The 57,200-nt window shown below is 51.2% G+C and carries 63 protein-coding genes and 1 other RNA gene (2 of these 64 cut by a window edge); 21 read left to right on the forward strand and 43 right to left on the reverse strand.

Translation table 11 applies throughout. The annotated features are described in order from the left end of the window. From KF749_00175 to KF749_00210, 8 genes are all read right to left on the reverse strand, one after another. Window positions 1-368, reverse strand: partial view of a glycosyltransferase family 39 protein gene (locus KF749_00175; GenBank protein MBX2989560.1) — the start only. Its footprint begins 955 nt before the window's first position; the window shows 368 of its 1,323 coding nt (coding positions 1-368); the start codon lies at window positions 366-368; the stop codon falls past the left edge of the window. Next, window positions 368-1,651, reverse strand: a complete 1,284-nt coding sequence (purD, locus tag KF749_00180; protein MBX2989561.1) for a phosphoribosylamine--glycine ligase — start codon at window positions 1,649-1,651, stop codon at window positions 368-370. Before purD ends, KF749_00175 begins: the two co-directional genes overlap by 1 nt. A gap of 46 nt (window positions 1,652-1,697) precedes the next feature. After that, a complete protein-coding gene (locus KF749_00185; protein MBX2989562.1) occupies window positions 1,698-3,005 on the reverse strand; it encodes a glycosyltransferase family 4 protein in 1,308 nt (435 codons plus the stop codon). Between the two features lie 34 nt (window positions 3,006-3,039). Further along, window positions 3,040-4,113 carry an aminopeptidase P family protein gene (locus KF749_00190; protein ID MBX2989563.1) on the reverse strand — a complete coding sequence of 358 codons (1,074 nt, stop codon included), beginning with the start codon at window positions 4,111-4,113 and terminating at the stop codon, window positions 3,040-3,042. 10 nt (window positions 4,114-4,123) lie between these two features. After that, on the reverse strand, window positions 4,124-5,587 hold the full coding sequence (guaB, locus tag KF749_00195) for an IMP dehydrogenase (GenBank protein ID MBX2989564.1): 1,464 nt from the start codon (window positions 5,585-5,587) through the stop codon (window positions 4,124-4,126). Window positions 5,588-5,643: 56 nt separating this feature from the next. Further along, window positions 5,644-6,813 carry an acyl-CoA dehydrogenase family protein gene (locus tag KF749_00200; GenBank protein ID MBX2989565.1) on the reverse strand — a complete coding sequence of 390 codons (1,170 nt, stop codon included), beginning with the start codon at window positions 6,811-6,813 and terminating at the stop codon, window positions 5,644-5,646. Window positions 6,814-7,124: 311 nt separating this feature from the next. Next, a complete protein-coding gene (locus KF749_00205) occupies window positions 7,125-8,507 on the reverse strand; it encodes a sigma-54-dependent Fis family transcriptional regulator (GenBank protein MBX2989566.1) in 1,383 nt (460 codons plus the stop codon). A gap of 31 nt (window positions 8,508-8,538) precedes the next feature. Continuing rightward, on the reverse strand, window positions 8,539-8,907 hold the full coding sequence (locus KF749_00210; GenBank protein ID MBX2989567.1) for a response regulator: 369 nt from the start codon (window positions 8,905-8,907) through the stop codon (window positions 8,539-8,541). 309 nt (window positions 8,908-9,216) lie between these two features. On the opposite strand from KF749_00210, the gene KF749_00215 reads away from it, so the two are divergent. From KF749_00215 to ruvA, 8 genes are all read left to right on the forward strand, one after another. Then, window positions 9,217-9,891 (forward strand): response regulator, encoded by a 675-nt coding sequence (locus KF749_00215; protein MBX2989568.1) that lies wholly within the window; start codon window positions 9,217-9,219, stop codon window positions 9,889-9,891. A 214-nt stretch (window positions 9,892-10,105) separates the two neighbouring features. Next, entirely contained in the window at window positions 10,106-11,212 is a 1,107-nt protein-coding gene (locus KF749_00220) for a Nif3-like dinuclear metal center hexameric protein (protein ID MBX2989569.1), read from the forward strand. Between the two features lie 19 nt (window positions 11,213-11,231). Further along, window positions 11,232-11,963: a hypothetical protein gene (locus tag KF749_00225; GenBank protein MBX2989570.1), complete on the forward strand. Its 732-nt coding sequence runs from the start codon at window positions 11,232-11,234 to the stop codon at window positions 11,961-11,963. Window positions 11,964-12,013: 50 nt separating this feature from the next. Further along, window positions 12,014-12,435, forward strand: an RNA gene (gene rnpB / locus KF749_00230) — RNase P RNA component class A. Window positions 12,436-12,490: 55 nt separating this feature from the next. Further along, entirely contained in the window at window positions 12,491-14,212 is a 1,722-nt protein-coding gene (gene recJ, locus KF749_00235) for a single-stranded-DNA-specific exonuclease RecJ (GenBank protein MBX2989571.1), read from the forward strand. 23 nt (window positions 14,213-14,235) lie between these two features. Next, a complete protein-coding gene (locus KF749_00240; protein MBX2989572.1) occupies window positions 14,236-14,997 on the forward strand; it encodes a YebC/PmpR family DNA-binding transcriptional regulator in 762 nt (253 codons plus the stop codon). Between the two features lie 61 nt (window positions 14,998-15,058). Then, window positions 15,059-15,595, forward strand: coding sequence for a crossover junction endodeoxyribonuclease RuvC (gene ruvC, locus KF749_00245; protein MBX2989573.1), 537 nt, complete (start codon window positions 15,059-15,061; stop codon window positions 15,593-15,595). Then, entirely contained in the window at window positions 15,592-16,200 is a 609-nt protein-coding gene (gene ruvA, locus KF749_00250) for a Holliday junction branch migration protein RuvA (GenBank protein ID MBX2989574.1), read from the forward strand. Before ruvC ends, ruvA begins: the two co-directional genes overlap by 4 nt. A 9-nt stretch (window positions 16,201-16,209) precedes the next feature. Here the strand turns inward: ruvA and KF749_00255 are convergent, their stop codons facing one another. Beyond that, window positions 16,210-16,557: a nucleotidyltransferase domain-containing protein gene (locus KF749_00255; protein MBX2989575.1), complete on the reverse strand. Its 348-nt coding sequence runs from the start codon at window positions 16,555-16,557 to the stop codon at window positions 16,210-16,212. Further along, the gene (locus KF749_00260; GenBank protein MBX2989576.1) at window positions 16,508-16,900 is read right to left on the reverse strand and encodes a HEPN domain-containing protein; all 393 of its coding nucleotides are present in this window, start codon (window positions 16,898-16,900) and stop codon (window positions 16,508-16,510) included. The genes KF749_00255 and KF749_00260 overlap by 50 nt, the downstream gene beginning before the upstream one ends. Window positions 16,901-16,974: 74 nt before the next feature. Here KF749_00260 and ruvB point away from each other — a divergent pair, with 74 nt between their 5' ends. The 13 genes from ruvB (at window position 16,975) to KF749_00325 (ending at window position 29,722) form a co-directional block, all read left to right on the forward strand. Continuing rightward, on the forward strand, window positions 16,975-18,018 hold the full coding sequence (ruvB, locus tag KF749_00265) for a Holliday junction branch migration DNA helicase RuvB (protein MBX2989577.1): 1,044 nt from the start codon (window positions 16,975-16,977) through the stop codon (window positions 18,016-18,018). Then, a complete protein-coding gene (locus KF749_00270) occupies window positions 18,015-18,770 on the forward strand; it encodes a hypothetical protein (protein MBX2989578.1) in 756 nt (251 codons plus the stop codon). Before ruvB ends, KF749_00270 begins: the two co-directional genes overlap by 4 nt. A gap of 9 nt (window positions 18,771-18,779) precedes the next feature. Then, on the forward strand, window positions 18,780-20,378 hold the full coding sequence (locus KF749_00275) for an aldehyde dehydrogenase family protein (protein MBX2989579.1): 1,599 nt from the start codon (window positions 18,780-18,782) through the stop codon (window positions 20,376-20,378). A 65-nt stretch (window positions 20,379-20,443) separates the two neighbouring features. After that, on the forward strand, window positions 20,444-20,887 hold the full coding sequence (locus KF749_00280; protein ID MBX2989580.1) for a hypothetical protein: 444 nt from the start codon (window positions 20,444-20,446) through the stop codon (window positions 20,885-20,887). Window positions 20,888-20,899: 12 nt separating this feature from the next. After that, window positions 20,900-22,807, forward strand: coding sequence for an OmpA family protein (locus KF749_00285; GenBank protein MBX2989581.1), 1,908 nt, complete (start codon window positions 20,900-20,902; stop codon window positions 22,805-22,807). Next, window positions 22,728-23,327: a GTP-binding protein gene (locus KF749_00290; GenBank protein ID MBX2989582.1), complete on the forward strand. Its 600-nt coding sequence runs from the start codon at window positions 22,728-22,730 to the stop codon at window positions 23,325-23,327. The genes KF749_00285 and KF749_00290 overlap by 80 nt, the downstream gene beginning before the upstream one ends. A gap of 11 nt (window positions 23,328-23,338) precedes the next feature. Beyond that, window positions 23,339-25,084, forward strand: a complete 1,746-nt coding sequence (locus KF749_00295; protein MBX2989583.1) for a sigma 54-interacting transcriptional regulator — start codon at window positions 23,339-23,341, stop codon at window positions 25,082-25,084. Window positions 25,085-25,246: 162 nt separating this feature from the next. Further along, entirely contained in the window at window positions 25,247-25,534 is a 288-nt protein-coding gene (locus KF749_00300) for an STAS domain-containing protein (GenBank protein ID MBX2989584.1), read from the forward strand. Between the two features lie 80 nt (window positions 25,535-25,614). Continuing rightward, complete coding sequence (locus tag KF749_00305; GenBank protein MBX2989585.1) at window positions 25,615-27,117, forward strand: OmpA family protein; 1,503 nt, start codon at window positions 25,615-25,617, stop codon at window positions 27,115-27,117. Between the two features lie 108 nt (window positions 27,118-27,225). Continuing rightward, window positions 27,226-27,639 (forward strand): large-conductance mechanosensitive channel protein MscL, encoded by a 414-nt coding sequence (mscL, locus tag KF749_00310; GenBank protein MBX2989586.1) that lies wholly within the window; start codon window positions 27,226-27,228, stop codon window positions 27,637-27,639. Window positions 27,640-27,734: 95 nt separating this feature from the next. Next, window positions 27,735-28,052, forward strand: coding sequence for a LysM peptidoglycan-binding domain-containing protein (locus KF749_00315; protein ID MBX2989587.1), 318 nt, complete (start codon window positions 27,735-27,737; stop codon window positions 28,050-28,052). A 100-nt stretch (window positions 28,053-28,152) separates the two neighbouring features. Beyond that, entirely contained in the window at window positions 28,153-29,001 is an 849-nt protein-coding gene (locus tag KF749_00320) for a DUF3078 domain-containing protein (protein MBX2989588.1), read from the forward strand. Between the two features lie 85 nt (window positions 29,002-29,086). Continuing rightward, window positions 29,087-29,722, forward strand: a complete 636-nt coding sequence (locus tag KF749_00325; GenBank protein MBX2989589.1) for a DNA-3-methyladenine glycosylase — start codon at window positions 29,087-29,089, stop codon at window positions 29,720-29,722. A 15-nt stretch (window positions 29,723-29,737) separates the two neighbouring features. On the opposite strand, the gene KF749_00330 is transcribed toward KF749_00325, so the two are convergent. The 33 genes from KF749_00330 to KF749_00490 all read right to left on the reverse strand — a co-directional run. Further along, complete coding sequence (locus KF749_00330; protein MBX2989590.1) at window positions 29,738-30,931, reverse strand: response regulator; 1,194 nt, start codon at window positions 30,929-30,931, stop codon at window positions 29,738-29,740. Window position 30,932: 1 nt separating this feature from the next. Next, window positions 30,933-31,697 (reverse strand): OmpA family protein, encoded by a 765-nt coding sequence (locus KF749_00335; GenBank protein MBX2989591.1) that lies wholly within the window; start codon window positions 31,695-31,697, stop codon window positions 30,933-30,935. A gap of 16 nt (window positions 31,698-31,713) precedes the next feature. Then, window positions 31,714-32,580: a flagellar motor stator protein MotA gene (gene motA, locus KF749_00340; GenBank protein ID MBX2989592.1), complete on the reverse strand. Its 867-nt coding sequence runs from the start codon at window positions 32,578-32,580 to the stop codon at window positions 31,714-31,716. Between the two features lie 19 nt (window positions 32,581-32,599). Further along, entirely contained in the window at window positions 32,600-32,851 is a 252-nt protein-coding gene (csrA, locus tag KF749_00345; protein ID MBX2989593.1) for a carbon storage regulator CsrA, read from the reverse strand. 3 nt (window positions 32,852-32,854) lie between these two features. Beyond that, on the reverse strand, window positions 32,855-33,271 hold the full coding sequence (gene fliW, locus KF749_00350; protein ID MBX2989594.1) for a flagellar assembly protein FliW: 417 nt from the start codon (window positions 33,269-33,271) through the stop codon (window positions 32,855-32,857). Beyond that, window positions 33,268-33,993: an OmpA family protein gene (locus tag KF749_00355; GenBank protein MBX2989595.1), complete on the reverse strand. Its 726-nt coding sequence runs from the start codon at window positions 33,991-33,993 to the stop codon at window positions 33,268-33,270. Before KF749_00355 ends, fliW begins: the two co-directional genes overlap by 4 nt. Next, the gene (locus KF749_00360; GenBank protein ID MBX2989596.1) at window positions 33,990-34,772 is read right to left on the reverse strand and encodes a MotA/TolQ/ExbB proton channel family protein; all 783 of its coding nucleotides are present in this window, start codon (window positions 34,770-34,772) and stop codon (window positions 33,990-33,992) included. The genes KF749_00355 and KF749_00360 overlap by 4 nt, the downstream gene beginning before the upstream one ends. Before the next feature lies 1 nt (window position 34,773). Beyond that, window positions 34,774-35,661: a flagellar hook-associated protein FlgL gene (gene flgL, locus KF749_00365; protein ID MBX2989597.1), complete on the reverse strand. Its 888-nt coding sequence runs from the start codon at window positions 35,659-35,661 to the stop codon at window positions 34,774-34,776. A gap of 2 nt (window positions 35,662-35,663) precedes the next feature. Further along, window positions 35,664-37,031, reverse strand: a complete 1,368-nt coding sequence (gene flgK / locus KF749_00370; protein ID MBX2989598.1) for a flagellar hook-associated protein FlgK — start codon at window positions 37,029-37,031, stop codon at window positions 35,664-35,666. Window positions 37,032-37,044: 13 nt separating this feature from the next. Beyond that, window positions 37,045-37,503: a flagellar export chaperone FlgN gene (flgN, locus tag KF749_00375; GenBank protein ID MBX2989599.1), complete on the reverse strand. Its 459-nt coding sequence runs from the start codon at window positions 37,501-37,503 to the stop codon at window positions 37,045-37,047. Next, complete coding sequence (locus tag KF749_00380) at window positions 37,496-38,350, reverse strand: transglycosylase SLT domain-containing protein (protein MBX2989600.1); 855 nt, start codon at window positions 38,348-38,350, stop codon at window positions 37,496-37,498. Before KF749_00380 ends, flgN begins: the two co-directional genes overlap by 8 nt. A 9-nt stretch (window positions 38,351-38,359) precedes the next feature. Beyond that, window positions 38,360-39,466: a flagellar basal body P-ring protein FlgI gene (locus KF749_00385; GenBank protein ID MBX2989601.1), complete on the reverse strand. Its 1,107-nt coding sequence runs from the start codon at window positions 39,464-39,466 to the stop codon at window positions 38,360-38,362. Between the two features lie 12 nt (window positions 39,467-39,478). Further along, window positions 39,479-40,063, reverse strand: a complete 585-nt coding sequence (locus tag KF749_00390; GenBank protein MBX2989602.1) for a flagellar basal body L-ring protein FlgH — start codon at window positions 40,061-40,063, stop codon at window positions 39,479-39,481. Between the two features lie 10 nt (window positions 40,064-40,073). Continuing rightward, entirely contained in the window at window positions 40,074-40,697 is a 624-nt protein-coding gene (gene flgA, locus KF749_00395; protein ID MBX2989603.1) for a flagellar basal body P-ring formation protein FlgA, read from the reverse strand. Window positions 40,698-40,787: 90 nt separating this feature from the next. Continuing rightward, window positions 40,788-41,576, reverse strand: a complete 789-nt coding sequence (gene flgG / locus KF749_00400; protein ID MBX2989604.1) for a flagellar basal-body rod protein FlgG — start codon at window positions 41,574-41,576, stop codon at window positions 40,788-40,790. 54 nt (window positions 41,577-41,630) lie between these two features. Further along, on the reverse strand, window positions 41,631-42,377 hold the full coding sequence (gene flgF, locus KF749_00405; GenBank protein ID MBX2989605.1) for a flagellar basal-body rod protein FlgF: 747 nt from the start codon (window positions 42,375-42,377) through the stop codon (window positions 41,631-41,633). Next, window positions 42,374-43,099: a hypothetical protein gene (locus KF749_00410; protein MBX2989606.1), complete on the reverse strand. Its 726-nt coding sequence runs from the start codon at window positions 43,097-43,099 to the stop codon at window positions 42,374-42,376. Before KF749_00410 ends, flgF begins: the two co-directional genes overlap by 4 nt. Then, the gene (locus KF749_00415) at window positions 43,096-44,478 is read right to left on the reverse strand and encodes a GAF domain-containing protein (GenBank protein ID MBX2989607.1); all 1,383 of its coding nucleotides are present in this window, start codon (window positions 44,476-44,478) and stop codon (window positions 43,096-43,098) included. Before KF749_00415 ends, KF749_00410 begins: the two co-directional genes overlap by 4 nt. A 1-nt stretch (window position 44,479) precedes the next feature. Further along, window positions 44,480-45,403: an HDOD domain-containing protein gene (locus tag KF749_00420; GenBank protein MBX2989608.1), complete on the reverse strand. Its 924-nt coding sequence runs from the start codon at window positions 45,401-45,403 to the stop codon at window positions 44,480-44,482. A gap of 31 nt (window positions 45,404-45,434) precedes the next feature. Then, on the reverse strand, window positions 45,435-46,190 hold the full coding sequence (locus KF749_00425; protein MBX2989609.1) for a FliA/WhiG family RNA polymerase sigma factor: 756 nt from the start codon (window positions 46,188-46,190) through the stop codon (window positions 45,435-45,437). A gap of 8 nt (window positions 46,191-46,198) precedes the next feature. Further along, window positions 46,199-46,441, reverse strand: a complete 243-nt coding sequence (locus KF749_00430) for a hypothetical protein (GenBank protein MBX2989610.1) — start codon at window positions 46,439-46,441, stop codon at window positions 46,199-46,201. Then, a complete protein-coding gene (locus KF749_00435; GenBank protein ID MBX2989611.1) occupies window positions 46,438-47,214 on the reverse strand; it encodes a MinD/ParA family protein in 777 nt (258 codons plus the stop codon). Before KF749_00435 ends, KF749_00430 begins: the two co-directional genes overlap by 4 nt. 55 nt (window positions 47,215-47,269) lie before the next feature. After that, entirely contained in the window at window positions 47,270-48,511 is a 1,242-nt protein-coding gene (flhF, locus tag KF749_00440) for a flagellar biosynthesis protein FlhF (GenBank protein MBX2989612.1), read from the reverse strand. Continuing rightward, the gene (gene flhA / locus KF749_00445) at window positions 48,501-50,549 is read right to left on the reverse strand and encodes a flagellar biosynthesis protein FlhA (protein ID MBX2989613.1); all 2,049 of its coding nucleotides are present in this window, start codon (window positions 50,547-50,549) and stop codon (window positions 48,501-48,503) included. The genes flhF and flhA overlap by 11 nt, the downstream gene beginning before the upstream one ends. 48 nt (window positions 50,550-50,597) lie before the next feature. After that, window positions 50,598-51,692: a flagellar biosynthesis protein FlhB gene (gene flhB / locus KF749_00450; GenBank protein MBX2989614.1), complete on the reverse strand. Its 1,095-nt coding sequence runs from the start codon at window positions 51,690-51,692 to the stop codon at window positions 50,598-50,600. A gap of 3 nt (window positions 51,693-51,695) precedes the next feature. After that, a complete protein-coding gene (fliR, locus tag KF749_00455; GenBank protein ID MBX2989615.1) occupies window positions 51,696-52,463 on the reverse strand; it encodes a flagellar biosynthetic protein FliR in 768 nt (255 codons plus the stop codon). Between the two features lie 14 nt (window positions 52,464-52,477). Next, window positions 52,478-52,747, reverse strand: a complete 270-nt coding sequence (fliQ, locus tag KF749_00460; GenBank protein ID MBX2989616.1) for a flagellar biosynthesis protein FliQ — start codon at window positions 52,745-52,747, stop codon at window positions 52,478-52,480. 9 nt (window positions 52,748-52,756) lie between these two features. Further along, window positions 52,757-53,509 carry a flagellar type III secretion system pore protein FliP gene (gene fliP / locus KF749_00465; GenBank protein MBX2989617.1) on the reverse strand — a complete coding sequence of 251 codons (753 nt, stop codon included), beginning with the start codon at window positions 53,507-53,509 and terminating at the stop codon, window positions 52,757-52,759. Continuing rightward, the gene (locus tag KF749_00470) at window positions 53,509-53,898 is read right to left on the reverse strand and encodes a flagellar biosynthetic protein FliO (protein MBX2989618.1); all 390 of its coding nucleotides are present in this window, start codon (window positions 53,896-53,898) and stop codon (window positions 53,509-53,511) included. The genes fliP and KF749_00470 overlap by 1 nt, the downstream gene beginning before the upstream one ends. Window positions 53,899-53,909: 11 nt before the next feature. Continuing rightward, window positions 53,910-54,356, reverse strand: coding sequence for a flagellar motor switch protein FliN (gene fliN, locus KF749_00475; protein ID MBX2989619.1), 447 nt, complete (start codon window positions 54,354-54,356; stop codon window positions 53,910-53,912). Beyond that, window positions 54,343-55,350, reverse strand: coding sequence for a flagellar motor switch protein FliM (gene fliM / locus KF749_00480; protein MBX2989620.1), 1,008 nt, complete (start codon window positions 55,348-55,350; stop codon window positions 54,343-54,345). The genes fliN and fliM overlap by 14 nt, the downstream gene beginning before the upstream one ends. 11 nt (window positions 55,351-55,361) lie before the next feature. Continuing rightward, the gene (locus tag KF749_00485) at window positions 55,362-55,904 is read right to left on the reverse strand and encodes a flagellar basal body-associated FliL family protein (GenBank protein ID MBX2989621.1); all 543 of its coding nucleotides are present in this window, start codon (window positions 55,902-55,904) and stop codon (window positions 55,362-55,364) included. 325 nt (window positions 55,905-56,229) lie between these two features. Continuing rightward, window positions 56,230-57,200, reverse strand: the 3' portion of a protein-coding gene (locus tag KF749_00490; protein MBX2989622.1) for a flagellar hook protein FlgE. 316 nt of this gene lie beyond the right edge of the window; the window shows 971 of its 1,287 coding nt (coding positions 317-1,287); its start codon lies off the right edge, out of view; the stop codon is at window positions 56,230-56,232.

Raw genomic sequence — 57,200 nt, forward strand, 5'->3', positions numbered from 1 at the left:
AGGGCAATGAACGCGGCCGCAATCAGGGCAACAAACCTGCGGCCGGACAAATCGAGAGTCAGCACAAATCCCAGCCAGATTGCCAATCCGCCGAGGACGCATCCGAGCACATGCGGGGCAAGCAGCCCATCTCCCAACACTCGAAAAACAACCGACAAGAGAAAGGGCCAAAGGGGAGCCTTTGTTGACCACTCGCCGTTGGAATCAATAAACGGCTGGCCCTGCGCAAGTTTTGTCGCCAGCGAAACATATTCCCGTTCATCGCCGGTGTACCCTTGAAGATGCAAGTAGCCAACAAGACTCACTCTCAAGATAAAACCGACCAGAACAATCAGCAGAACATCTTGATATGACCTGAGCCATCGCATCAATGCACAAATGCCTTCTTGCCTATATCACGGCGGTAATGCGCACCGGCAAACGATATCTTGCCAACCGCGTTATATGCATCTTCGATCGCGCCGGCAAGATCGGATTTGAGTGCTGTTACACCGAGAACCCTTCCCCCAGCAGTAACCAGGGTGCCTCCCTGGGATTTCGTTCCGGCGTGAAACACCAGAACATTGTTCACTCCCGTCAACTCATCAAGGCCATCGATTTCAATTCCTGTCGGATACTCATCAGGATAGCCGACAGAAGCCAGCACAACACACACAGCAGATTGTGCGTATGCCGCCGACAAGCTGTCCTTGCGCAATGTTTCAATGCGTCCTTCGCATGTTGCTTCGAACAATTCCACAAGGTCGCCGTTGAACAGCGGCAAGACAACCTGAGTCTCCGGATCACCGAAGCGGCAGTTGTACTCAATGACCCTCGGGCCGCTTGCCGTGATCATCAGGCCAACATACAAACATCCTTTGTACGGGCGTCCTTCAGACGCCATTCCGGCGAGTGTTGGTTTGATGATCCTTTCTTCGACGTCGCGCAGAATGTCAGGAGTAACGATCGGCGCCGGAGCGTAGGCACCCATTCCGCCGGTGTTCTTTCCTCTGTCACCATCGAAGACGCGCTTGTGATCCTGCGCCGGTGCAAGCGTGACGAAATCCTTTCCATCACAGATGGCAAACACGGAGGCTTCTTCGCCTTCAAGAAATTCTTCAACAACAATTGTGTCGCCTGCCGAACCAAATTGCCGTTTCATCTCTTCAAATGATGCAAGGGCCTGTTCATGAGAAGAGCAGATGAGAACGCCTTTTCCTGCCGCGAGTCCGTCTGCTTTCAAGACAACAGGCATGGTGGTACGCGAGAGGTAGTCGTTCGCTTCGGCACTTTGCGAGGCGGTGAATTTCTTGTATCGTGCCGTTGGAATTCCGTGCCGCTCCATGAATTCTTTGGCGAACGCCTTGCTCCATTCGAGTTCGGCTGCGCGCTTTGTGGGGCCGAATGCCTTCATGCCATTTGCCTCGAACAGGTCAACGATCCCGTCTGCGAGAGGTTGTTCCGGGCCGACAACTGTCAAGTCGATTTGTTGCCGCTTTGCAAAATCAAGAAGTCCCTCAAGTGCCGTTGCCCGCATCGGCAGACACTCGGCAAGTTCGCCGATGCCCGGGTTTCCGGGCGAACAGAAGATTTCCCTGACCTTCGGGCTTTGCCTGATTTTCCAGACCAAAGCATGCTCACGAGCGCCGGAACCGATGACGAGTATTTTCATTTTATTTCAGCTATCCAATTCAAATCCCTGATACGAGCAACATCATCTACACTGCCAACAGCGATTCAAACAATCTGACTAGCTTGCCTGTCAATTTCGGCCGATCATATTTCTCAACAACCTCCTGCACGGGGCCGCGCAACGTTCCCTCTTCATACTGACGATAGAATTTCTCTATGGCATGCTTGATGGCATCAACATCGTTTGGCGCCGTTACGACTCCTCCGGCTTCGAGGATTGTCTGCTTCATAAACCCGTCCGGCACGCAACCAAGAATCGGCTTGCGGGCACCGATGTACTCATATACCTTGCCGGGTGAGCCGACATTATCACCGACAATCATCCACAAGACATCCGATGCAACAAGATTGTTGACACATTGACGATGGGGCAAATAATCAACAACAATGACGGAATCTTTCAGTCCAAGCTTTTGGACGAGTTTGATGTTTTCCTTCCTGAACTTTCCGATAAATAACGCCTCGATGCGATCACGGAGGCGCGGCTGCTCTTGAAACAACGCGTGAAGCGCCTGCAGAAAGTACGTTGGCACTCTGTCTTCCCAAAAGACTCCGGCGTAGGTAATTCTCATCTTGTTCGTTCTGGAAATAACATCATCGGCATCTGCCGCAGCAAAATCATCAGGATCATAGCCTTGCGGGATGATTTCGACATCATTGTAGCCCAGGAAGCGGTGGCGTTTGATCAACAGCTCCTTCACGTTGCGATTGGTTGTGACGACATGGCTGCTTGCTTTCAGGGCGTTCCGTTCCAACCGGATTGTACGCAACTTGTGATAGGGAGTCGGGTAGAATTTGTGGGGATACTCAACCCACGCGTCCCGATAGTCGAACACCAACGGGATGTTGAGATGGGACTTGATCTCCGCTCCGATGAGAAAATCCGTAAACGGAGGGGCGGTGGCAAAGAGCAGATCAAACGGTTTCGCTTGATGCAACTCCAGCGCCTTCCGCACCGCCTTCCGTTTCCATCCGATCTTGTTGTCGGGAATGAAGAATGTATCACTGACACGACTCAGGAATTTCCTCGTGCGCTCCGACGGGAGCTTCACGGTGCCCTTCCTCGCTAAAACCTTCCCCGGTCCAGCCGCGTTTGTGCGGACGATTTCGACATTCCTTCCCTCCAACTCCTTCAGAAGCGTATCATCATGCGCAAAGTAGCCCACAGGCTCGACAGTCAGCACCGTAGGTTTCCATCCGAATTCGGGAAAGTACTTGACAAATTTCAACGTCCGTTGAACTCCGCTCAATCCCATCGGAGGAAAGTAGTAGGCAATGACAAGAACCCGTCGCTCGTCCATCGTCTGCGGACTTTCTTGAGCTCGGACTGTCACGGTTTCAATCATTCCGCTGGATACGTTTGATTTCTTACAGATTGATAAGCTCTTTCGGAGCCTCGTTGAGAACGTGGCAGCCGGCATCATTCAGTAACACATCATCTTCGATCCGAACGCCGCCGAAGTCGGGCACATACACTCCGGGCTCAATAGTGATTACACTGCCGCTGCGCAACCGTTCCTTGCTCAACTGTGACACTTTCGGGCGCTCGTGAACCTGCAAGCCGAGTCCGTGACCGAGCGAGTGATTGAAGTACTTGCCGAGTCCGCCCCGTTCAATGCGCTTCCGTGCAACTGCATCAAGGTCTTTTGCCCACATCGAGCCCCGGGCAGCATCAATGGCATCCTGCTGCGCGTCCTTCACAACCTGGTATATTCTCTTTGCACGGGAACTCACATTGCCAACGGCAATAGTTCTTGTGATATCCGAGTTGTATCCGTCGACCACACAACCGAAATCGAGCGTGACGAATTCGCCGGAACGGATTTTCTTTCTGCTTGCGCGGGCGTGCGGAAACGCTCCGCGTGTGCCGCTGGCGACAATAATTTCAAACGCATCACGCTGGGCACCGAAGCGTTTGTGGAGATAGGAAATCTCTGCCGCAATTTCCAGCTCCGCTACTCCCGGCCGGATCATATCCAGCACTTCGTGGAAGACCTTGTCGGAAACCTTTGCAGCACGGCGCATATTGTCAATCTCCATCTCGTCTTTCACCAACATCACGTTCTCGACAATGTCGGCCGTTGAAGCAAACGAGGTCTCAGGAAAGAGCCGTCGCAGAACCCTGTATTGCGCGTAGGTGATCTGGTTGGATTCGAATCCCGTTTTCCCGGCACCGCTCAGCAATGCCCGCGCAGCGGCTTCTTCGTACAATCCCCCGTGTGTGATGATGATGCGCCTGCAGCCCTTCACCTCTTTTGAAGCTTGCAGCGTGTAACGTACATCCGAGAGAAATGCCGAAGATCTCTGAGTAACGATGAGCAGGGCGTTGGATCCGGTAAACCCCGTCAGGTAGCGGATATGCGGCAGTGATGAGACGATGAACGCATCGAGCCCTTTTTCCCGCACTTCTTGACGTACACGCACAATTCTGTTGTGTGTCATCTGGAACAAATCATCCGTGGTAATTCGGGGCTTCTTTGGTAATGGCAATGTCGTGCGGGTGACTTTCGCGCAACCCGGCATCTGTCATTCGCACAAACTTCCCGTTCTTCTTCATCTCGTTAATAGTCGCACAACCGCAGTATCCCATCGCGGCACGCAATCCTCCGACCATCTGATAGATGGTGTCTTCAAGAGGGCCTTTGTAGGGAACGCGGCCCTCGATCCCTTCGGGCACGAGTTTCTGAATATCATCTTCAGCATCCTGGAAGTAGCGATCCCTGCTGCCTTCCTTCATGGCGCTGAGGGAGCCCATCCCGCGATAGATCTTGTAACTGCGGCCTTCGTAGAGAACTTTTTCGCCCGGACTTTCATCAACGCCGGCAAATAATCCGCCGATCATGATCGTATCTGCACCGGCAGCTATCGCTTTGGCAATATCGCCTGTTTGCTTGATGCCGCCGTCGGCAACTATGGGAATGCCTGCGCGTGCAGCCACTTTCGCGCAAGCCATGATAGCCGAGACTTGCGGAACGCCGACACCCGCAACTACGCGCGTCGTGCAAATCGAACCCGGCCCGATACCAACCTTCACGGCATCGACTCCTGCTTTAATCATATCGCGAGTCGCTTCGGCCGTGCCGACATTTCCGGCAATCAAGTCGAGCCTTGGAAACTTCTTTCTGACTTTGCCTACCGCATCAAGAACTCCGCGCGAATGGCCGTGTGCAGTATCAATCACGATAACGTCAACATCGGCTTTCATGAGTTCCGCGACCCGCTGGAGAATGTCGGCTGTTACTCCGACAGCGGCCCCGACGCGCAAACGTCCGTGCTTGTCCTTGCAAGCGTACGGATGTTTTCGCTTTTTCAGGATGTCTTTGAATGTGATCAAACCCTTCAGTACCCCGCTCTTGTCAACAACCGGCAGCTTCTCGACTTTATGCTTTTGAAGAATTCGCTCGGCTTGTTCAAGACTTGTTCCCTGTGGCGCGGTAACCAGGTTGTCCTTGGTCATGATGTCGACAACCAGTGCGTCTTCGTCAGGCTCGAATCTCAAATCCCGATTGGTAATGATTCCGATGAGCTTTCCACCCCCATCGACAACGGGAATGCCTGAAATTGAGTACTTCTTCATCAATTTCAGCACATCCCGGACCTTCAGGTTTGCCCGAACGGTAACCGGTTCGAGGATCATGCCGCTTTCGGAGCGCTTCACGAGAAGCACTTCCTCGGCCTGACGGGCGATCGACATGTTCTTGTGAAGAATGCCGATGCCCCCTTCGCGCGCCATGGCAATCGCCATTCCGGATTCTGTCACCGTATCCATCGCCGCGCTGACGAGCGGCACATTGAGCGTAATGTTGCGCGTCAGTTTTGTGCGGATGTCGACTTCACGCGGCAGAACGTTGGATTTTGCAGGAACGAGAAGAACATCATCGTACGTGAGGGCTTCAAAAAGGACTTTATCTTTCACAGGGGAATGTTCAATGGAAATCGTAGAAACAGTTTACTGTTACACATGAAGGATTCCTATACAAATGCAGGAATTCCAGTAATATCCTCTCCGACAATCAGCGTATGCATCTCATGCGTCCCTTCGTACGTGATTACGGATTCAAGATTCGCCGCATGTCGCATAACGGGATATTCATCAAGAATTCCGTTTGCCCCGAGAATGCTGCGTGCTTCACGGGCAATCTGTAATGCGTGATAGACGTTGTTTCGCTTCGCGAAAGAGATTTGCTGAAAGCGGACTTTCCCGGAATCTTTCAATCTGCCAAGTTGGAGGCAGAGGAGTTGCGCCTTCGTAATCTCATTCAGCATATGAACAAGCTTCTCCTGCGTTAGCTGGAAGGATGCAATCGGCTTGTCGAACTGGATGCGTGTTTTTGCGTAGTTTAATGCCGAGTCGTAACAAGCCATCGCCGCACCGATTGCGCCCCACGCAATTCCGTACCGGGCTTGCGACAAGCAACTTAGAGGCAGTTTCAATCCTTCTCCGTTAGGCAGAATATTTTCTTTCGGGATAAAGACATCTTGCAGAATCAATTCCGACGTAACAGATGCGCGAAGCGAGTGCTTCCCCTTCATCTCGGGAGCTGAAAATCCTTTTGTCCCCTTCTCAACAAGAAATCCGCGAACAACGCCCTTCAACTTCGCCCACACCACTGCAACATCGGCAAGGGTGCCGTTTGTGATCCACATTTTTGCGCCATTGAGAACATAGCCGTCACTCGTTTCCTCAGCACGCGTTATCATGCCGCCGGGATTTGAACCGAAGTCCGGTTCGGTCAATCCGAAGCAACCTATTGCCTCGCCTTTTGCGAGTCGAGGAAGCCAGTAGTCCTTCTGCTTTTCGGAGCCGTAGGCAAAAATCGGAAACATGACCAATGAACTTTGCACGGAAGCAAAGCTGCGAACACCGCTATCACCCCGTTCAAGTTCCTGCATTACCAAGCCGTAGGCAACGTTATTCATTTCGGCACAGCCGTATTTCGCGGGGAGTGTGGAGCCGAACAATCCGAGGTCAGCCATCTTTGTTACAAGATCCATCGGGAATGTTCCGGCGCGTGCATGCTTCTCGATAATCGGAATGACATTATCATCAACAAACTCGCGGACCGTGTTGCGAACAAGAAGCTCTTCTTCAGAAAGAAGGCTATCTAAGTTCATATAGTCTACTCCCTGAAACTTCTGCATAGAACTCCTTGGAAAGATATGAACATGAAGAAATGCCCTGTTCACAAAAAGCAACACAGGGCCGGAAAGTGAATAAAATCTGGACAAAATGAACACAAAATCGACGGAAAAATCAAGGAACAGGCTGGCTCAAAAAAGGAAGAAAGCCGCCGAAGTTGGTCAGACCCGGCGGCTTTCCGTAAGGAGAGTTATATGTGGTACTGGTCACCTTGTTAGACGACTTGACCCTGAAAAGGTTGCACTTCTTGTCGGGGTTTTTTTGAGTTGGGAAGACGTTTAGGAGCTTCGTGAGTTGCATTCAAATGCAGAACTCACTCGTCGCTGAAGCCGTATTTCTTGAGCTTAAGGTAGAGGGTTTTTTTGGAGATGCCAAGCTCGGCGGCGGTCTTGCCTCGATTCAGATTGTTTCGCCTGAGTGTCTGCTCAATATGCCGCCGTTCAAGCTCTTCAAGGGGAATTGTTTTGTGCGAGGAATTAGAAGTAGCATCGTCGGATTCATACAATGCGAAGAGCTTGTCGCTTCGCTGAATGTGCATCGAAAGGTCGGACGGTTCGATAACCTCTCCGCTGGAAAGGAGCACAGCTCCTTCCAGCACATGCTCCAATTCACGGACATTGCCCGGCCAGTCATAGTTCATCAACAAATCGATCGTCGCCGGAGCCAGCCGTTTCGGATCTCTCAGTCTTCCTTTCTTTTGCATGAAATAATCGGCAAGAAACGGGATGTCTTCTTTGCGTTCCTTCAACGACGGAACCTGGAGCGTTACAACATTCAGGCGATACAGCAAATCCTCGCGAAAGCGCCCGGTTGCAACCTCTTCACGCAAATCCTTGTTGGAAGCACTGACAACGCGGACATCCACCGTAAGCACATTTGTTCCTCCCACGCGACGGAACTCGCCGCTTTCAAGAAAGCGCAGAAGTTTCGGTTGTATTGCCGGGCTTATATCTGCGACTTCATCAAGAAAGAGCGTACCCCCGTTGGCAACTTCCACTAACCCTTGCTTCGATGTGTAGGCGTTCGTGAATGCTCCCTTTTCGTGTCCGAAGAGCTCAGTCTCGAGTAACGAATCCGGAATGGAAGCGCAGTTCACAGCCACAAACGGGCGATTATTGCGGGGACTCTTCCGATGAACGAAGCTTGCCACCAGTTCCTTCCCTGTACCGCTCGCTCCCTGAATCAGAACAAATGAGTCGCTGTTCGCGAATCGCTCCGCGCTTTCAATCATTTTGAGGAAGGCGGGACTTTGTCCGATCAGTTCGTTCGACCCTCCCTTCCTTACCAGCTCGCTTTTCATCAACTTGTTGTCGATGAAAAGTTCTTTTCGCTCGATTGCGCGGTGAATAGTGTTGAACAGTTCGTCGATATCGTACGGCTTGGCGAGAAAATCGTACGCTCCCATCTTGATAGTCTGGATAGCCGTTTTAATGTCGGCGTAGTTGGTAAGGATGATAACCTGGGTGGTAGGCGAATATTCCTGAACGAACTGCAGAACCTCGATGCCGCTTACCCGCGGCATCTTAATATCGAGCAGCAAAACATCATAGACTTTTTGCTGAATCTTGTTGATTGCCTGGCTTCCGTCGGCGGCGGTATCCACGGTGAATTCGTCGGAGTCGCCGAGTTCGCTTTCGAGAAGCGTGCGAAGATATTCTTCGTCATCGACAATGAGCAGATTGTACTTTTTTGCCATGGCAGGCCGTTAGCAGGAACAACAAGGGGAACTACTCACTCATCACGCGGTCAATAGTGGTAAGAAGGTCAACAAGATCATACGGCTTGCTGACAAAGTCTTCGGCACCAAGTTTTTTGGACTCTATGGCATTCTTGAGGTCGGCAAAACCCGTCAACATAATGACCTTGGTGCTGGTATGTTTTTCCTTGATGACTTTCAGCACTTCGAAGCCGTTCATATTCGGCATTTTGATATCAAGGAGCACCAAATCATACGCGCCTTTTCTCAGTTCATCAAGCGCTTCCATTCCATCGGCGGCGGTTCCGACGTCGTAGCCCTCGCTGTTGAGTTCGGCGCTGAGCACCGTTCGCAATGCATCCTCATCATCAACCACGAGAATTTTTCGCTTTTCAGCCATTCATTTGACCTTAGGATTTTGTAGGTATTCGTTATCACCCACACGCGCTGTCGCAGGAATGCACTCTGCAAACCAGGTAAAATCAATACGAATGATGATACCCAAAGAATCAAAGAAAATCAACCGCTTTCCTGTTCGAAATGATCGGGATAACACCAAACAACTTCTGTATGCATAGACGGCAACGTTGAAACAGCTTGCGATTGACTACTGTCACCGGTTTGCAGAAAGTCCAATGCTTCGTTGCAAATCAGAACAAGTTATGGTATACTTGAACAACTGACATTTCAAACTCCGAATCGTCTCTCAATGGAAACGCCCGCGACCATCAACGTCTTGTTTGTCGACAATGATACGAGCTACATGGCTGTAGCACATCACCTGCTATCGAAATATCAGGGGAAGAGGTTCAATGTCGTCTGGAAGCATGACGGCCAATCGGCACTTGCTGAACTGAAGAGTAACCCTTCTCTCGAAATTATTATCATCGACTACTACCTGCCGGAAAAAAGCGGCCTGGAAGTCACACGGGAAATCCGCGAACAACAGATTGATACCCCCATCGTATTTCTGACATCCAACAAGGATTTTCGACTTGCCATCGAAGTCATGAAATACGGTGTCGAGGATTATGTGATCAAGGATGAGGCGATGGACACCGTTCTTCCCCGCACCATCGTCAACAGCCTCGAGCGGGTGTACCTCAAAAGAAAAATCGCTGAGCAACAAAAGGCTGAGTTGATTGCAAAGAAACGAACAGACGCCATCAAAGAACTCGTCGTCACTGTTTGCCATGAATTCAACAACCCGCTGGCTGCAATCAAAATTTCCACTGATATCCTGTTGCGACAGCAACTCATACCGCAGGAGAAGAAGATGGTTCAGGACCTCGACAACAATATCGCGATCGTCGAGAAGGAGATTAACAAGCTGCGTGACATCAATTACGACAAGGTGGAATTCCTGAAAAGCTCGCCGCAGTGACAGGCACGCGCATCATGTAACAGCTTGCATCTCGTCCCCTCAATATCTATATTAGACCGAGAAAAATGGTTCAGAGATTCCCAATACAGGTAATGATGCGAAACGTGCCGCGGCAAAAGGCGATCAAGAAATACCTCGTTCGACACATAAGAAGTTAGAGAGAAGTGTCCCGCCCGAAAGCGGGACACTTTTTTTGTCAAAGGGCTCCCCGTTCATGACAGTAAACGATGTTCATAGGCTGATTTCCTCGTGGGCTCCTCCAGATATTGCCTGGGAGAAGGACAACGTCGGCCTGCAGATAGGTAATATGAACGCCGGCGTAAAAGGAATTCTGGTTAGCCTTGATGTAACACCAGAAATCGTTGCCGAGGCAGCACGACGCAAGGCCAATCTTCTCATCAGTCATCATCCCTTGTTGTTCAGGCCGCCAAAGTCCATTACGCCTCAAGATGAGGTCGGCAGATGTATCCGAGCGTTGATCGAACGGGACATCAATCTGTACGCGGCGCATACAAATCTGGATTTTACACGAGGCGGAACAAGTTTTGCCATTGCGGAAGCGCTTGCGCTGCAGAGCGTAGAGTTTCTCCACACGACGTATCACGTGCAGAAGAAGATCGTTACGTTCGTGCCCGAACAGCATGTTGATGCTGTGCGCGATGCAATGGCAATGGCAGGAGCGGGCATCATCGGGAACTATGACCATTGTTCTTTCGGAACTGCGGGAAGAGGATCCTTCCGGGGGAATGAAAAAACGTCGCCCGCAATTGGAGTAAAGGGAAGACTGGAACACGCAGCCGAAATCCGTCTCGAAATGATCGTGAACCAGTGGGATGTACCCAAAGTCCTGGCGGCGCTACGCGAAGCTCATCCGTACGAGGAGGTAGCGTACGATCTCTACCCGCTCGATAACATAAGCACCGAGTTCGGAATGGGAATAGTAGGAACACTGAAACGCCCGATGCGCGTGCGTGCATTTCTTGAATTCGTCAAGAAGCGACTCAAAGCGGGCGCGTTGCGGCGAACCGAGTCGAAGGCCACAATGATCCGCACAGTTGCCGCGTGCGGCGGAAGCGGTGCCGAACTGACGGATGTTGCTATTGCTCGCGGGGCGGACGCATTCATCACGGCTGATGTCAAGTATCACGACTTCCACCATGCACATGGAAACATTCTTCTGATTGATGCCGGACATTATGAAACGGAACGCCCGGTCGTCGACGCAGTTGTAAGAAGGCTGAAACACGAATTTCACGCGCAGGGGATCACCCTCCCTGTCGCAGCAACGCAAATCACAACAAACCCGGTTTCTTTTTTTTAGATTTATTGGGAGACACACTTTGGAAAACAAGCTACGAACGTTGTACACTTTGCAGTTGATCGACAACAACCTCGACGAGATCGAGGATATGAAAGGCGACCTGCCCGGCGAGGTGCGAAAACTCGAGGAGAACATTGCCGCGTTGCAGGAACAACTTTCGTTGCTTGAGGAAACAATGCGCGGAGCCTTCTCGCTACGGAACAATGCGGACTCGGAAATCATCTCTCTCAGAGAGAAGATCGAGAAATACAAATCGCAGCAGTTTCAGGTTCGCAACAACAAAGAATACGACGCCCTGACACGCGAAATGGACCAAGCGGCTGAAACCATCGCCAGACTGGAGAAAGAAATGAGCGCATTGGAAAACAAGGCGACCATTGCGCGTACCGATATCGAAACCGGAAAGAAGGAACTCGAAGAGTCGCAGGCACAGCTTGAAGAAAAGAAGGCCGAATTGGCCGAGGTTTCGAAAAACACCGAGGAAGAAGAGCTGAAATTCAAGCATGAGAGAGAAAAGGTCGTCGTCCGCATTGCCAAGGCAGACTTGGCCTTGTACGAGCGCATCAGGAAGGCCAAGAACGGCAGGGCCGTCGTGCCCATCAAGCGCGGCTCGTGCGGTGGCTGCTACACGGCAGTTCCACCACAGAAGGTTCATGAATTGAAACAGAACAAGCGTTTGTACACGTGTGAACGGTGCGGGCGGATTCTTGTCTCTACAGAAATCGCCGAAACTTCCACTGCGCTTGTATAAGCGGCAAACGGCGTAAGAGTTTTTTTAATTAACTAAATCGAACATACTGTACTGCAGGTCGGGCAGCCGCGTGGCGCCATCCGGTGTCCATGAGGAAAGTCCGAACTCCGCAGAGCAAGGTGCCGCGTGAATAGCGCGGGGTTTGGGCGCGCAAGCGCTCAAACACGGAAAGTGTCACAGAAAAAATACCGTCCCGACTCGTCGGGATAAGGGTGAAAAGGCGAGGTAAGAGCTCACCGCCCCGATGGTAACATCGGGGGCACGACAAACCCCACCTGGAGCAAGACCATGTATGGGAGTTCACGAAGTTGCTCGCTTCGTCGTGTCCCTTCCAACACTCTACATGTCGGAAGGGACACGAGACTCCCGGGTAGGTCGCTTGAGTCCATCGGCAACGACGGACCCAGATAAATGGCTGCCTCTTCCGCTTCGGCGGAAAAGACAGAATTCGGCTTACAGACCTGCAGTGCCTTTGTGTTGCCCGGGAAATTCCTTCGGGCAACAGAGGAGCCTCCGTGAATACGACCATCCGTGAGAATCGGTGGACACTTGCTTCGCCCCCGCAACCTGAAGTGGTTGCCCGTCTCTCCAAAGAGATCAACGTTCCCGAACCAATTGCCAAGGTTCTCGTCCTCCGGGGAATCGACGACTATGACAAAGCAAAAGCCTATTTCCGGCCCAGCCTGAGCCTGCTCCACGACCCGTTCATGATGAAAGGAATGGAGTCCGCCGCCAACCGCCTTGTTGCAGCATTACAAAACAATGAACACATCAGAGTCTTTGGTGACTACGATGTTGACGGAACGAACGGCGCTGCAATGCTTTATGTCTTCTTCAAGGAACTCGGCGGTCAGGCCTCGTATTATATCCCCGACAGGCTGAAAGAAGGCTACGGTATTTCCAACACCGGCATCGACAATGCAGTTGAGGCCGGGGCAACTGTTTTTCTTGCCGTTGATTGCGGGATTACCGCTGTCGATCAAGTAGGCTATGCTAACCGATGCGGACTTGACGTCATCATCTGCGACCATCATGAGCCCGGAAGCGCAATTCCCAACGCTTACGCTGTTCTCGATCCCATACAAGCCGGTGATACTTACCCATTCAAAAGTCTCTGCGGATGCGGCGTCGGCTTCAAGTTGATTCAGGCTGTCGCAAAGAAACTCGGGAAGGAATCCGTTCTTCCCTCCTATCTCGATTTCGTAACCCTGGCAAGCACGGCGGATATCGTTTCATTGACGGGAGAAAACAGAATTCTCGTGCGCCTCGGGCTCGAATCGATCAACAAGAATCCGCGTCCCGGCATTCGCGCTTTGATTGAGATTGCAGGTTTCACGTTGGGAAATGTCCACACAGGGCAAATCGTCTTCGGCCTCGCCCCGCGCATCAATGCCGTCGGACGACTCGGCGACGCCATGCGGGCTGTCCGGTTGCTGACAAGCGAGACAGTTGAAGAAGCCGAACGCCTTGCCAAAGTGATGGAAGAAGAGAATATGAACCGCCGCAAGATTGACGGGGATACCTTTGAAGAAGCCCAACTGCTGATCGAACGTGAATGCGATGATGTTGAAGCGGAGGCGGCTCTAGTGCTGCATCAGGATCATTGGCATCCCGGCGTTGTCGGGATTGTGGCTTCGCGGATGGTCGAGAAGTACTACAAACCGTCCATTATGATGGCAACCGTAGACGGCGTTGCAAAAGGTTCCGCACGCAGCGTCTCGGGATTTAATATCTATGATGCGCTCAAGCGATGTGAAGAATCCATTCTCCAGTTCGGCGGACACAAATACGCAGCCGGCGTGACGGTGGAATTGGCAAAGCTGGAGGAGTTCAAGGAAGCGTTCAAAAATGCCGTCCGCGATTTGATGAGCGACGAGTTGAGAAAGCCTGAAATCAAGATAGATACGGAGATCACTCTTCAGGAAATCACGCCACGGCTTGTTCGTTTGCTGAATGAGTTTTCGCCCTTCGGCCCGGGCAACATGCGTCCGGTATTTCTTTCACAACATCTCGAGCTTGCCGGTCCGCCCCGCATCGTCGGCAGAAACCATCTCCGCTTTAAGGTAAAACAGAACAACCACATCATTGACGCAATCGGGTTCAATCTCGGGCATCTAATGCCAAAGCTCACTCCCGGCAGAAGGGATGTCGAGTGTGTCTTCACGATCGAAGAGAATGATTTCGTATCGAGAAATGGAAATGGAAGGCGGGATACAGTGCCACAACTCAAAATCAAAGATATCAAATAGACTTCGACACAGGAGAACTCATTATGTCCGGTCACTCCAAATGGTCAACCATCAAACGCAAGAAAGGCGCTACCGATGCTGCACGAGGCCGTCTGTTCACGCGACTTATCAAGGAGATCACGATTGCGGCTCGCGACGGAGGCGGCAACCCGGATGGCAATCCCCGTTTGCGTCTGGCCATCAATACAGCAAAGGCCGCCAACATGCCCGCCGACAATATCAAGCGCGCAATCCAGAAAGGTACCGGTGAACTGCCGGGCGTATTGTATGAAGAAGTCACTTACGAAGGATATGCACCGGGCGGCGTTGCCATCATTGTCGAGTGCGTAACCGACAACAGTACGCGTACGGTTTCCGAAATGCGGCACATCTTCTCGCGCCACAACGGCAACTTGGGATCGAGCGGCAGCGTTGCGTGGATGTTCCACAAGAAGGGACAGATTGTCGTGCCGACATCGGGTCAGCCAAAACCGGTCAGCGAAGATGATTTACTGACGATCATTCTCGACGCCGGAGCCGACGATATGCAAGCGGATGAAAGCGGCTTCACCATCACAACTACACCGCAAGCATTTGAAGCCGTGAAGAAGGCAATCGACGACAAGGGAATTCTCGTCGAGAGCGCATCTGTTCAGATGGTTCCCGAAAACCAGACGAAGGTCTCCGGAAAGGAAGCCGAACAGACTCTCAAACTCATGGAAGCGCTCGAAGAACATGACGACGTACAGAATGTCTACGCCAATTTTGATATTGATGAGAAGGAAATGGCTGCGTTGAATGGCTAAGGTGTCCCGACACGGCGTGAAGAAGCGCTCACATGCGGAGAGAATATCCCGCCCGGAATCCATCATCGTGCTTGGCGTTGACCCGGGGACTCTTGTAACGGGATACGGACTGGTTGCACGGAAAAACAATGAAGTGACGTTTCTCGCCTGCGGCAGCATCAGCAACAACGGCGGCACGGCAATGCCGCTACGCTTGAAGAAGATTTATAATGAGTTGTGTGATGTGATTGCAAAATACCACCCCGACGAGTTTGCGATCGAGTCGGCGTTCTACGGCAAAAATGCCCAATCGGCATTGAAGTTGGGACACGCCCGCGGCGTTTCCATTCTCGCTGCCGTCGAAAAGCAAATCCCGACCGCCGAATACTCGCCCCGCGAAGTCAAGCGGGCCATCGTCGGCACCGGCGCTGCCTCAAAGGAACAAGTCCAGTTTATGGTCAAATCCCTGCTCGGCGTAGCAGGTTCAAAAATGCTGCACGATACATCCGATGCCCTCGCCATCGCAATCTGCCACGCACAGCGTATGACAACGCCATCTTCAACACACAAGGATTGGAAATCCTACATTGCGGCACATCCTGAGCGGGTACGCGCATGATTGCTTCGCTTCGCGGAAAACTTCTCGCAAAATCTCCCACAGAATTATTGTTGGATGTCAACGGCGTCGGGTACGCGGTCAGTATTCCTTTGTCTACTTTTGAGAAGATTGGCGAGACCGGAAGTGAAACAACTCTTCTTACCTATCTGCATGTTCGGGAAGATGCGCTGCAACTCTACGGCTTCTCGACGGAAGAAGAGCGCAATCTCTTCAAACTTCTCATCTCCGTTTCTGGTATCGGGCCGAGAATGGCGCAGAGTATTCTTTCGGGAATCTCCGCTTCCGATCTTACCAACTACATCAGCGAGGGAAATCATTTCGCCCTGACAAGAATACCCGGGATCGGAAAAAAGATTGCCGAGCGGCTGGTAGTTGAGTTGAGAGAGAAGATCGGGAAGATGGAAATGCCCACCTCCCTCCCTCCTGCCTCTTCGGCATCACAGTCGAGCATTCGCTCGGAGGCGTTGCTTGCGCTTACCTCACTCGGCTTCAATCGAAGTGTTGCGGAGAAAGCACTCCGTGCTGCAATTCAGGAGACAAATGGGAAGGATGTGACTGTTGAGGTGTTGCTTAAAGCAGCGCTGAAGCACGCAAGCGGAAATTGACGGGGGACATCAAGCGACTCTGATGCCTTCGGTCATAGCTTCATGGGGAATCATGTTCTCATCCGTGAAATCATCGGGGTGATATGCCAGAGGTGAAATCCGTAAGTCAATATCATAACGGAGCTTCGCAATTCTCAAACTATCCTCAAAGCGAGAATGATTGAATTCTTCCGAAACGACAACAATATCAATGTCGCTATCCTTGTGAAAGTCGCCTCGCGCAAATGAGCCGTAAAGATACGCCATAGCAACCGCAATGCGGTTCTGACGTAGCTTCTCCACATATCGCTTCGCAAGCTCTATTGCTTCACGAGTGCTTGGAGCTTCTCTTGAAATTCTTCCGTTTTTGTAAGGCATGATTCTGCCAGTTCTCTTGTTGCAGCTTGTACAACTGATACTTCTCATCAGGATACCGGGCTTCAATCACGAACCGATTCAGGAGTTCGCAGAATTCCCTCTCATTTTCCTCAAGAAGCAGATTCGCCCGTTCAGCGAGATAAATAAGGTCATGGGAATACGGAGCGAGTTGTTCCGTCACACGGACTACGAGCGCTTTCAGGTGTTTCTCCACCACCAAATGGCAGAAGAAACACGAGTGATGATAGTTTTTTCCAGCGGCGAAAATTACCTTTGCGGTTTCGAAATCGCTGGTCGCTGTTTGCAGCCAGTGATCAACCTGTTTCGACACATTGATTTTCACGATTCAAATGTACCAATCCCCCCCTCCAAAAACAACCGTTGTATTTCACGGCTCTCTACCTTACATTACTCCCGATGGCAAAATCAGACTACACATCTCCCGAACGATTTGCCGCCGAAGCCGAACTCGATCAGGCGTTGCGGCCCCTCACCTTTGAAGAATTCTTCGGTCAAGAGAAAATAACCGATAATCTCAAGGTTTTTATTAATGCCGCGAAACAACGCGGCGAAGCGCTCGACCATGTTCTGCTAACAGGCCCTCCGGGTCTCGGCAAAACAACGCTTGCTCACATCATTGCCAATCGGATGGGAAGCAACCTGAAGATGACTTCGGGACCTGTTCTTGACAAGCCGGGAGATTTGGCGGGACTACTCACCAACTTGCAGGAAGGCGATGTTCTTTTTATTGATGAAATTCATCGGCTCAATGCCGTTGTGGAGGAGTACCTTTACTCGGCAATGGAGGATTTCAGGCTTGACATCATGATTGATTCGGGGCCGAGCGCACGCAGCATCCAACTCACGCTTCCGAAATTCACGCTTATCGGCGCAACGACGCGTGCCGGTTTGCTGACAGCGCCGCTTCGTGCCCGATTCGGCATCGCCAACAGACTTGATTATTACGATACCGGAACGTTGTTCGACATCATCCTCCGATCGGCAAAAATTCTTGACGTCAAGATCGAAAAAGAAGGCGCAGGCGAAATTGCCAGCCGATCCCGCGGAACGCCGCGCATCGCCAACCGCTTGTTGCGCCGTTGCCGGGATTTTGCACAAGCAGAGAAGAAACTCTCTCACGCGCACGGCATCATCTCGAAAGAAGTGGCCGACTATTCTCTCAAAGCCCTCGAGGTGGATGAACACGGCCTTGATGAAATGGATAAACGGATTATTTTGTGTTTGATTGAAAAATATAACGGAGGGCCGGTCGGCGTGAACACCATCGGTGTCGCCGTCGGCGAAGAGCCGGGAACGATTGAAGAAGTATACGAACCGTACTTGATTCAGGAAGGATTTATCAAGCGAACGCCGCGGGGGCGCGAGGCAACCGAGTTGGCGTACAAGCATTTCAAGTTGAGACGGGGGAAGGGAGATAACCAACCGACCTTATTCTCATGAAACCGGCAAGCATAATCCTGATTGTTTCTTGTCTCACCGTTGCCGCAACTGATGCATTGGCACAGAACGAGGCTGATACGTCGTCTCTCCGTGAAGTGTACGATCCCGGACAGAACCGGTTGTTCGCCATGTCAACCGGACGAACAATGCCGGAGGGAAAAGTCTCGATCGGCGATTTCATGCTTTTCCTTTTGCAGGCAGGCTACGCACCGGCTGACTTCATCCATTTCAATCTGTCGTACTTGACAACGTTCACTCGAAGTTCTGCCCGGTATTGGTCCGTTGGCACAAAAGTGCAAATCCTCAAAACCAACGGAGTTGTTAAGGGAATAGCAATCGGCGCCGATTTCGGCTTTTTCGATGAGTTGTTCGGCGTTGCATCACGATATGATGAACGCGTTGTTTCATTCAACATCGCAGCTTCGGTTGGAGGAACCTTCGGCGGGGTTCATCTGAACATGGCCTATCTCGCTTCGCCGGCAAGTGGTTATGGTCGGGCACCATTTCCGACCTACATTCAAATCGGGACAGATATGATTTTGAGTCGATACGAGAGTGGAGGCGGGTTGAAGCTGATGGGCGAAATACTGACCACCCCGGGCAATCGCGGCATATCAGGGAATGTCGCGATAGTTGGAATACGTGTGTGTTCTCCAAAGTCGGTTTTTGATATTGGCTGGCCATTCGCCTTGGGAGAAGGTAGAGCAGTGGCCTCGCAGGTCCCGTTTCTCAGTTTTTGCTTCGTCTTCTAAGGAGATGTTATGCCCTTCGACAAAGATCTGACATCAATTCAGGAAGTCCGTGACGCGCTGGTAAAGGCCAAGGCGGCGCAACTCGAATTCAAAAACTACTCGCAAGAACAAGTTGATAAAATCGTCAAAGCGATGGTCGACGCGGGCGTTGCAGAGTCGGCAAGACTCGGCAGGCTGGCATGTGATGAAACGGGATTCGGCAAGCCTGAAGACAAGCAGAAGAAAAACGAGTTCTCCACAAAGCGCGTGTGGGAATCCATCAAAGATTTGAAAACTGTTGGTGTTGTCGAAGTTGACGAGACAAAGAAAATCTACAAAATCGCCGAACCGATGGGAGTTGTTGCGGCACTTATCCCTTCGACAAATCCGACATCAACGGCAATGTTCAAGGCAATCATATCCGTGAAAGCAAGGAATGCCTGCGTCGCAAGTCCGCATCCGCGTGCTGTGCACTGTACCAACGAGGCCATTAACGTTGTGCGTGATGCTGCGGAACGAGCCGGGGCGCCGAAGCATCTGATTGCCTGTTTGGGAACTCCCGCCATCGAAGGCACAAACGAACTGATGCGGCACAAGCTGACCGCCGTGATTCTCGCAACCGGCAGCAACCAGATGGTGAAGGCGGCGTACAGCTCGGGTAAGCCTGCGTTCGGAGTCGGGTCGGGCAATGTGCCTGCATTCATTGAGCGAACCGCTAACATCAAGAAAGCCGTCGCCGACATTATTTCGGGGAAGCAGTTCGACTATGGCGTCCTTTGTTCAACTGAATCGGCCCTCGTGTGCGACGCTCCGATCAAGAATGCGGTTGTTGAGGAATGCAAGAAGCGCGGCGCATACTTTGTTGCGGGAGATGAAAAAGACAGGCTTGCCCGCCTCATGTTCAGCGATCGTGGTGCAATCAATCCGGATATGGTCGGGAAGTCCCCCGAGTTTATTGCACAAAAGGCGGGCATCAGCGTTCCCGCAAACACAACCGTTCTTATCGCCGAGATGCAGGGAGTCGGGAGGGAATATCCGCTTTCGCGGGAGAAGCTCTCGCCTGTTCTTTCCTTCTATACGGAAGACGGGTGGCGTAACGCGTGTCATCGTTGCATTGAACTGCTTGAATTTGGCGGTATCGGACACACGCTTGTGATTCACTCGAAGGATCATGACATCATTATGAAGTTTGCGCTCGAGAAACCCGCAATGCGTATTCTCGCCAACACGCAGGCTGCGTTGGGAGCGGTCGGCTACACCAACGGACTCGATCCTTCCATGACACTCGGCCCCGGAACATGGGGTGGTTCTATTATTTCGGAAAACGTGACGGCCCGGCATCTCATGAATATCAAGCGATTGGCCTTCGAAACTCATCCCATCAATCCCGATGAGGTGAAGTACGCGGCTCCTGCAAGCCCGCAGCAGTCTCTTCCGCATACTATCCCCGCTTCATGGATGGATGAGATTGACAAGCGCATTATCATGAAGGCCGGCAACACTCCGGTGTGGCAAAAAGAAGAGCCGCCTGCTCCGCACCAGTACCTGAAACCGCCTGAGTATGGCTCCGGCATTTCAGCGGAGGAAATCGACCGTATTGTCAGAACATTCACGAAAGATCGATCATAACAGATTGGTACTGTTTTACACGCACAAGCATCCACCAACACCCGTATTCCGCAAGGAACCATCACATGCCAAAAAACCCAAACGGTCAACCGGAAAACTCACCCGAGCATCTCGATCAGATTCGTGACATTATCTTCGGGCCGCAGAAGCGGGAACTCGACATCAAGCTGGAACACCTTCAGTCTGAGTTACAGGAGCTGAACGCACTCGTTGCACGCCACGTTGACGAGTTGCGGTCCGGCATCACTTCGTTGGACAAGAAGTTAACATCTCTCAAGGAAAGCACATCTCACGATAACACCTCGATGCAACAAGCGATTGCGGCGACGGCGGATCGACTGGACAAAGCCATTGAGGCCACGCGACATAGCGCATCAGAGAAGACGTCTTCGATTGAGCAGATGCTGAAGGCGACGGCTATCGAGTTGTCATCAGACAAGGTCTCACGAAAAGAGTTGGGGAAATTGCTGACCGATCTCGCAGCACATATTCAACAACGAGAAACATAGGCTCTGCCCTCGATGCCCGATCCCCTTCTCACGTCCGCTTCACGCGCCGAACATCGCACCCCTGATGCCCTGGGGCAGTTACGTGATCTGATTACTGCGCCTACCAGCGCCGCTGTCGAAGACTTACGTTCAACTGTGCATCGCTTGCATGACCAACTTCATTCTCCCGTCGAGTTGAAGACTCTGCTTGTTCCGATCATTTCAGATGTTTTGAAGACAAAAACGGAATCAGCCGCTCATGAGATTGCCATAGCACTCGCCCCTATTATTGACAAAACGTTCCACGAACGAACACAGCAGGATAAGCAGGCCGTTGTGTTTGCGCTGGCACCTTCGGTAGCGAAAGCGTTGCGAGAGCAACACAACAGGTTCCCCGAGGAGGTTGCGGAAGATCTCAGCCCGCTTATGGGAGCGGCAATCCGCGAGCAGGTTCGTGCCCAGAGGGATTCCATGGTTGACGCTCTCTACCCGATCATAGGATCGACAATTGCGAAGTACATGTCCGAGGCGTTGAAACAACTGGCGGACAATGTGAACAGGAAAGTCGAGCAAGCCTTCTCCTTTAGAGGCCTCATTCGGAAAGTGAAGTCAAGACTCTCCGGTGTGTCGGAAGCCGAATTGCTTCTGCAGGAGTCTCTCCCTTTTCGCGTGAATGCGGTGTTTCTTATTCACAAAGACTCCGGCTTGTTGATCGCCGAGGAGCATAATCCGCTGGTTCCCCGCGTTGATTCAGAAATGGTCTCGGGTATGCTCACCGCCATCAGAAGCTTTGTGAATGATTGGATTGCCCGTTCTGGCGCTGTCTCAGAACTCGATACCATCGACTACGGAACATCACATATTCTTCTTGAAGTAGCCGGACATTGTTACCTCGCGGCAGTCACCGACGGGCCAGTTCAGCACACTTTCGTTTCGCAAATGCGCCATGCGCTTGAGGAGATCGTATCCGAACAGGACAAAGTGATTGCCCGGTACGCCGGACATCCGGCAGCCGTTCCGGCTTCAGTCCAGCAAACCATCCGGGCTTTGATCGAGCAGGCCCAGCCGAAGAAAAAAAGTCCCCCGCTCACAAGTCTGCTCCTCATGTTCGGTGTGATTCTCTCCATCCTGATTGCAACTCCCTTTCTCTTGTATTGGTACAAAGAACGGAACAACAGAGAAGCGGAAAGAAATATCGCAGCCCGCATCGTTGCGTCGGGAGGGATTGTTGATCGTCAGATCAGCATCACCGCGGACGGCGACAACATAGCTTTGCGGGGAACAGTACCCAACGAACTGCTTCGTACCCGTGTGCTTGAGTCAACAAAAGGCGTAATGCCATCGGCTGCAATCGACGACCAACTAGTTGTCAGTGCAAGCCCTTCGTTCCGAGCAGTTACCGCATCGGAAGCGCAACGCATCGCTGCGGCCTTGAATGCGATTGAGGGAGTAGATATTCTCACATCATTCGAAGACGGCACGCTGACAATCACCGGAACAGCAGCCGACCAATCGCTCGTCCGGCGCATTGTCGAGACGCTTGAACAACTTCCCGGCATCAATCGGATTGTCCAAACATTGACGCCGCCGGCTCCGAGAGAGTTACCAACGCAGGTTTACTTCAACCTCGGCACCGCTTCGTTGCCCGAGGGTGAACGCACTACATTAGAGGGGATCAGAAGCATCATGGAGCAGTATCCTCATCATCATCTCAAAATTATCGGATACGCGGATGGCTCAGGATCGAGAAGGATCAACAGTGTCCTCTCGACGTCTCGTGCTCAGGCCGTCAAGGAAGCCCTGATTTCAATCGGTATTGACGGCACCCGTCTCGTGGCCGTTGGCGGAACCGGATTTGTGGATGCTGTTGATATCAGAAGTTCCAAGAACAGATCTGCCCGGTTCGAGTTGTTCCGGCCACGGGAGACAAGACGTGAATAACACACACTTCAAGAAAGTATGTCTGCTTGGAGATTTCGCAGTCGGCAAAACAAGTCTCGTTCGCCGGTATGTAGACGCCCAATTCAGCGATGAGTATCTTTCGACTGTTGGCGTTAAAATTTCCAGGAAGCAAATTGAAATGGCATCGCGCAAGACAGGCGAGCTTCTGCGCGCCCAGTTGATTCTCTGGGATCTTGAAGGAAGCACCCTTCTTGCGTCAACAAACGAATCGTATTTGAAAGGCGCAGCGGGTGCCATCGTCGTCGGGGATGTCACGCGACAGGATACTCTGACGAATATCAAGACTCATATCGCCGCATTCTTGAGAAGCAATCCCAACGGTTTCCTTGTTGTTTCGTATAACAAATCCGACCTGATGACCGGCACTCAATCATTTGTGTCACCGCTTTCATTTGAAGGACACGATCGGGTGTTGGAATCGATAACGACTTCAGCAAAGAGCGGTGAACACATCGAGCAGTTGTTTGGCGTCTTGTGTCGGAAATTGGTTGACCCCTAACCATGGAGTTCTTGACCCATCCTCTGTTCCACCGAAAATCTGCGGAGTATGTTGTCTTCGACGAATCGTTTCGAATCGCCTCCTTCTCCACCGGGGCGGCGCGGTACGCCGACGACGCCGGCGCTGTTACAATCGGTGAAGATATCCGTCTGGCGTTCCCGGAACTCGCAGGCTTTGAGAACGACATGCTCAGAATGCTGCGCGGAGCCTCGGATCCGATACTCGTCCGCAACATTTCGAGAAACCGTATTGATGACACCCCGTCGGGAATTGATCTTTCAATTGAAACGGCACGGGCGGGAGACATGTTGCACGGTATTGTTCTTCTGGAGGATGTAAGCGAACGACTACGCATCGAGCAGCAACTCGTTCAGCAATCCAACGAAGCAAAGCTCCTGCTTCAAAACATTACCGCGGCAAAAACGTATTTCGAGCGGATTATTGATTCGCTGGCGGATGCATTGTTCGTTACAACGTCAGATGGCACTATACAAACCGTCAACAGAGTTGCCGCCGAACTTTTCGGGTACCACAAGGGGGAATTGATCGGGCGTTCGATCCAGACAATCACCGGTTCACAAGAACTCTTACCCTCCACCGGCAACCTTACGAACACGGAACTCTCCTGCACGACAAAACAGGGCTCTCGAATCCCGGTTGCATTCTCATGTTCCGCTATGCAACATGAAGGCACCGCTGAAGAATTGGTTTTCCTCGGCAGAGACCTGCGTGAACGAAAAAACGCCGAGGCGGAAATCCGCAAGCTCCGATCCACGAATCTCTATTTGAACGAAGAGATTCAGGCTGAACACAACTTCGAAGAAATCATCGGTACTGCGCCGGTTATGAAGAAGTTGTTCAGGCAGATTGAGAAGGTTGCCGCCACGGATTCGACCGTTTTGCTTGAAGGTGAAACAGGAACTGGTAAGGAACTTTTTGCGCGAGCGATTCATAATTTGAGCAGCAGAAAAAAGACCCTCCTCGTCAAAGTGAACTGTGCCGCCTTGCCCGCCGGATTGGTCGAAAGCGAATTGTTTGGGCATGAAAAGGGAGCATTCACAGGCGCCTTTGCCCGAAAAATTGGTCGGTTCGAATTTGCAAACGAGGGAACACTCTTCCTCGACGAAATCGGCGAGCTTCCTCTTGAGACACAAGTCAAGCTTCTCAGGGTTCTGCAGGAAAGAGAGTTTGAGCGGGTAGGAGGAACCGAACCGATACGGACAAACGTTCGTGTTGTCGCTGCATCAAACCGCAACCTCGAAGAGCAGGTACAACTGGGCGCCTTTCGCAGCGACCTCTATTTCCGACTCAAGGTTTTTCCGGTACGTATTCCCCCGCTGCGTGAGCGCAGGGATGACATTCCATTTCTCGCAGACTATTTCATACGGAAGTTCTCGCTCCGTATGCACAAACGGGTAGAGGGCCTTCATCCGGATACGCTCGATAGGATGATCCAATACGATTGGCCCGGCAATGTCAGGGAACTGGCAGCCACGCTCGAACGGGCAATCATTTTGTGTGAGGGTGGACAGTTGCGAGACATCGACTTGACTGAAATCGGATCGAAACCTATCAGCCGAAAGACTTCTGCGCTTAAAGATGTCGAGCGTGAACACATCTTGCAGGTTCTCCGCGAAGCCGATGGCGTAATCGAAGGGAAGAACGGTGCAGCTATTCGCCTGAAAATGAATGCCTCCACGTTGCGGAGCAGAATGAAAAAACTTGGAATCCATCGAAAAGGGGCCATGTTCATCTGAGCCACGTAATATCACGGCACCGTGGTATTGCACGGATTAGTTCGGGTGCGGTTTAGACCCTTACCCCGGCGGTTTTGCATTTGAGCTCATTTTTGCTAAATTGTGCCTGAACTCACGGCAGTGAGGACTTGGCATGGATGTGGGAAGAAAGAAGCAGAACCTATGTTTAGAGCCAAGAACATCTACTCCAGTCCCACGACGAGGATCATCAAGATCGAGGGCATGGTCAGAGAAGCTGATATCGAGCCGTGGTCGGATCTGATGACAGAGCTAAGCAAGTCGTCACCCACCGAACTGGTTCTTGATTTTTCTTCCGTAGGCTTTCTTGATCCCAGAGCTGTGAGTGTTCTTCGACAGCATATCACCGAAAGAGTGTATCTGTTGAATTGTAATACTCTTGTTCGCAACATGCTTCAAACAACTGGTCTCAGAAGAAACGTGTTAGACTGAATCACCATTCATTCTTTGTTGTTCTCAACACGCATAACATCCACAACCATCATATACACTCACAAATAAAGGAACGAACGATGAAGCATTTCACCGCTTTGTGCATCATGGCGCTTCTGTTTGCGCTTGCAGTCCCAACCAACGCGCAGTTCAAGGACGTCGGCTTGGGCGGGGGGATTGGATTCGGCGGCATCTTCGGACAAACCGATGATATCGTGGACAAAGAAAGCCGCTTTCTTGCGCGCGCTTTCCTGCGGTACGGATTGGCTGATGCCGTACAGGCAGAACTCGGTGTAGGACTTGGCCGGATGGCCGGTTCAAACCGTGTCGGGAAATTCGAAGGCAACCAGGATGGTTCCAATGCAGTTGCCCAAGTAGTACCGATAGATTTCCGTCTCCTCCTCAGTCCATTTTCGTTTACAAACTGGAACCCTTTCATCTACGCAGGTGCGGGCATCATCCACTATGATATGGAAGAGATTCCCGGGAACGCTGATCCCTCTGTGAAGGCAAAGGGGTGGCTCGGATATGCGCCTGCCGGAATAGGGATACAAATCCGGCTGGACGACAACACCGCATTTGAAATGAGCGGCGGATTCAACTATTCATTCAATGACAACCTCAATACAATTACCTCGGCATCGCAAGCCAACGCAACGGGAAAAGATGCATACTGGAACTTCCTCATCGGGCTGACAGTCGCCGGTGAAAGCGGCAGTGCGGATCCTGACGGCGACGGACTTACCAATCGTGAGGAAAAACAACTCGGCACAGACAAGAAGAACCCTGATACCGACGGCGATGGCCTAAGCGACGGAGATGAAGTACACAAGTACAGGACCAATCCGTTGCTCGCCGATACCGACGGCGACGGCTTGAGCGATGGCGATGAGGTACTGAAGTACAAAACCGATCCGCTGAAAGCCGACACCGACGGCGACGGTTTAAGTGATGGCGATGAAGCGTACAAATACAAAACCGATCCGCTGAAGGCCGACACCGACGGCGATGGCCTGAGCGATGGTGATGAAGTGTTGAAGCACAAGACTGACCCGCTGAAAGCCGACACTGATGGCGATGGCCTGAGCGACGGTGACGAAGTGCTGAAGTACAAAACTGACCCGCTGAAAGCCGACACTGACGGCGGCTCGGTCAACGACGGACAGGAAATTGCCAACAAGACCAATCCTCTCGATCCGACGGACGATGTCCCGAAGAAAAAGGAAATCAAAGTTGAGGTGGGCAAGGCAATCGTTCTTGAAGGAATCGTCTTCAAGACAGGGAAATGGGATATTGAACCCGCCTCCGAGGAGATTCTTGAGCAGGCATTCAACACACTCGATCAGAACAAGGACGTTCAGGTTGAGATCCGCGGGTACACCGATAATGTTGGAAACCCGAACAGCAACATGAGGCTTTCACAACGTCGCGCAGATGCAGTGAAGGCATGGCTTGTGAAGAAGGGTATTCCGGCAGACCGCGTCGCTTCAAAGGGATACGGCGACACAAATCCGATCGGTGACAACAAGACAGCCGACGGCCGGCAGAAGAACCGCCGTATTGAGTTCTTCCGGGTGAAGTAAAAACTCTCCTGACTGTGCCTCCATCCCACGATGGAGGCACAGCGGTTTTAGTGGACGATATACGTCAGTTCAACTCATAACTTCTCAAATCTTACAAGGAATTCGCTCATGTCAATGTTGTCGGAATTCAAGTCCTTTGCAATGCGAGGCAACCTTGTTGATATCGCGGTCGCTTTTGTCATGGGCGGAGCGTTCGGCAAAGTTGTGTCTTCGTTTACGGAAGGTATCGTGGCCCCGATTATCGGGCTGATCACAGCCGGTGTTGATTTCAGCAAATGGAAGATCGCCATCCGCGCTGCCGAGCTGGATGCTTCGGGTGCAGTCGTGAAACCGGAAGTTGCGCTGAGTATCGGCAGTTTCCTGACCTTCACGCTGGACTTCATCGTTGTTGCATTTGTTATGTTCCTTGTCGTGAAAGGTGTGAACTCTCTTAAGAAGAAAGAAGCAGCAGCTCCGCCGCCCGGACCGACCAAGGAAGAAGTTCTCCTTACTGAAATTCGGGATGCGCTTCGTGCCAAGTAGACCATACAATCCCCTTACATCAATCGAAAGAAGGCCCCGTGTTACAATCAAAATACCAATCTGTTCTCGATCTTGCATCCAAGCTTGGTGTCCAAATGGACTCAGTGGCTGAAGATGCCGGAAAATTGAGAATCAAAGGTACCGCCCCGTTTCAGTTAGATAAGAATTTGATCTGGGATAAGATCAAGACCATCCCGGGATGGGATGCTGAAATGTCCGCAGATATACGCGTGGAGAAAACGGACTTGTACGGCGTTTACACTGTGCAGTCAGGCGACACGTTGTCGAAGATTGCAAAGCAGCATCTCGGGAGCCCGAACAAATACATGGATATCTTCAACATCAACAAAGATGTTCTGACGAATCCTGATCTGATCAAGGTGGGTCAACAACTCAAAATACCGAATCCATAGCAGCAGATATTGAGAATTTTGTTCCTAAAGGCCCGGAGCGTGGAATGCTCCGGGCTTTTAGCACGACATAACCGGATACATTTTCCAGAAGGAACTATCGATGAAAGTATTTGCCTTATTCTCTCTGATCATTGTTACGAACACACTGTTTGCTCAAACCGACACCGTTCAGGCTCCCAAGTACGGCTGGACGCATGGGATGGTAGCGGGCATCACGCTCGCCCAAATCGGTTTCACTGATTGGTCGGCCGGCGGCGACAATGCCCTTTCCTGGACATTCTCAATCGAGGGAAAGTCGGTAGGTGACGAGGAGAAAACCAACTGGGCGAACGCGTACAAATTTGCGTTTGGCCAGGCACGCATTTCCGACAAAGGACTGCGAAAAACTGACGACAAAATTGATCTGGAATCCATTCTCACCTATAAACTGAATCAATATGTAAATCCGTATGCCGGGGTAACATTCAAATCGCAATTCGCACCGGGATACAAATACGACACGCCGGTCGCGGGAGAAAGGTCAGAGGTCTCCAGTTTCTTTGACCCTGCATATCTGACCCAAAGTGTCGGTGCAGGCTGGCAGCCCATTACTGAAGTGAAAACGCGTCTCGGTATGGCATTGCGCGAAACCTTTTCCACAAAGCACGGCTATGCAGACAATCCTGAAACGCAGCAGATCGAAACATCCAAAGTCGAGGGCGGCATTGAGTCGGTAACAGACGTTGAATGGAAGCTTGCCGAGAACATCCTTCTTACTTCCAAGCTTGAACTCTTTGCTCCTCTCAAGAAGATCGACCGCGTCGATATCCGCAGCGACACCCGACTGACAATGACGGTCAACAAGTTCATCACCGCCGTTTTCTCGCTACAATTGCTCAACGTCGAACCATTTCCGAGAACACAAATCAAGGAAGTTATTGCGCTCGGCTTCACGTACAATGTTTTCTAGACTCGTTTGGATGAAGAGGGAACCCGCTTCACATCCGTTTCCTCTTCACCTTCTGATTGTAGCATGACGTCTTCCCATCAATGCTATGCAACAGAGCCGCCTTGTGAAACCGCAATTGAGAAGAATCCGCCGCCGGTTCTATCTGCAACCGACACTGCAGGTCGCCCGTCAGCTTATCGGCAAGTTCCTTGTCAAAAAGTTAAACGATGAAATTCTTATCGGAAGAATTGTTGAAACGGAAGCTTACCTGGGAGAGAAGGATCCTGCAAGTCATGCATACAATGGTATGACCCGCCGCAACGAAGTGATGTTCGGGAAGGGGGGGCATCTGTATGTGTATTTCACGTACGGAATGCATTTTTGCTGCAACGTCGTAACCGAAGAAGCCGGCATCGGCCATGCAGTGTTGCTTCGGGCGGTAGAGCCGGTACAGGGCTTTGGAACGATGGCCCGCCGCCGCCACATCAGGCCGGAATCGGAAACTGCAAAACGAGATGTATGCAACGGACCGGCAAAACTGTGTGAAGCATTCGGGATCGGACAGGAAGAAAATGGAGTTGACTTATGTGCCGGCAGTGTGTGGCTTGCGGAAGAGCGGTCACAAAAAAGGCCCGTTGCAGTAGTTCGCACAACTCGCATCGGTATCACTCAAGGAACACAGCACAAATGGCGGTTCCACATGAAGGACAATCCGTACGTTTCAAAAGGGAGGCCAATGTAAGCCCCCTCCCATTATCTATGCATCGTACACATAAATGGTGTTGAGAATCGGATCATGCTGGTGGTGAGCAAATATCCTCTCAAGAATGGAAAGGGATATCTTTGACTTGTCCGAGAGGAGTTTGGTGCCGCTTCCCGTCGTCAAATCGTGTGCTATCACCATCCCTTCCTTCAAGTCATAGATCGACACCTGCCTCTTTCCTTCGCGCCACGCGGGGTTTTCCACAATCTGCAAATACTCGGTGATCAACTGTACAATATGCGGATCAAGCACAGTACCCTTGCACCGCTGAATAGCAGAGACTGCACGCTCAACGTTCCCGGGATGCAATGCACATTCCAACTCAACGACATTGATTGCACGCAGAATGCGCGCTTCAACCGGAATCTGATCTTTCTGCAACTTGTCGGGATATCCTGTTCCGTCAACGTTCTCCATCTGATGGCGAAGAAAAGCGCCAACAGATCGCAGACGCGGTATGCCGCTGAGAATCATCTGCCCCATCATCGGGAAATGCGCAATTGCTCCGCGCTCGACGTCGGTTAACTCGGATACCGGTTTCTTCAACAAATCATCGGATAGATTGACCTTGCCGATCTCATGGAGTTTTGCAGCAATTTCAAGCATCTTCAACTCTTCTTCATTCACTCCGAGTCGCTCGCCAATCCAGCGGGCCATGGCCGCCGCCCGATCACCGCGTATGGATGCGCTCGGCACACGTTGACCAATCAGGTGTGTCAGCAGTGATATCACTCCCATGAAACTTTCTTCTGCTTCTTTGTAAAGCGCGGAGAGCTGCGCTTTGTCTGTTTCGAGTTCATCGGTCAGCGCCCTCAAACGGAGAGCGGCCCTGATGCGTGAAAGCAACTCTTCTGTATTAAACGGCTTGGCAATGTAGTCATCGGCACCGAGATCGAGACCACGTACTCGTTGGTCAATTGTCGACGCCGATGTGAGAAGAATAAACATGACGGTACGCAACCGGGGATGCTCTTTGACCTTCCGGCAGAACGTGAATCCATCCTGCTCGGGCATGAAAAAATCGCTCAAGATCACGTCGGGAGAATGTTTCTCGGCGATCTGCATTGCGGTAATAGGGCTTGTTGAGGTCAAAACCACATACTCGCCGATTGATTGGATTGCATGCCCGATAACCTGCAACTGCACCTCGTCGTCGTCAACGATCAGGATTTTTGGCGGCTTGTTCATACTACTGTTCCCCGAACTTTATCACTATGCTGATTCTTCGATTGGAAGCATCAAACGGTCTGTTGCGATCACGCAGCCTGGTATCGGCATAGCCGCGCACATCGGAAAGTTGTTCAGCCCGCAACCCGTTGGCCATGAGAAGTCGTCGCGCCGCGTTGGCACGATCCGTGCTCAGCTCGAAATTCGTGTACCCCTGTGTGCCCGAATACGGAAGCGCGTCCGTATGTCCTTCGATGACTACATCGTTCGCGAGTTTTCCGATCTCCGATGCAATCGTCGTCAGTATCCCGATAGCCTCCGGCTTCAGCCGTGATGTACCGAGGTCGAAATATGCACCTTGAGCAGATTCGTTCAGATTGATTCTCATTCCTTCTTCCGTCATTTCAAATGAGATCTGGCTCAGAAGCTGATGCAACGATGAATCCTGCCCCAATTTCTTCGTCAGAGTTGAGGCCATCTCCTGCATGCGTTTGGTTTCCCGGCGCAGATTATCTTCCGTATGTTGCTGAGGCATTGGCACTGTTGTTCCCGTGAACGCACCGCCTCCCGTTGAGTTCTCAAAAAAGGCGCCCGGATCTCTGAAATAGTGGGCCACATATTCCTTCACCTGTTTGCTCTGCCCGACGATCCATAACACAATAAACAATGCCATCATTGCAGTCACGAAATCAGCATACGCTACTTTCCACGCGCCGCCGTGATGACCGTGTGCGCCATGTTTCTTCTTCTTGATGATAATGGGAAGATCGCTATGACTGCGATTCATTGCTCTCGCCAATTGCTTAGGATTGTACGTGCTTCAGAGCTTTCACCGCTTGCTCCAATTCCTGGAATGCCGGCCGGACTTCGTTCGGGATGACGCGTCGGGCAAATTCAACAACCACCAACGGGGCATTGCCTTTTGCATAGGCAACGATTCCGGCCTTCATACATTCAAAATATCGTGATTGCGACTGGCTTAACAGATCCATGTGCGTCGACATCGGGCCGACGAAGCCGTAGCAGAGAAAAATTCCAAGAAACGTCCCCACAAGCGCCGCGGCAACCTTATAGCCAATTTCCGCAGGCGGGCCGTCAATTGCCTGCATCGTGATCACGATTCCCAAGACGGCCGCAACGATGCCAAGACCGGGAAGTGCATCGGCGACTTTTTGCAGCATTCCGCTTGCTTGTGTTTCTTCGGTGTGATGTGTCTCGATGTCGGCTTCAAGCATCGATTCAAGATCGTGCGGCGGTACGCCCCCCCCCATCAGCAGTTTCATCGTATCAGCAAGATAGTACAGCGCATGCTTGTGGTGCATGAGGAACTTATTTTTTGCGAAGATGGAACTTGCCTCGGGTTTTTCAACGTGCTGCTCAATAGCTATCAGGCCGTCGCGTGTTGCGGCGTTGAAGAGTTCGAACATCGTCTTCAGCAGGTTCAGGTATTCATCCTTGGTGTACGGGTCGCCTTTGAAGAGCCCGCCCATGTTGCTGGCCACACGTTTGAGCAGTGAAGGCGGCGTCTGCACCAACAATGCGCCCATCGCTGCTCCGCCGATAATGAGAAATTCTTCCGGCTGGAAAAGTACTCCAAGCGGGCCGCCGTGCAACACAAACCCGCCGAGGACACTCAGCAAAACAACGGCAATTCCAATTATCACAAACATGGATACGACCCTTCTCTCATCAGTCTTGTTTTGGCTTGGCCGCCGATTTGGTCAACATGCCTGCGGCTTTTGCTGCCGCGCTCTTTTCTCCGCGGGCAGCAAGGACGTTTTGCCTTTCAATTTCCGAAACAATCTCGGCACGATAGATCTTCACGTCCGGCGGGGCTTCAATCCCGATCTTCACTTGTCCATCGCTGATATGAAGTATCTTCACTCGGATGCCGCCGCCGATTTGAACTGCTTCATCGAGCTTTCGTGATAGGACTAGCATGGGTCACTCTCCCGTAACGAGTTGCAGCTCGTTGATTAATTTGTGCTGAATGGCAAACCGCTCGTTCTCAAGAATTGCCTGCTTCCCGAGATGTTTTTCAGCATCGATCAATAACGGGCTTCTCAGATTCACGGTGGATTGTTCAATGGGTTCCTTCAGCGACACAATGACCGCCACCGTAACGCCCTCTTCGAATCGCTCGGATGCCCGGTACAGAGGTTCGATAAATTTCGGATCAAGAATCGGAACACAGAGCTCCTTGTCCTCCACAGATAGCAGCCAACGGAATGGCTCTGTTTCGGGATAGTTGATAATGATGAACTTGTGCAAGTGTTCAAATCCGATGATTCCCTCCGGAAAGTCATACACATGTTCCTGTGCGTATTCGATTTCACCGAACTGTTGATTGAAACACTTCATTGTTGTTCTCCAGAATGTTTAGTGTTGTGCAAAGTTTCAGATGAAACAATAACGATATCGACCCGCCGGTTTCTTGCCTTGTTCTCCTGCGTTGTGTTGGGCACCAGAGGCTTGTACTCTGAAAATCCGACTATCGTCACCTTTTGCGGGTCAATGCCATGCCGTTTCATCAAATAATCGCCTGTGTTCATTGCCCGACCGACCGACAAATGCCAGTTTGAAGGGAACATGGTTGTGCTGATGGGAACGTTGTCAGTGTGTCCTTCAACTCTAATCTCGTTGGGCAGTGTCTTCAGAACGCTAGCCAGCAAGTCGAGGCTCCCCGTGGACGTGTTCTTGAGTGTCGCGCTGCCGGATGCAAATAGCAATTCTTCCGCCAAATGCACAACTACGCCCCGTGAATCCTGTGAAACGGAAACCAATTGAGATTGAAGGTCCTGATAGAGCGCCCCGTGCAACTTGCGTTCAATACTCATGCGATCCGGCATCAACGCTCCCCCGGGCAACACGGATTCGGATTCACCTAAAGGTACGGCCTTTCCGAACATCCCACCAAGGGCTACCACCACCTTTGAGTATTTCGTATTATCAACCTGGGACATTGCATATAAAATGACAAACAATCCCAGCAACAACGTAATCAAATCCGCGTAGGTGAGAAGCCACCTGTCCGCGTTTGACTGATTTTCGGGCTTCGATTGCCGTATTCGCTTCGATTTCATGCGAGCGCAGAGTTCCTTTCTGAATGCGGCAACATGCTTTCGAGCTTTGCCTTGATCACGCTCGGAATTTCTCCCGCCTGAATTCCTTGAACACCTTCAAGTATAAGATCGAGATGCATACTCTCTTCATCGTGAATTTTCTTCAGTTTGTCATAAATCGGGAGCCACACGATGTTTGCCATGAGCACGCCCCACAAGGTGGCGATAAAAGCCGTTGCTATGTGCCGGATGAGTGTATCCGGGTCTTCACCGGCCGCGGCAAGCGTGGCAATCAAGCCCATTACTGTTCCGATAATGCCCATTGTTGGCGAATACCCGCCCATTTTGTGAAATATCGCAGCACTCCTTGCATGGCGGTCGCCCACATAGTGGATTTCCGTTTCCGCGAGGCCGCGCAAACTATGTGGATCAATACCGTCCACAGTTAACCTCAAAATCTTTTGCAAGAACTGATGCGGAGCTGTATCGATGAATTTCTCAAGAGCGAACAGTCCTTCCCGCCGTGCAACAGACGAGTAAAACACAATGGAATCGATCGTTGATCGAACATCCTGTTTCGGCGGACGCGCCGCAAGAAACATCAGTTTGCCGATGCTCTTTATGCTGCTCATCGATGTGCCGATCATCGCTGCTGCAATGGTTCCGCCAAATACAATCGCCATGGCGGGAAGCAGAATAAGTCCGCCGATGGTACCGCCTTCCAACACAAACGAACCAAACACCACAGAGAATCCCAGCGTCAAGCCGAGTATTGTTCCAGCATCCCAACGAGAATTCATTCTATCGCAAGAAATCCATCAGTGATTTGGGAATCAGTCGTGCGCCAACATTCAGTGCCGCCTCCAGCATTATCTCTTCCTTTCTCAACAACAGCGTTGATTCTGCAAAATCCGTATCCTCGTCATTTGAGAGCAAGCTTGTCAGTTGGATTTCCCTTCCGGCAAGAAAGTTTTCGTGCATTTCAAGAGCATTCATCATGAGCCCGACCTTTCCGCCGACACTCGACACGTGCGACACATGCGCCGTCACTTGGTCGTAGTGTGCCGCAGTGGGTACAGTCCCGCCACGCATCGTGTCACGGATGTCGATCAGCGCCTGAAAAATCTCCTCTCCGAGAAATGCCTGCATTCCGTCGATATTCACTGCTTGCTTCAATCCGTCACCGACCTGAAGCTCGATCGTTCCGCTGATGCCGTTAGGGTTGAGAGTGACGCTTGATCCATCGGCTGCCAAAATGAACGGCGGGGCCGTGGTTTGCGTACCGCCGAAAAGGTGCTTACCGTTGAACTGCGTGTTACCGATCTGAACGGCACTCTTAATGATGGCGTCGATTTGCTCGGCAAAGGTCTGCAGGCTTGTCGTGCCGATTCCACTCCGTGCCTTGGTTACAATGTCTTTTGCTTCAAGCAAGAGGTTGCTGAAATTATCAATGGCTTGTGCAGTTGCCTGCAGCATCACAGTTCCGTCACTTACGTTCTTCTGGAACTGTTCGTTTTTGTTGATGGCGGTTTTTGTTCTGAGAATTCTGTAGGCCGCCTCCGGATCGTCCGACGGGTTCAAGACCCGCTTTCCCGACGAAAGCTGATCCTGAAGTTTGCTCATTCGGGATCGGGAATTGTTGACGCTCGTCAGGAAATTCTTCGTCAGCATGTTATCACTGATTCTCATAGCTACACCATATTGAGGATTGTTTTCATAAGTTCGTCCGTAGTACTCACAAGCCGGGCGGCTGCTTCGAATGACCGTTGAAATTTGATCATGTTTGTCATCTCTTCATCCAACGAAACACCCGAAATGGATTCGCGCTGTGCATACAATTGGGAAAGAATGAGTTCAGCCCCGTTACTTGCCGCTGTTGCCGAGGTGACCGCCGATCCCACGGAGCTGACAAATCTGTTGTAAAACTGGGAGACAGTTGATGTTCCGCCGTCGAGCAGTTGTTCGTTGATAATTCCAAACAACGCCAAGGCATTCTCATTGTTGCCCGGTGCGCCATCACCTGAAGCAGCTATGTTGTTAATATCGGAGGAGATCGTCGTGTTCACGGCAATACTTCGGGCATCGGTTCCCGTAAAGAAATTGATCCCGGTTTGTGGCGGATCTCCGAGTCCGTATCCCGCAGAATGAACCGCGTTGACACGTGTGATGATTGTGTTTGCGAGAGTATCAAGCTGAGACTGGTACCCGGGAATCGTTGTGTTGTACATTTCCATCAGGCCGCCGAGTTGGCCGCCGCCAACTTGCAGAGCGTAACCGCCGGATGTGGTAATGGTCAACGAGTCTGCCGTTGCAGACATTTGCAGGGGAACCGATGTAGCATTTCCGGCAACAAGCGTTCCCCCGATTGAGACCAGCATGACACCCTGACTATCCACCGATGCCGAGATATTGGCAAGTTGCGAAAGCTGGTCAAGCGCCTGATCGCGTTGATCCATCAGGTCATTCGGAAGGTTGCCTGCGCCCTTCGCTGACACGATTTGCGCGTTCAAATCCGCAATTTGCCTTGTCAGACTGTTGATCTGAATGACCTTGTTTCCGGCATCGTCAATGAGATTGTTGCGCTGAGCTATGAGGCCGTTGCTGATGCGGTTGAAGGTGGAAACCAGGTGCGTTGCCTGCGACAACACCGCGTTACGCGGACCGGCATCCTCGGGATGTGCAGACAGTTCCTGGAAACTGTTGAAGAACTTCGTCATAGCCGATTGGAGCCCGTGATCGGACGGCTCATTCAGTACCGACTCAATTTGACTAAGTACGCCCTGCCGCAACGAAGCTGACCCCAACGTTCCGCTTGATTGACGATATTGGTTATCAAGAAACCTGTTGCGCAAACGTTCAATTCCTTCAACGCTTACACCTGTTCCAATGAACAATCCTTGGGCATTTTTGAGCGGCATTGTTGCGGTCAAATCTGCACGCTGGCGCGTGTAGCCCGGCGTTGTTGCATTCGCTATATTGTGACTCGTGACGTTCATTGAGAGTTGCTGCGACGCCAGCGCCCTACGCCCGATCTCCAACAGTCCAAATAAGCCCGGCATGGTTTTCCTCTTTTTAGATTCGATGATCGACTAATTGACGGGAATGCCCGTCCGTGACTATGCGCAGTGTTTCCCGCACAAACCTTCGGGAATGCTCAATCAAGAACTGGTTTGCCTGATTCACTTTCATCATCACTTCTACCGCTGAATGCAGACGGCTTCCAATCATTGAGAGTTTGTCAGCATCGTTCTGCTGAAGTCGACAAAGCAATGATGTAAGATGAATCGACGTTTCCGGTTCATCGGGTGGCTGAGCAACCTCGCTCCACACCTCCCGCGTAAGCCGGAGCCGTTCCTGTTCAAGCGCTTCAATAGGCAGCAGAAGTTCCTGTTGCTTGTCCACCGAAGTCTCGACTACCGCGTGGTCAAGGTTTACCAGGGCTTGTTGTTGCATCCTCATCACTTCAATCAACTGTTCGGTCAGTTCCGCTTCGGTCGCCATCACTTCCATGAGATGATTAAGGTTACTCATTGCTTGTCTCCTGCTGTTGGAATACATTCATCAATCGAATGACACGGGCTACGTAGTGCTTCGTCTCACTAAACGGGGGAACACCGCCGTGCTTTTTTACTGCTCCCGGTCCGGCGTTATAGGACGCAAGAGCGAGAGTTTCATTCCCGTCGTGTCGTTCGAGCAACTGCTTGAGATATTTCGCCCCGCCCAAAATATTCTCTCGCGGATCCCACACATTCTTTACGCCCATTTCGGCTGCCGTTGAATCAATCAATTGCATCAATCCTTTTGCATTCTTCGGCGACTGCGCATCGGGCCGTGCCGAAGACTCCGCCGCAATAACCGCCTTGATGAGACTATCCTTCACTCCGAACTTCTCGGAAGCTTCTGCAACATACGACTCGTAGTTCCTCAACCGGTCAACAAGGGATGTCTTGTTGCTCACGATTGAGGCGGAATCAACCCCCGGCGCCTTCTTTACCGGCACACTGTTTTTCAGGAAATCGACGTTTCGTTCCAACTTCCCCGACGGCCCGGGGTTGTTCTGAGTCACCGGCGAGACATGCGGAAGCAACTTCTCCCCCGTCATCTTTCTGTAGAGCATGTCGGCTATGCCGAGATTGCTGTTTTTGGAGATGTGCTTTGCCAATTCCACATCAAACAAACTCTCCAGCATGTCGCCGCCGAAGCTATCCGTAGAGTTATCGGACTTTTCGACGGTATTCCTCATGCTCTTGAGCATATACCCAACGAAAACAGACTCAAACTCCCGAACAGCCTTCTGAAGCTTGGCTTTTTGGACCGGATCGAGCTTTTCGCTTTTCTGCGAAGCAGCCGGCGATGATATGGACTGATCAATAGTCATCAGTTGCGCCTATATAATCACCAATGCGGCTTTCAACGCCCCCGCCTCTTTCAATGCCTGAAAGATGGCAATAATATCGCGAGCGCCGACTTTCAGCATGTTCAAAGCCTTCGCAACATCCTGAACTGTTGCAGCCCCGTCGAGTGCCACCACAACGGATGAATCAACCTGCGCCGACACCGTTGTCAGGTTTGTCACGACAGTCTGACCTTGCGAAAAGGGGTTCGGCTGAGAGACGACCGGTGTTGACTGAATGTCGATATTCAAGCTCCCATGAGAGATTGCCACCGGAAGTAAACTGACCGCTCCGCCGACGACAATTGTACCGGTTTTTTCGTTGATAACAACCTTCGCTGCAACGTCGGGAGTTATTTCGATAAGCTCGACTTGGGAAATGAACTCGACAAGCCGGCCATCGTTCTTGAACTCATTCGGGATTGTAAGGGAAATTGTCGAGCCGTCGTTTGCTGTGGCAATTCTGCTGCCGAATTTTGAATTGACTTCCTCCGCTATCCTGTTTGCAGTCGTGAAATCTGCCTGTGTCAGAACAAGGGCAATCGTTGAATCGGTGCTGAAATCTGTACCGACAGATCGTTCGAGAATTCCGCCGCCGGGAATGCGTCCGGCGGAAGTATGATTGCGGCGGACTTCGTTACCATTTTGGCGAACGCCGCTCCCCCCAACCGAGATCGGTCCCTGAGCCATTGCATAGACTGCCCCGTCAATTCCTGAAAGAGGGGTCATCAATAGAATTCCTCCGGCGAGATTTGTTGCATCGCCCATTGATGAGACGGTTACATCTATCACTCCGCCCTCGCGCGCAAATCCCGGAATCGTCGATGTGACCATCACTGCCGCGACGTTCCGAAGTCTCAAATCAGCTTGCGGAACGGTGATTCCGAATCGTTTGAGCATGCTCGTAACCGATTGCAGGGTAAATGTCGATCGTTGCGTATCACCTGTGCCGTTCAATCCGACAACCAGTCCGTAGCCGATAATCTGCTTGCCGCGTACACCTTGAAGGTATGCGATGTCTTTGATTCTGGTTGCAGAGTTGGCGCTGCCAGCGGCAAACAGAACGGCTGCAACAACAATATGAAAACGGTTCAATTTCATGATTCAGATTCCTTAAAACAGCCAATGAAAGATCTTTGTCAGCCAACCCGGTTCCTGCACTTTCGTGAGACTTCCTTCTCCTTGCAACATAATCTTGGCATCAGCAATGTTGAATGAGTAGACCGAGTTGTCAGGCATGATATCCGATGGACGAACAATGCCCGAGATCTTCAGGATCTGCTCTTCGCCATTGATGGTTATCGAGCGGCTTCCGTTGATGATGACATTTCCGTTTGCAAGAACTGAATCAACTTGCGCGCTGATTTTAGCCCGGACTGAGCCGCGATTCGAAGTCGAGCCTTCGCCCTTGAACTGATTCCCTGTTCCGACTCCTCCACTGACGCTTTTGCCGCTGCCTGATGGCAGAGTGGCATTTGCAGAGAGGGAGATGTCGCTGCCGCGTGATGTTTCCGTTTTTGCGTCGTTGACGGCGCTCGTGCTTTCGAGAATCAACACTGTCACGGCATCACCGACTTGTGTCGCCTTTTGGTCGGCAAACAACGAGCGATTCAGGTTGTTACGCATATCCTGGGCAAAGACGCTACTTGCGCCGACAAACCCAAATAGTACGAGATATTTCCAAATGTTCGACTTCATTGTTCGACTTTCACTTGTGACTGACCAATTCAACATTCTTTTCATCGACAACCCGTGCAGTGAATCTGTTTCCTGATCCGGTCTTCTGGACTTTGATGATATCACCCTTTGCACCATCCTCACGGGCAATTGCCTGCACACCAATCACAATACTATTGGATTTCACCGAGAGTGTGACGGGGCTGCCTTGTGTTATTGTCGGGATTCCCTCGAACATGCTTTCCGTCAGAACTGAACCGGCATTGATGATGCGCTTTGCCCGCTTCCCTACGAGCTTTTTCGGGTCGGTAATAACATCTTCCGATAACATTGTAGTCTCAACTTCTTCTCTTCTTGCAGCGATGGAATCGCCGGACTGCCCCTTTTCTATCTTGTCCGATGCAATCATAACTTTGCCGAAACGCCGGATCTTCACCGAAACAAGAAACGTATGCTCAACACGTCCATTCTGCACCACTTCAATCGGAAGCAGCACATTCTTCCGCAGCAACATTGACCCCTTGTCGGCAACCCGAAACGTTGCTCCCTTTAAGGTGACAGAACCATTCACAGGAACCTTCCGGAACTCGACAGCAAATTCCACCTCAGCACTTGACTGAGCGGCAAGTTTCGAGCCTATGAATTGCTCAATCACCTTCCTGATTTCCTGCTCAGCTGGCGAACGGTCTTGCACATCTGCGGGAAACAACAATGTCAGTATGACACCAAGGACAATCACAGTGCGTTACCGCTTCAAGTTGTTGGCGATTTGAAGCATATCTTCAACGGTTTTGACCGTCTTCGAATTGATTTCATACGCACGTTGCGCAACGATCATATTCACCATCTCCTCAACAACATCCACGTTGGATGATTCAAGGTAACCTTGTTGAAGTTCGCCAAATCCCTCGCTTCCCGCTGTCCCGACCATTGCAGCACCTGAAGCGGGCGTTTCAACGAACAGGTTGTTGCCGATTGCCTTCAATCCGGCCACGTTCACAAATCTTGCCAGCTCAATTTGTGCGACGCGAACCGGCGTATCTCCGGAGCCATCGCTGACTTCAACCGTACCGTCACGACTCACGGAGAAACTCTGTGCATCGCTCGAAAGCGACACGCCGGGATCCATCACATAACCGAGTGAAGTGACAAGAGTACCGTCTGAAGAAAGTTTGAAGGAACCGTCCCGTGTGTAAGCAATTGTCCCGTCCGGTTTTCGGATCTGGAAGAAGCCCTCGCCGACAATTGATATGTCAAACGGATTGCTTGTCGCCTGCAAGTCTCCCTGCACGAAGCTCTTCTGCGTTGCCATCGGTGCTGTACCGGTTCCGACCTGAATTTCGTTCGTCTCCCGCAATGCATTACCGCTTGCGCCTCCGCTTGCCTTGATTGTCTGGTACATCAAGTCCTGAAACTCCGCTCTCGACTTCTTGAAGCCCGTCGTGTTTACATTCGCAAGATTGTGCGCGATGGTGTCCACGTTCAATTGTTGAGCGCCCATTCCTGCAGATGCTGTTCGTAGTGCCCTGTTCATATCATTCTCCCTTTGTCATAGACTTTTGCTGCTCTCTTCTCATGTTCTTTTGTTTCAGAACTTTCCTACTTCCATCAACTTGTCGAGCGTCGCATCCTGGGATGTGATCGCTTTTTGATTTGATTCGAAGTGACGTGATATCTCGATCATTTCGATCATCTCTGCAATCCCGTCAACGTTCGATTCTTCCAGAAAGCCCTGCCGCACAATCGGAAACTCCTTTTCGATGAGTCCCGCAGTATTCTCTTCATCCGAACGAAATATGGCGCCGCCTTCCTTCTTCAGTTTCGATTGATCCTGAAACTCGACAATCCTTATTTTTCCTATGTGGTCCTTTCCGATCATGATCTCGCCTGACTCGGTAACGACAACGTTCTCCTGAACTACCCTCTGAACATTCGGAAGCGTGATTTTTCCGTCCGAACTGAGAACGGGAAACCCTTCACGCGTTGTCAACGATCCATCAAGCCCGAGCGTAAAGTTGCCGTTGCGCGTGTATCGTTCACCCTGCGGAGTCTGCACGACAAAATAGCCTTCACCCTGCAACGCAAAATCAAGGGGGTTCTGTGTCTGTTTCAATGACCCTTCACTGAAATCGGTTGTCTTTTGAATCGTCAGCCGTGCGGTGAATTCGCCTGCAGAGGACTTTGGGGCAACGCCGGAATCTTTCATCATCTCTACAAACATCCCGTCCTTCTTGAAACCTGTTGCATTCATATTTGCGAGATTGTTTGCCAGAACTTCCATTTTCACAAGCATGGGTGGCATGCCATTGCTTGATGAATACAGTCCCTTGATCATGCTCGTGACTCCTTCCGGATTTGTGATTCTTCCAGTTTTCGCAACGACGTGGCAAGCTCGACTTCTCCCCTGCCAACCCCAAGCCTTTTGGCTGAAACGTGATTCTGCCGCGTGGACTTGAGTTGTGATTCCCATGCGTAGGGCTTGCGCTCCGATTCGAGTCTTCTCAACAGATGAAATTCTCCCTGTCCCCGCCCGAATGTCTTGGCGAGAGAAATGGCCGAATCATCTGCTTCAACCGTACCGAATTCTAACGCGAGACGCCCGGACGATCCTTGTATTTTTTCTTGAAGGACGAGTTTCGCCTGTGCAAGAATTGCATCAACTGCCGATACTTCATGCCTCTCAAGCTGGTTCGAACGCGGCATGGTGTGCTTGCGCGACATCGGATTGCCAATCGTGGACATCATTGCAGCGGTCCCGACAAGTGAGACGAGCAAAGCGGCAACAAATGGAATGGTCCGCACCCCAAAAACGCCCTGATCGGATATGCTCATAGCCGGGCTCCTGTTCGCTGCCGCCTCCTCATTCTGTAAAGCCAACGCTCTAATGTCAATCACCGGAACGACATTCTCCGATTCCTGCGATGAGTTTGTATCTGCCGATGATTTGGTTTCAGCACGAGGTGGAGCCTCGCGTTTCGTCTTTTGCAAATTCGCTTGCGCCACAATACTCGCATACGGCGCGAGCAGCAGAATTGCCAATACCAGCAGTCGTCTCATACAACCCTCCTTCGCATAGGCAGAAATATCGTGAATGTCGTCCCTTTCCCTACTTCACTCTCCACATTTATTTCTCCTTTGTGGTCACTGATGATTTTTCTGCAAATGGATAGGCCAAGGCCTGTTCCGCTTCCTTCACCCTTCGTTGTGAAAAACGGCATAAAGATCTTGTCAAGATGGTGTTTTTCAATCCCCCCTCCTGAGTCAACGAACTTTGCAATTATGTGAAACCCCGAGGATTCTGTCGAGATTGTTATCATTCCGCCTTTGTGCATTGCATCCCGCGCATTGATCAACAGATTCAGGAACACCTGCTGCAGCGTATTGATGTTACCAACCACCGGAGGAAGATCGGGACACAACGCAGTACAGATTTCTATCATCGAGTTCCGATATTCGTGTTGAACCATGGCCACGGTCTCTTCAATCGCCCTATTCACGTTGACTTCCTCCATTTTGGGCTCTTCCGAAGCATTGCGGGCGAAGTTCATCAGCCGTCGGGTCATCTCCGAGAGACGCTTGACTTGCTGTGCGAGAAGATCGTGCCATCCGGGAAGTGGCTTCCCGCGCTGCACCATTTCCATATGCATCATGATGATCTGAATCGGATTCTTGATCTCATGCACAATACTCGCAGCCAACTCGCCGATGGCAGCGAGCTTTGCGGCATGCATCGTCTGCGCCTGCGATTCCTTCAGTTCTTTGTTCAAAGACACAATGCGATCATATGTCCGCCAGTTCTCGATACCAACCGCGGCTTGATGCGCCAGAACACTCAAGAGCTGGATGTCGTGGTTTGAGATTTCTTCATGCGATTTCGGCGACTGAATGATGAAGACCCCAAGCGCCTCGTTGCGCATGAAAAGCGGCACGATTACGAGAATTCTCTGTTGCATGCCTGCACCGATCACATCAAGGTCAGGGAACAACGCTGTCCGTTGCTCCGCTATCACCCAATCCACAATTCCCGCCTCAACCTGCTTCCGGGCAAGGACGATAAACTCCTGGGAAGATCGCTTTGAAAATGGCAAGAGCAAACCCGATTCCCGCTCGAACAGAAACACGTTCATTTCAAGCACCGGAAGAACCTGCCGCGTGAGATGCACAAGCGTCCCGACAATCTCTTCCGGCTCCAACGCTGTGCTGATACTGTTGGACAATTGCTGCATCGCCAACAGTTCATTAAGCGAGGTACGAATAGCCGCGTTATTTTCCGTTGCCTGGAGATGATTCCGTTTGAGAAGATCAATTGTCTCTTCCAGCGCTGTAATGTACTGCTCGCGGCTCTCCATGAACGATTCAAACTGCGGCGCAGCATTGTCAAGCAACTGCAGACGATTGCGGCGCAATCTGGTTTTCTGATGTGAGGAAGGCTTCATGTTAGTCTCGGGTCGCACCGAACATACTCTTGAACTGTGTTATATCCGAAGCAATGATCGAACGATAATTTTCAATGTACCGGTCAAGCAACCCCGGATCGTCGAGTTGAAGCCTGTGCAACACATCCGGATGGAATGTTAACCCGTCTTCGTACTGCATCGGCGATCCGCACAGAGTATTTGCCAACACGTCAGCACAATGGATAATACTGACGAGATCCGGATTCTCTTTCGCTTCCAGCGGTTCGTGGTGTTTGAAGATTGCTTCAACGAGATGATTCGGAAAGTTCCACCGTTCGGCAAGCCAGCCGCCGATTTCCGCATGCGTAACGCCAAGAACTTCGCGCTCAGCCTCAATAAAGGGGAGGCCCGAGGTTTCAGCTCGCGCCTTTATGTCATCGTACTCACTACGAAAATACTGATACAAGGCCGACATACCCATGTCGTGAAGTAGACCGCCGACAAACACTTCACCACTGACGCGGTACCCAAGGTCACGGGCGAGCCTGCGTGCAATGACGCCGCTATAAATTGAGTGATCCCAGAACCGGTGGGCATCGAATGTTGCGTCACCCTTTTTTTGAAGGGCGCTGACAAGTGAGATACTAATGACTATCTCCTTCAGTGCATCAAACCCGAGAACAATTATTGCGAAATCAACGGTCGCTATTTGCTTCGGGAAACCGTAGAATGCTGAGTTGGCGATCTTCAATACTTTCCCCGTCAGAGCCTGATCAGCTTCTATCACTCTGCCCAAACGTGAAGCTGATGTTTTCGGATTTTCAACCATCTCCACAACTTCCTGGGCAACAGCCGGAAGTGTCGGCAACTGTATGATTGATTGTACCTTGTCCCGTATGAATTGCGGTGATGCCATGTAGTTCCTAAGTGTCAGTCCAGCTTTCGAATCTGAATAGTCATCCATTCCTTGTTTGCGAAGCAGCGCCTGGTCCGTGTCAGTACACGAGCGCGCTTACCTTCTTTTTCAATCGTTCGAGAATCGCCGCATGCTTCTGAAACACTCTCGATTCAGAAAGCCGCAGCACATTGGCAATTTCCTTGAATGTCAGTTCTTCATAATAATACAGCGCAATAACGAGTCTGTCCTGCGACGGCAAGTCCTCCACAATAGACACAAGCATTTCCTTCACCTGTTCATTGCCGATTCGTTCCGCAGGGTCGATATTATCGTCGGCAATGCTGTTCTCCAACGATTCTTCGGTGCCTGCTCCGAACGTGATCGCTTCCGGTGTGACGCTTCGTGCTTCGTGGAGCATTCGGACATACTCTTCGACGGACATTTGCAGTTCCTCCACAATATGCTTCGTCGAACCCGCGAGAGTGTTATTGCACTCGATTTTCTGCGTCACCTTGTCGAGTGTGCGGACTTTTTCTCGAACAGAACGCGGCACCCAGTCGAGTTTTCGCAACTCATCCTGTACTGTTCCGCGGATGCGTGTGATTGCATACGTCTCGAATTTCACTCCCCGCGAAGGATCAAACCTCTCAATGGAATCCAGAAGCCCGATCATTCCGAGTTGCAGCAGGTCCTCTTCATTGATCACCGAAGCCGACTGCCTGGAATACCCGCGGAACTTGCTGACGACATACTTCACCACGCCACTGTACTCCATGACCAGTTGCCGTTTCACATCAAGCGACCGTGTGCGGGAGTATTCCTCCCACAAAGTGTCAGTCGCTGTTTCGTTCATCACCGTGTTCATGTTGTTGTACTGTTAGGAACCTGGGTGGTCGCATCTTTTTCCGATGACTGAGAGTCGACGATATTCTTCCGGATCATCATCCCGCCAACCAGAATGATTGCGGTTGCGGCAAGCACAATCCCGACAAAAACAATGAACGAACGGGATACAATCTCCAACACCGATCCGCCGCTTCCGCCGAAAACGACCGTGGCAACACAGAAACCCAGAACCCCGATTTGAAAAATGAGTTTGTTCATGCTATACGAACCCTTCGTGTTTTCAGATGTGCAGCCTGCTCTGCTATGCGACCTGCGAGCATGTTCATCGAAAGTGATGCTCCGCAGAGGGGGAATTCCTTTAGAACCGGCGATTGCCGTGCTACAGCTTTCGCGACGCTGATATCGTACGGGATTGAGCAGAGATAATGAAGATGCTTCTTCAGAAAATGATTCACTGCCGTTTGCAATTTCATTGCAGCATCATCTGCGTCGGCAGGAGTTCGGGCTCCATTGACCACAATTTTCAAGGGAACAAATTCGTCGGCAAGTGTAATCAACTTGATCAATGCATAGGCGTCCATTATCGCTGTCGGCTCGGGACTGGTGATGACAAGTGTCTCGTGTGAACGAACTGCAAAGTTGATGATATCCTCCCGTATTCCCGCCGAAGTATCAATGACCAGGTAGTCGTAGTGTCGATCCAAGTCAGCGATGTCATTGAGCAATTCCGTCTGCTTCTCCAACGTCATTACCGGATACTCGCGATCGCCGGAATTACCCGGCAGGATGCTGAAGTTCTTGGTAACCGGCATGATGACGTCTTCAATATCCTTCTCCCCCCGGAGGATGTCGCCAAGCCGCAGCTTCGGCGAAATCCCCGCCAGCACATCGATATTCCCCAGGTTCTCGTCTGCATCGAGCAATAGCGATGTGCCGCCCAGTTCCGCCAAACGCAACGCAAGATTCAGCGCTACGGTGCTTTTTCCTACGCCTCCCTTCCCGCTGGCAACGGTGATGATATGCGGCTTCATCGCAGAATTCCTTCTGCAATTTTTCTCCGCTATTTCCCGTAGGCGGGTCGCCTGGTCAAACATTCGTTAACTCTCCGGTGTATACCATCTGTGCAAGATGCACATTGCTTGCCACTTTGATATCATCAGGAACGCTTTGTCCTGTGGTGATATACGAGATTGGAATTCCTGACCTATGCGCAATATTGACCATTTGGCCGAATGTTACAGCCTCGTCGAGTTTCGAGAAGATGACCCGGTTCGGCGTAACGACTTTGAACCGCTCGAGTATTTCCTCCAACGCCCGGCTTTGAGTTGAAGAGTTGAGAACAAGATGAACTTCGTGAGGATTGGCAGCGCCTACGAACTTTGCCAATTCATTGATCTCTCTCTTCATTCGCTGGCTTCTTCCAACTGTGTCGATGAGGACAACGTCCTTTCCTTTGAAAGATGATAGAGCCGATTTCATCTCGGCGGGCTTGTACACGACTTCCATCGGGATATCGGCGATTGCCGCGAAGGTTCTTAACTGCTCGATGGCGCCGATTCGATACGTGTCTGCCGATATCAAGGCAACATTCTGCTTGTGGATCAGCTTATGGATGGCAGCGAGCTTAGCCACCGTTGTTGTCTTTCCGACCCCGGTAGGGCCCACCAACGCGATAATCCGGGGCTTCTTGGATGATGATGGAGAAGGCAACGTCTTGAACATACCGGAAAGAGTCCGCAACAGATGTTGCTCGACATCCTTCTTGTTTCCAAGGCGATCCTCTCCCAACGAGCGGTACGCACCTTGGACGAGTTCCGACACAATGTGTTCATTCACATCCTGCCCGACGAGCTTTGTATATGCGCTTTTCAAATGTTCCGGCAGGGTCGGCATTTTGCTGTACTTGAGATGGATGGCAATTTCCTCAACCACGCTTCGCAACTGCTCGACCTCCCCTTTCAAATCGTGGTACTCAGCCAGACCGTTCGCAGATTGCGAACCAGTCCTTCCCGGATGCCGCTCACGGGTTCGATGCTCGAACTGCCTCGCCACTTTTTGCAGGCTTGCGAATGTGTTCTCGCCACCGTGTATCTCAGGCGATGTCGGGCTGACTCCGGCGCGGGCCAAGTGTCGCGGGAAATCCGAGTCTGCCGCCACCTCTTCATCAATTGCAGCAGTAATCTCAAACTCATCTTTACGAAGAAAGTTGAGTACTCCACCTTTTGGAACTGTTCTGGTATTCAGGATGATCGCATTCTCTCCCAATTCACTTCTCATTACATCTGTCGCCGCTTTGAGAGTGGTTCCGGTGAATTTTTTAATCTGCATTGCTTGCCTCCAGTTTTCCTATGAATTCAATTTCTGTTTCGGGCGGCAGTTCTGTAAACGATAACACTGCAACGTTCGGAAACGATGTTCGAATCAAACGATAAAAGTAGGGCCTGACAGTCGCAACACATAAAACAACCGGCTGATATCCTCCTGCCATCATTATTTCGACGTTGGCTGTCAGGCTTCTTTGTATCTCTTGAATCATTTCGGGCGCCAAACCGAGACTTGGACTGCTTTCGCGTTGATTCTGCAGGGCGTTGGTGATCACTTGCTCAAGCCGCGGGTCCATTGCAATTGCGTGCAGCACACCCTTTCCGTCCTTGTACATCCGGGCAATGGTATCCGAAAGGGAATGACGGACATACTCTGTCAGTACGTCAACATTCTTTGTCACCTTCGCGTAGTCGCATAGCGACTCAAGAATGGTGACAAGATCTCGTACCGGAATTCCTTCCTTCAATAAATTCTGTAGCACCTTTTGAATTGTTCCGAACGGAAGTGATTCCGGGTTGATTTCGTCAACAATGGCCGGGTATTCCTTCTTCAGATTTTCAATGAGTTTCTTCGTCTCTTGCCGGCCAAGAATCTTGTCGCAATTGCGACGCAATACTTCCTGAAGGTGTGTGGAGAGAACCGCTGCCGGCTCCACCACCGTATAGCCCGCCATTTCCGCATGATCACGCTCGTGCGAGCCAATCCAGATTGCCGGCAAACCAAACGCAGGCTCTTTTGCGGCAATACCTTTGATATCTTCACCTGCAACTCCGGGGTTCATTGCAAGCAGCCGATCAACCATAAGAGTGTTCGTGACAACAACATTCCCGCGGATCTTGATTACATATTGATTGGGATCGAGCTGAAGGTTATCGCGTACACGGACAGGAGGAATGATAATGCCCAGATCCATCGCAAGTTGTTTGCGGAGGTTCGTTATCCGATTGAACAAATCTCCACCCTGTATTTCATCAACCAGAGAAATCAACCCGTATCCGATTTCCACCTCCAACGGATCAACTTGGAGATAATCCTCTATCTGCTCTTGTTTCGGAGTTGCAGGAGCCGGCGGTTTTGCTTTCTCGAGCGCTGCATGCTTGCTATCGCGCATATTGACGAATCCTATCGATCCGGTAAGCCCGGCAAGTAACAGGAACGGAATTGTCGGAAGACCTGGCACAATCGCAAAGAGCCCCAACGCTCCGGAAACGATCAATAACGGTTTCGGTTTTCCCAGCAATTGCGTCCGCATTTCAATATCAAGGGCAGTCCCCGACGCGCTGCGTGTCACAATCATACCGGCGGCAGTTGACACAATGAGAGCGGGGATTTGCGACACGAGCCCGTCGCCCACCGTCAGTAATGTGTAGTTTTGCAGAGCATCGGTAAATGGCATTCCCCGTTGCACAATACCAATCACAAACCCGCCGACGATGTTGACAAGGTTAATCAAGAGCCCGGCGATTGCATCCCCCTTGACGAACTTGCTTGCACCGTCCATTGCTCCATGAAACTCTGCTTCACGGGCGATTTCACGTCGACGCTGACGGGCCTGATCTTCGGTGATAAGACCCGCATTCATGTCAGCGTCGATTGCCATTTGCTTGCCGGGCATTGCATCGAGAGTGAAGCGTGCCGCGACCTCCGCAATCCGTCCGGCTCCTTTTACAATCACAATGAACTGAATGATGACGAGAATGATGAAGATGATGAATCCGACGACGTAGTTTCCCTGGACCACGAATATGCCGAAGGCATTGATCACTTCACCTGCATACCCTTCGCCCAGAATCAAGCGTGTTGAAGCAACGTTGAGCGATAAGCGGAAGATAGTGAGTATCAGGAGGAGGCCGGGAAAGACCGACAGTTCCAACGGATGCGTGATGTACATCGACACCGTCAGAATGAGGATGGCAATGGTGATGTTCGTAGCAAGCAACACATCCAACATCAGCGGAGGCAGCGGAATGATCATCATTGCGAGGATGAGTATCACGCCGCCTGCAAGTACGAAGTCGGAGTTCTTGCTCAGCATCTTCATTGGTGCCGAGTCGAGAAACCCCCTGTTGTAAACCGCTGATTCCATTGTCTAATTCACACTGAACATTGACTTTCCTGTTTCACGCAGACGATACACGTATGCAAGAACCTGGGCAACAACCTGGAATAGTTTTTCCGGAATTTCCTCGCCTACTTCCACCGTCTTATACAACATTTGCGCGAGGGGCTTGTCCTCGACAATCGGGACATTGTTTTCCTGAGCGATATTCTTGATGCGCTGCGCGATGAGATCAACACCTTTTGCAACAACTTTCGGTGCGCCCATCTTCGCCATTTCGTATTTGATGGCAACCGCGAAGTGCGTCGGGTTTGTAATCACGACATCGGCTTTGGGAACATCCTGCATCATGCGGCGATACGCAATCTGGCGCTGGATCGTTCTGATACGTCCCTTAATCAACGGGTCGCCCTCTGACTGTTTCATTTCTTCCTTCACTTCGTGCTTTGTCATGCGCAGCTTCTTTTCGAATTCAAATCGCTGGAAAGCATAATCGGCGGCAGCAATGACAAAAAAGGCGAGCCCGACTTTCAATCCTACCGTTACAGACGCAACCGACATGAACTCTACAATTCCGTTTACCGCCCCGTCTGCCAAAGAGAGGGATTCGGACACGACATCATGCATGGAACCATAGGCAACCGCTGCGATCACGGATATTTTGAGCAGGCCTTTCATCACTTCAACGATAGAATGTTTTGAAGCCAGAATGCGTTTCAGCCCTTTCAGAACATTAAGCTTGGTAAACTTTGGCCGCAACGGCTCCCACGTAAACAAGAGTCCAACCTGGGCAATATTCGAAATCAAGCCAACTGCCATCACGGCAAGCAGCAGGGGGGCAAGAATGAGCGCAAACGAAACAATCCCCTCCCGAAGAATGAAATGCAGGTTGGCGCTGCTGAGCTCGATCTGCCCAACGTTCGAAAACACGGAGCGCCCGATTGCGGCAAGCTTCAACGCAACCGTCGAGCCTCCCAAGTACAACACCAGCAGGCCGAACACAAGAACAGTCGCCGAATTCAAGTCCGTTGACTTGGCAACACTTCCTTTCTTGCGAGTATCGTCTTTCTTCTTCTGACTCGCCGGTTCGGTTTTTTCTTCAGCCGATGATTCGAATTCTGCCATCTCTTACAATATCCTTATCAACTCAAGTAAGTTGGCCTCGAACGTTGCAAGCAGCTTCTTGAACACGAACACCAACAACGGAGCAGCCATCATGATCGCGAAGAACCCTGCTCCGATTTTCAGAGGGAACGCGACCATGAAGATGTTCATCTGCGGCATCACGCGGGAAAGAATCGAAAGCGCAACGCTGATGAGGAACATCGCCACCATTACCGGTGCCGCAAGTTTCACTGCAACAATGAAAATGAACCCTGTGAGTTTCAACATTCCGTCGAAGGCTGCGGCAGAAAGTGTCAAGCCGCCGATCGGAATTGCCGTATAGCTTAGGTACAGCGCCTCAAGCACAAAATGATGTCCGTTCAGAAGGAGGAAGACCATAAGCATCATCAAATACATCAACTCGCTAATCACGGAGGTACTTTTGCCTGCTTCAGGATCGAACATCGATGCAGCCGAAAGACCTGTCTCGAGCGAGATCAGTTCGCCTGCATACCGGACGCCTGCAAACAACAAACCGGTCGCAAATCCGATCAGGATTCCGGCTGCCGCTTCATGAAGAATGAGCAATACAAACGGCAGGAACTCTATTGTCACAGGCGGCGCATCGCCTGCGGCTACAGGGTATAGGACAAACGAAAAAAACAGGCCAAAGGCTACCTTGACCTGTACCGGAATGCCCTGATGGCCCAGTATCGGCGCAACAACAATTAACGACGTAATGCGCACGAACAGCAGGAAAAACAGAAGAAGCTGGGAAACGTATACCTCCATTGTGCTTGCTGCCGTCAGTGTGCGATTGTCGGAATTTGCTGGAAGAGGCTGATCGTAAACCCGAGCAATGTGTCTATCATCCACGGAAGAGTTAATACGAGAATGATAGCGATAGCAATGAGTTTCGGAACAAACGTCAGCGTGAACTCTTGAATGGATGTTGCGGCCTGCAACACCGAGATAAACAAACCAACAAGCAACGAGGCCAGAAGAACCGGGGCCGCGACAAGCATTGCGGTGAAAAATGTCTCACGAAACAGGTGGACTACGAATTCGACAGTCATGTCATCTCCTTACTGAAAGCTCTGCATCAGCGATTTTACGACGAGGTGCCATCCATCAATCAGAACAAATAGCAATATCTTGAACGGCATTGAGATCATTGCCGGCGGCAACATCATCATACCCATCGACATGAGAATACTCGCAACCACCATGTCAATAATGATGAACGGAATGAACAGCATGAACCCTATCTGAAACCCGACGCGCAACTCGCTGATGGCATATGCCGGCACCAAAGCATACGTCGGCACTTCCTCGCGGCTCTTGGGCTTGTCGAGATTTGACAGACGGAGGAACAATCCCAAGTCTTCCTCCCGCGTTTGTTTGAACATGAACTCACGAATCGGTTCAACGCCTTTGTCGTACGCTTCCTCAAGAGTTATCTTCTTCTGAAAATACGGTTGAAGGGCGGAATCGTTTACCTTGTTCCACGTCGGAGCCATTACGAAGAATGTAAGAAACAACGCCAGCCCGATAAGAACCTGTGAGGGAGGCATTTGTGTCGTTCCCATTGCTTGTTTCAGAAAATGAAACACCACAATGATGCGTGTGAACGCGGTTGTCAGAATAAGAAGCGCCGGGGCAAGAGAAAGAATAGTCATCAGGAACAGAATCTGAAGCGTGATGGACACATCTTCCGGATTCGCCGTTTTGCCCACTTCGACCGAGAGTTTTGGAAGCGGCATGGGTTTGTTCTGGGCATACAACGCGCCCGCGAGAACAACACACGCAAGAACCATGAGCAGCAATCTTCTCGTCATCAGACCCCTTTCGCCGCCACTTTGCTGATTTGCGCCTTGAGCGCATCGGCAAATGAAACGGAGGTTGATTGCGAGGGTTTTCTTGTAAACCAACCGCCTTGTGCAGACTCACCGGCAAGCCGCTCGTCGATTTGACTCAGACTTGTTGCGTCGCTGATTTCGCCCAGCGAGTGCATCCCTTCTTCCGACACGCCTATCACGAGAACTTTGTCCATTACCTTGATCACACTGACCGAGCGTTTAGGCTGAATCATCAACGTTCCAATCACCTTCATCTCAACGATTTGGGATGATGAGGATTGACGTCCGTACATGTACTTCTTCATCACGACCACAACACCGATCATCAGCAAAATGACGGCACCGAGAGAGAGAAGAGACTTCACCACGATCCACTCCATCAGGAACCCAGTCCCTTTATGCGTTCCGCTGTCCCGACGAGACTTGTTACGCGGATGGCAAAATGTTTGTCGATAACCACGACTTCGCCTTCAGCCATCTTTGTTCCGTTGACAATGATATCAACAGGCTCGCCGGCCATTCTATCGAATTCGATAATCGAGCCGCGTTTCATGTCGAGAATTCGTCGAATCTCGATGTTCGTCCGGCCAAGCTCAACGGAGACAGACAGATTGATTCCCATAATCAGGTCAAGCTTCTTGTCCCGATCGCCCGCGCCGGGTTCCGTTGTCTGATCCAACGGCTGGAAACTTGCCTTCTGCATTTCCACATCACCTGTGGAATAAGGAAACAGACGGGCTTCACCCTCCGTTTGCTCATTCGCCTTCTCAGCTTCCTGTTGGCGCGGAGGAAACTTCAGGATTTCTTCATCCTTAATTTGATCCATGTTGACCTTCTTCCTGATTAGTGGTATCTGATAGTATTTGAGTTAACTTCACTGCCGCCCGTCCGTTGGAGATTCCCGGCTTTCCGAGAGCACGCGTTGTGCCGTCAAGTTCGATGCGAAGATCGCTTGTCGTCGTTGTATCGGTGAGCAACACGTCGCCGGGCTCCAAATTCATCAATTGCTGCACTGTAAGTGTCGTGTCGCCAAGCATGCACACGAGGGGAAGCCTTGTGGTTTCCAATGTCTTCATAACGACGACGCGGGATTCGGTATGGCCGGGACTCGAATCCACGCCGGCAGAGTGTTGCACGTGGAGTTTGGCAAGAATATCTTCAAAAGCAAAGGTTGGAAGGCAGATGTTCATAGTATACGGCTGCCCGTCGATAGTCAGTTCGAACGATACAACGAGAACAATCTCACTTGTCGGAGCGATCTGAAGAAAGTCGCCTTCGGTCTCATAGCGTTCCAACTCGAATTTCCGGTCGATGATTGTCGCCCAGGCACGATCCATATCGGCAAGAGCACGGAGAACAATTCCGCGGGTAATGTTCTGTTCAATCTTCGTGATGGAGCGGGGAGGCAAATTCGGATCGGCAGTTCCCCCAAGCATTCGTGCTATAACGGCAAGGACCAGTGATGGACTCAATTCCAAAACGCCCTGTGCCTCGGATTCGCCCATCCGAAAAACATACAGGCAACTCGGCTTTGTCGTGGATGCAAGATATTGCGAGTAGAACATCTGCTGCACATCCGTCACACTGACCGAGACCCGGGCTTGCAGGCTTGACAGCAGGTAAGAGCCGAACGCCTCCGCAAATGTTGTATACACGGCATTCAACGCTTGCAACTGTCGTTTCGAAATCCGGTTCGGAATCTGGAAGTCGAAAGGAAGGATTTCGCGGTCAGTTCCGGGATTTGCATCCGTCGCCTCGTCTCCCTTCTTCATTCCCGAAAGAAGACTGTCAATTTCCTGTTGTGAGAGTATGCCCGCCATTGTGCTGTTTCTTATTGGATGATATATTTACTGAAGTACACACTCTGAAGCGTTCCATGATCCACGAGATTTGCGACCTTACCGGCGATCTCTTCGCGCAGACTCTCACGCTTCGAGACATCAATCAACTGATCCATCGTTTTGCTTGTGAGTATCGAGTTGAGAGCATCACGTACAGCCATCTCCTTTTTCTCCAGACTCTTCAACGCGTCGTTGCTGCTCAAGTCGAATGCTATCGTTGTAAGGAGGTAGCGTTGGCCGTTTGTTGCGGCCGGATTGATGATGAGATCCTTAACCGCATAGATATGCTGCTCTTTCGATTCCTTTTTGTCGGTTTTCGCGGCTTCCTGTTCGTGACCTGATTGCTCCACGGCGGGTTCAGTCTGGTTTTGTGCCGCAACCGGAACGACGAACTTTGCAACCAGAAAATAGACAACGACAAACTGCACAAGGAAAACAGGAATGCCGAATATCAGTATCCTCTTGCCGAGGCCGTCCTTTTTGCTTTCGGGTGTTTCTGCGGGTTGTTCAGGTGTGGGTTTCTCGTCTGCCATGATAGTTCTTCGTTATTGAATATTTCTGCAAGCAGAGAGGTCAAACCGTATGCCATCGGCATCTTTTTGAAAATCTTTAGTGTAGCGTCAGATTGTGGAGATTTAGGCAGGATTTGCGCGAGAGGAAATGGCAAGAGGGTTCCTTGGTGGCTATTATCGGCCACGTGGAGATTTTAGCACACCGAATGCGAAACTTGAAGAACCCGGTGGGCAACAGGCTACGCGATAACACGTAGGAGGGCTACTGCAACTCGCCAAAGTTGCTCAACACCATCAGGATCAATAAATTCCGGAGCGACCTAACGGCCGCCCCGGATTCTCATAATTAGCGCTTCAAATTCACCGTCTCTTGAAGAATCTCATCCGTCGTCGTGATAATCCGCGCATTTGATTGGTATCCGCGTTGCGCGACGATCATCCTGGTGAATTCCTCTGCGAGATCAACATTTGACTGCTCGAGTGCGCCGCCGTTGATAGTGGAGTTGGACCCTTCACCCGCAATGAGGAGAATCGGTTCACCGGAATTTCCGGACGCGCTGTACATGCCCTCGGCTATCTTGCTTAACCCACCCGGGTTGTTGAACTCAGCCAGCATGATCTGTCCAAGAGTGATGATGGTTCCGTTCGAGAACTTCCCTTGAATCTTGCCTGTCTTATCAACGGCAATATTCTCCAGCGTCCCGGATATGTACCCGTCCTGATCGCGCATATTGACAAGGGAATTCTGCGCTGTTTGTGTAATGCCGGAAAACTCTCCCACCCTGCCGGGCGTAAGATCGATTCGTTGGCCCATGCCGGCGCCGTTGTTCGGGTCAACCGTCAACGCTGTTGCACCACCGGCATACTGGAAGTCAAGCAATGCTCCATTGCTGTCAAACGTGATAATGCCCGAGCCGCCACTCGCAATCGTCATGGGATCGGGCGGCGTTCCGCCCGTTGGAATCGAAGCTTCCCAAGTCCATTCGTTCGCGTTGGCTGTTTTGGTGAATTTGATCTCGATGGTGTGTGCATTGCCAAGAGAATCATATATCTGGATCGTTGAATTCACCTCGGTATCTTGCACAGCGCGGCTGTCGAGGTTTCCGGCCAGCTTCGCAAACGTTGTAGCCTTGGGCGGCGCTTTCATATCGAGCGCAAGTTTCAGATTCTGAATGGATGCATTCGGTGGAATGGTTCCGTCGGGGTTCGCCAGTTTTCCCTGAAGAATTGCTCCGTTGCCTGGCAATACCATATTGCCGACGGCATCAAACGAGAAGTTGCCAACCCGCGTGTAGAACTTCTGTCCATCTTGCTTTA

The sequence above is a fragment of the Bacteroidota bacterium genome, from assembly GCA_019637975.1.
Taxonomy (GTDB): Bacteria; Bacteroidota; Ignavibacteria; order UBA10030; family UBA6906; genus CAADGV01.

Excerpts from the sequence above, each read along its gene's own strand:
- purD (MBX2989561.1), bottom strand. The coding sequence starts at position 1,651 with ATGAAAATACTCGTCATCGGTTCCGGCGCTCGTGAGCATGCTTTGGTC.
- KF749_00190 (MBX2989563.1), bottom strand. The coding sequence starts at position 4,113 with ATGACACACAACAGAATTGTGCGTGTACGTCAAGAAGTGCGGGAAAAA.
- KF749_00200 (MBX2989565.1), bottom strand. The coding sequence starts at position 6,813 with ATGCAGAAGTTTCAGGGAGTAGACTATATGAACTTAGATAGCCTTCTT.
- KF749_00205 (MBX2989566.1), bottom strand. The coding sequence starts at position 8,507 with ATGGCAAAAAAGTACAATCTGCTCATTGTCGATGACGAAGAATATCTT.
- KF749_00210 (MBX2989567.1), bottom strand. The coding sequence starts at position 8,907 with ATGGCTGAAAAGCGAAAAATTCTCGTGGTTGATGATGAGGATGCATTG.
- KF749_00215 (MBX2989568.1), top strand. The coding sequence starts at position 9,217 with ATGGAAACGCCCGCGACCATCAACGTCTTGTTTGTCGACAATGATACG.
- KF749_00220 (MBX2989569.1), top strand. The coding sequence starts at position 10,106 with ATGACAGTAAACGATGTTCATAGGCTGATTTCCTCGTGGGCTCCTCCA.
- KF749_00240 (MBX2989572.1), top strand. The coding sequence starts at position 14,236 with ATGTCCGGTCACTCCAAATGGTCAACCATCAAACGCAAGAAAGGCGCT.
- ruvA (MBX2989574.1), top strand. The coding sequence starts at position 15,592 with ATGATTGCTTCGCTTCGCGGAAAACTTCTCGCAAAATCTCCCACAGAA.
- KF749_00255 (MBX2989575.1), bottom strand. The coding sequence starts at position 16,557 with ATGCCTTACAAAAACGGAAGAATTTCAAGAGAAGCTCCAAGCACTCGT.
- ruvB (MBX2989577.1), top strand. The coding sequence starts at position 16,975 with ATGGCAAAATCAGACTACACATCTCCCGAACGATTTGCCGCCGAAGCC.
- KF749_00270 (MBX2989578.1), top strand. The coding sequence starts at position 18,015 with ATGAAACCGGCAAGCATAATCCTGATTGTTTCTTGTCTCACCGTTGCC.
- KF749_00275 (MBX2989579.1), top strand. The coding sequence starts at position 18,780 with ATGCCCTTCGACAAAGATCTGACATCAATTCAGGAAGTCCGTGACGCG.
- KF749_00280 (MBX2989580.1), top strand. The coding sequence starts at position 20,444 with ATGCCAAAAAACCCAAACGGTCAACCGGAAAACTCACCCGAGCATCTC.
- KF749_00285 (MBX2989581.1), top strand. The coding sequence starts at position 20,900 with ATGCCCGATCCCCTTCTCACGTCCGCTTCACGCGCCGAACATCGCACC.
- KF749_00290 (MBX2989582.1), top strand. The coding sequence starts at position 22,728 with ATGCTGTTGATATCAGAAGTTCCAAGAACAGATCTGCCCGGTTCGAGT.
- KF749_00300 (MBX2989584.1), top strand. The coding sequence starts at position 25,247 with ATGTTTAGAGCCAAGAACATCTACTCCAGTCCCACGACGAGGATCATC.
- KF749_00305 (MBX2989585.1), top strand. The coding sequence starts at position 25,615 with ATGAAGCATTTCACCGCTTTGTGCATCATGGCGCTTCTGTTTGCGCTT.
- mscL (MBX2989586.1), top strand. The coding sequence starts at position 27,226 with ATGTCAATGTTGTCGGAATTCAAGTCCTTTGCAATGCGAGGCAACCTT.
- KF749_00315 (MBX2989587.1), top strand. The coding sequence starts at position 27,735 with ATGGACTCAGTGGCTGAAGATGCCGGAAAATTGAGAATCAAAGGTACC.
- KF749_00320 (MBX2989588.1), top strand. The coding sequence starts at position 28,153 with ATGAAAGTATTTGCCTTATTCTCTCTGATCATTGTTACGAACACACTG.
- KF749_00325 (MBX2989589.1), top strand. The coding sequence starts at position 29,087 with ATGCAACAGAGCCGCCTTGTGAAACCGCAATTGAGAAGAATCCGCCGC.
- KF749_00330 (MBX2989590.1), bottom strand. The coding sequence starts at position 30,931 with ATGAACAAGCCGCCAAAAATCCTGATCGTTGACGACGACGAGGTGCAG.
- KF749_00335 (MBX2989591.1), bottom strand. The coding sequence starts at position 31,697 with ATGAATCGCAGTCATAGCGATCTTCCCATTATCATCAAGAAGAAGAAA.
- motA (MBX2989592.1), bottom strand. The coding sequence starts at position 32,580 with ATGTTTGTGATAATTGGAATTGCCGTTGTTTTGCTGAGTGTCCTCGGC.
- csrA (MBX2989593.1), bottom strand. The coding sequence starts at position 32,851 with ATGCTAGTCCTATCACGAAAGCTCGATGAAGCAGTTCAAATCGGCGGC.
- fliW (MBX2989594.1), bottom strand. The coding sequence starts at position 33,271 with ATGAAGTGTTTCAATCAACAGTTCGGTGAAATCGAATACGCACAGGAA.
- KF749_00355 (MBX2989595.1), bottom strand. The coding sequence starts at position 33,993 with ATGAAATCGAAGCGAATACGGCAATCGAAGCCCGAAAATCAGTCAAAC.
- KF749_00360 (MBX2989596.1), bottom strand. The coding sequence starts at position 34,772 with ATGAATTCTCGTTGGGATGCTGGAACAATACTCGGCTTGACGCTGGGA.
- flgL (MBX2989597.1), bottom strand. The coding sequence starts at position 35,661 with ATGAGAATCAGTGATAACATGCTGACGAAGAATTTCCTGACGAGCGTC.
- flgK (MBX2989598.1), bottom strand. The coding sequence starts at position 37,031 with ATGCCGGGCTTATTTGGACTGTTGGAGATCGGGCGTAGGGCGCTGGCG.
- flgN (MBX2989599.1), bottom strand. The coding sequence starts at position 37,503 with ATGAGTAACCTTAATCATCTCATGGAAGTGATGGCGACCGAAGCGGAA.
- KF749_00380 (MBX2989600.1), bottom strand. The coding sequence starts at position 38,350 with ATGACTATTGATCAGTCCATATCATCGCCGGCTGCTTCGCAGAAAAGC.
- KF749_00385 (MBX2989601.1), bottom strand. The coding sequence starts at position 39,466 with ATGAAATTGAACCGTTTTCATATTGTTGTTGCAGCCGTTCTGTTTGCC.
- KF749_00390 (MBX2989602.1), bottom strand. The coding sequence starts at position 40,063 with ATGAAGTCGAACATTTGGAAATATCTCGTACTATTTGGGTTTGTCGGC.
- flgG (MBX2989604.1), bottom strand. The coding sequence starts at position 41,576 with ATGAACAGGGCACTACGAACAGCATCTGCAGGAATGGGCGCTCAACAA.
- flgF (MBX2989605.1), bottom strand. The coding sequence starts at position 42,377 with ATGATCAAGGGACTGTATTCATCAAGCAATGGCATGCCACCCATGCTT.
- KF749_00410 (MBX2989606.1), bottom strand. The coding sequence starts at position 43,099 with ATGAGACGACTGCTGGTATTGGCAATTCTGCTGCTCGCGCCGTATGCG.
- KF749_00415 (MBX2989607.1), bottom strand. The coding sequence starts at position 44,478 with ATGAAGCCTTCCTCACATCAGAAAACCAGATTGCGCCGCAATCGTCTG.
- KF749_00420 (MBX2989608.1), bottom strand. The coding sequence starts at position 45,403 with ATGGATGACTATTCAGATTCGAAAGCTGGACTGACACTTAGGAACTAC.
- KF749_00425 (MBX2989609.1), bottom strand. The coding sequence starts at position 46,190 with ATGAACGAAACAGCGACTGACACTTTGTGGGAGGAATACTCCCGCACA.
- KF749_00430 (MBX2989610.1), bottom strand. The coding sequence starts at position 46,441 with ATGAACAAACTCATTTTTCAAATCGGGGTTCTGGGTTTCTGTGTTGCC.
- KF749_00435 (MBX2989611.1), bottom strand. The coding sequence starts at position 47,214 with ATGAAGCCGCATATCATCACCGTTGCCAGCGGGAAGGGAGGCGTAGGA.
- flhF (MBX2989612.1), bottom strand. The coding sequence starts at position 48,511 with ATGCAGATTAAAAAATTCACCGGAACCACTCTCAAAGCGGCGACAGAT.
- flhA (MBX2989613.1), bottom strand. The coding sequence starts at position 50,549 with ATGAAGATGCTGAGCAAGAACTCCGACTTCGTACTTGCAGGCGGCGTG.
- flhB (MBX2989614.1), bottom strand. The coding sequence starts at position 51,692 with ATGGCAGAATTCGAATCATCGGCTGAAGAAAAAACCGAACCGGCGAGT.
- fliR (MBX2989615.1), bottom strand. The coding sequence starts at position 52,463 with ATGGAGGTATACGTTTCCCAGCTTCTTCTGTTTTTCCTGCTGTTCGTG.
- fliQ (MBX2989616.1), bottom strand. The coding sequence starts at position 52,747 with ATGACTGTCGAATTCGTAGTCCACCTGTTTCGTGAGACATTTTTCACC.
- fliP (MBX2989617.1), bottom strand. The coding sequence starts at position 53,509 with ATGACGAGAAGATTGCTGCTCATGGTTCTTGCGTGTGTTGTTCTCGCG.
- fliN (MBX2989619.1), bottom strand. The coding sequence starts at position 54,356 with ATGGATCAAATTAAGGATGAAGAAATCCTGAAGTTTCCTCCGCGCCAA.
- fliM (MBX2989620.1), bottom strand. The coding sequence starts at position 55,350 with ATGGCGGGCATACTCTCACAACAGGAAATTGACAGTCTTCTTTCGGGA.
- KF749_00485 (MBX2989621.1), bottom strand. The coding sequence starts at position 55,904 with ATGGCAGACGAGAAACCCACACCTGAACAACCCGCAGAAACACCCGAA.